At 64.6% G+C, this 51,261-nt stretch carries 68 protein-coding genes; 51 read left to right on the top strand and 17 right to left on the bottom strand.

The genetic code is table 11. The features are described from left to right. The first annotated feature begins 317 nt into the window (after window positions 1–317). The 5 genes from ACQR03_RS17785 to ACQR03_RS17765 are packed head-to-tail and all read left to right on the top strand — an operon-like array spanning window position 318 to window position 5,455. Entirely contained in the window at window positions 318–512 is a 195-nt protein-coding gene (locus tag ACQR03_RS17785) for a 4Fe-4S dicluster domain-containing protein (RefSeq protein WP_008961670.1), read from the top strand. Window positions 513–550: 38 nt separating this feature from the next. Next, window positions 551–2,071: a Fe-S cluster assembly protein SufB gene (gene sufB, locus ACQR03_RS17780; protein WP_316159264.1), complete on the top strand. Its 1,521-nt coding sequence runs from the start codon at window positions 551–553 to the stop codon at window positions 2,069–2,071. A gap of 37 nt (window positions 2,072–2,108) precedes the next feature. Then, the gene (gene sufC / locus ACQR03_RS17775) at window positions 2,109–2,870 is read left to right on the top strand and encodes a Fe-S cluster assembly ATPase SufC (RefSeq protein WP_315752830.1); all 762 of its coding nucleotides are present in this window, start codon (window positions 2,109–2,111) and stop codon (window positions 2,868–2,870) included. A gap of 14 nt (window positions 2,871–2,884) precedes the next feature. Next, on the top strand, window positions 2,885–4,210 hold the full coding sequence (gene sufD, locus ACQR03_RS17770) for a Fe-S cluster assembly protein SufD (protein WP_315825177.1): 1,326 nt from the start codon (window positions 2,885–2,887) through the stop codon (window positions 4,208–4,210). Window positions 4,211–4,213: 3 nt separating this feature from the next. Beyond that, on the top strand, window positions 4,214–5,455 hold the full coding sequence (locus ACQR03_RS17765; RefSeq protein WP_315825176.1) for a cysteine desulfurase: 1,242 nt from the start codon (window positions 4,214–4,216) through the stop codon (window positions 5,453–5,455). Window positions 5,456–5,725: 270 nt separating this feature from the next. Here ACQR03_RS17765 and ACQR03_RS17760 read toward each other — a convergent pair whose 3' ends face one another. Then, on the bottom strand, window positions 5,726–6,187 hold the full coding sequence (locus ACQR03_RS17760) for a SufE family protein (protein ID WP_315768872.1): 462 nt from the start codon (window positions 6,185–6,187) through the stop codon (window positions 5,726–5,728). A gap of 45 nt (window positions 6,188–6,232) precedes the next feature. Continuing rightward, window positions 6,233–6,625 carry a response regulator gene (locus tag ACQR03_RS17755; protein ID WP_315752834.1) on the bottom strand — a complete coding sequence of 131 codons (393 nt, stop codon included), beginning with the start codon at window positions 6,623–6,625 and terminating at the stop codon, window positions 6,233–6,235. 448 nt (window positions 6,626–7,073) lie between these two features. Between ACQR03_RS17755 and nifH (ACQR03_RS17750) the strand changes: the two genes are divergently transcribed. The 10 genes from nifH (ACQR03_RS17750) (at window position 7,074) to hspQ (ending at window position 16,172) form a co-directional block, all read left to right on the top strand. Then, entirely contained in the window at window positions 7,074–7,961 is an 888-nt protein-coding gene (gene nifH / locus ACQR03_RS17750; RefSeq protein ID WP_315713086.1) for a nitrogenase iron protein, read from the top strand. Window positions 7,962–8,034: 73 nt separating this feature from the next. Continuing rightward, on the top strand, window positions 8,035–9,537 hold the full coding sequence (nifD, locus tag ACQR03_RS17745; RefSeq protein ID WP_315713160.1) for a nitrogenase molybdenum-iron protein alpha chain: 1,503 nt from the start codon (window positions 8,035–8,037) through the stop codon (window positions 9,535–9,537). Window positions 9,538–9,620: 83 nt separating this feature from the next. After that, window positions 9,621–11,180 (top strand): nitrogenase molybdenum-iron protein subunit beta, encoded by a 1,560-nt coding sequence (gene nifK, locus ACQR03_RS17740; RefSeq protein ID WP_315825175.1) that lies wholly within the window; start codon window positions 9,621–9,623, stop codon window positions 11,178–11,180. 132 nt (window positions 11,181–11,312) lie between these two features. Beyond that, window positions 11,313–12,986 (top strand): nitrogenase iron-molybdenum cofactor biosynthesis protein NifE, encoded by a 1,674-nt coding sequence (nifE, locus tag ACQR03_RS17735; RefSeq protein ID WP_315768868.1) that lies wholly within the window; start codon window positions 11,313–11,315, stop codon window positions 12,984–12,986. A gap of 10 nt (window positions 12,987–12,996) precedes the next feature. Further along, window positions 12,997–14,394, top strand: a complete 1,398-nt coding sequence (gene nifN / locus ACQR03_RS17730; RefSeq protein WP_315752837.1) for a nitrogenase iron-molybdenum cofactor biosynthesis protein NifN — start codon at window positions 12,997–12,999, stop codon at window positions 14,392–14,394. Window positions 14,395–14,419: 25 nt separating this feature from the next. Next, a complete protein-coding gene (gene nifX, locus ACQR03_RS17725) occupies window positions 14,420–14,815 on the top strand; it encodes a nitrogen fixation protein NifX (protein WP_315713153.1) in 396 nt (131 codons plus the stop codon). A gap of 10 nt (window positions 14,816–14,825) precedes the next feature. Next, window positions 14,826–15,296: a NifX-associated nitrogen fixation protein gene (locus tag ACQR03_RS17720; protein ID WP_315752838.1), complete on the top strand. Its 471-nt coding sequence runs from the start codon at window positions 14,826–14,828 to the stop codon at window positions 15,294–15,296. Between the two features lie 18 nt (window positions 15,297–15,314). Further along, window positions 15,315–15,515, top strand: coding sequence for a CCE_0567 family metalloprotein (locus tag ACQR03_RS17715; RefSeq protein WP_315713150.1), 201 nt, complete (start codon window positions 15,315–15,317; stop codon window positions 15,513–15,515). Between the two features lie 23 nt (window positions 15,516–15,538). After that, window positions 15,539–15,826 (top strand): ferredoxin III, nif-specific, encoded by a 288-nt coding sequence (gene fdxB / locus ACQR03_RS17710; RefSeq protein ID WP_315713149.1) that lies wholly within the window; start codon window positions 15,539–15,541, stop codon window positions 15,824–15,826. 19 nt (window positions 15,827–15,845) lie between these two features. Next, window positions 15,846–16,172: a heat shock protein HspQ gene (gene hspQ / locus ACQR03_RS17705; protein WP_315752839.1), complete on the top strand. Its 327-nt coding sequence runs from the start codon at window positions 15,846–15,848 to the stop codon at window positions 16,170–16,172. Window positions 16,173–16,375: 203 nt separating this feature from the next. Here the strand turns inward: hspQ and ACQR03_RS17700 are convergent, their stop codons facing one another. From ACQR03_RS17700 to ACQR03_RS17690, 3 genes are read right to left on the bottom strand one after another with little or no spacing between them, the layout of a single operon-like run. After that, window positions 16,376–16,693, bottom strand: coding sequence for a hypothetical protein (locus tag ACQR03_RS17700; RefSeq protein ID WP_315713146.1), 318 nt, complete (start codon window positions 16,691–16,693; stop codon window positions 16,376–16,378). Between the two features lie 22 nt (window positions 16,694–16,715). Continuing rightward, window positions 16,716–17,567, bottom strand: coding sequence for a sulfurtransferase (locus ACQR03_RS17695; RefSeq protein WP_315752840.1), 852 nt, complete (start codon window positions 17,565–17,567; stop codon window positions 16,716–16,718). Window positions 17,568–17,620: 53 nt separating this feature from the next. After that, on the bottom strand, window positions 17,621–18,079 hold the full coding sequence (locus tag ACQR03_RS17690) for a hypothetical protein (RefSeq protein WP_315752841.1): 459 nt from the start codon (window positions 18,077–18,079) through the stop codon (window positions 17,621–17,623). A gap of 199 nt (window positions 18,080–18,278) precedes the next feature. On the opposite strand from ACQR03_RS17690, the gene ACQR03_RS17685 reads away from it, so the two are divergent. Beyond that, window positions 18,279–18,698 (top strand): Rieske (2Fe-2S) protein, encoded by a 420-nt coding sequence (locus ACQR03_RS17685; protein ID WP_315752842.1) that lies wholly within the window; start codon window positions 18,279–18,281, stop codon window positions 18,696–18,698. Window positions 18,699–18,769: 71 nt separating this feature from the next. Here the strand turns inward: ACQR03_RS17685 and ACQR03_RS17680 are convergent, their stop codons facing one another. Further along, window positions 18,770–19,378 carry a hypothetical protein gene (locus ACQR03_RS17680; protein WP_315752843.1) on the bottom strand — a complete coding sequence of 203 codons (609 nt, stop codon included), beginning with the start codon at window positions 19,376–19,378 and terminating at the stop codon, window positions 18,770–18,772. Window positions 19,379–19,701: 323 nt separating this feature from the next. On the opposite strand from ACQR03_RS17680, the gene ACQR03_RS17675 reads away from it, so the two are divergent. The 20 genes from ACQR03_RS17675 (at window position 19,702) to ACQR03_RS17580 (ending at window position 30,397) form a co-directional block, all read left to right on the top strand. After that, a complete protein-coding gene (locus tag ACQR03_RS17675; protein WP_257170758.1) occupies window positions 19,702–20,022 on the top strand; it encodes a HesB/IscA family protein in 321 nt (106 codons plus the stop codon). Window positions 20,023–20,060: 38 nt separating this feature from the next. Beyond that, complete coding sequence (locus ACQR03_RS17670) at window positions 20,061–20,351, top strand: NifU family protein (protein ID WP_315713137.1); 291 nt, start codon at window positions 20,061–20,063, stop codon at window positions 20,349–20,351. 9 nt (window positions 20,352–20,360) lie between these two features. Further along, the gene (nifS, locus tag ACQR03_RS17665) at window positions 20,361–21,575 is read left to right on the top strand and encodes a cysteine desulfurase NifS (RefSeq protein ID WP_315752844.1); all 1,215 of its coding nucleotides are present in this window, start codon (window positions 20,361–20,363) and stop codon (window positions 21,573–21,575) included. Then, complete coding sequence (gene nifT / locus ACQR03_RS17660) at window positions 21,572–21,793, top strand: putative nitrogen fixation protein NifT (RefSeq protein WP_315713133.1); 222 nt, start codon at window positions 21,572–21,574, stop codon at window positions 21,791–21,793. The genes nifS and nifT overlap by 4 nt, the downstream gene beginning before the upstream one ends. Next, window positions 21,793–22,659 carry an SIR2 family NAD-dependent protein deacylase gene (locus ACQR03_RS17655; RefSeq protein WP_315752845.1) on the top strand — a complete coding sequence of 289 codons (867 nt, stop codon included), beginning with the start codon at window positions 21,793–21,795 and terminating at the stop codon, window positions 22,657–22,659. The genes nifT and ACQR03_RS17655 overlap by 1 nt, the downstream gene beginning before the upstream one ends. Before the next feature lie 264 nt (window positions 22,660–22,923). Continuing rightward, window positions 22,924–24,486, top strand: coding sequence for a nitrogenase cofactor biosynthesis protein NifB (nifB, locus tag ACQR03_RS17650; RefSeq protein ID WP_315752846.1), 1,563 nt, complete (start codon window positions 22,924–22,926; stop codon window positions 24,484–24,486). Between the two features lie 55 nt (window positions 24,487–24,541). Further along, on the top strand, window positions 24,542–24,766 hold the full coding sequence (locus tag ACQR03_RS17645) for a YfhL family 4Fe-4S dicluster ferredoxin (RefSeq protein WP_006609676.1): 225 nt from the start codon (window positions 24,542–24,544) through the stop codon (window positions 24,764–24,766). Window positions 24,767–24,777: 11 nt separating this feature from the next. Then, window positions 24,778–25,107, top strand: coding sequence for a HesB/IscA family protein (locus ACQR03_RS17640; RefSeq protein WP_315713125.1), 330 nt, complete (start codon window positions 24,778–24,780; stop codon window positions 25,105–25,107). Window positions 25,108–25,118: 11 nt separating this feature from the next. Further along, window positions 25,119–25,652 (top strand): hypothetical protein, encoded by a 534-nt coding sequence (locus tag ACQR03_RS17635; protein ID WP_315752847.1) that lies wholly within the window; start codon window positions 25,119–25,121, stop codon window positions 25,650–25,652. After that, the gene (locus ACQR03_RS17630; RefSeq protein ID WP_315752848.1) at window positions 25,645–26,418 is read left to right on the top strand and encodes a 4Fe4S-binding leucine-rich repeat protein; all 774 of its coding nucleotides are present in this window, start codon (window positions 25,645–25,647) and stop codon (window positions 26,416–26,418) included. Before ACQR03_RS17635 ends, ACQR03_RS17630 begins: the two co-directional genes overlap by 8 nt. Next, entirely contained in the window at window positions 26,415–26,738 is a 324-nt protein-coding gene (locus ACQR03_RS17625) for a nitrogen fixation protein NifZ (protein ID WP_315752849.1), read from the top strand. The genes ACQR03_RS17630 and ACQR03_RS17625 overlap by 4 nt, the downstream gene beginning before the upstream one ends. Continuing rightward, window positions 26,735–26,983 (top strand): nitrogen fixation protein NifZ, encoded by a 249-nt coding sequence (locus ACQR03_RS17620; protein WP_315752850.1) that lies wholly within the window; start codon window positions 26,735–26,737, stop codon window positions 26,981–26,983. Before ACQR03_RS17625 ends, ACQR03_RS17620 begins: the two co-directional genes overlap by 4 nt. Before the next feature lie 6 nt (window positions 26,984–26,989). After that, window positions 26,990–27,346, top strand: coding sequence for a DUF3024 domain-containing protein (locus ACQR03_RS17615; RefSeq protein WP_315713117.1), 357 nt, complete (start codon window positions 26,990–26,992; stop codon window positions 27,344–27,346). 19 nt (window positions 27,347–27,365) lie between these two features. Next, window positions 27,366–27,626 carry a hypothetical protein gene (locus tag ACQR03_RS17610; protein ID WP_315752851.1) on the top strand — a complete coding sequence of 87 codons (261 nt, stop codon included), beginning with the start codon at window positions 27,366–27,368 and terminating at the stop codon, window positions 27,624–27,626. Window positions 27,627–27,628: 2 nt separating this feature from the next. Continuing rightward, window positions 27,629–28,843, top strand: coding sequence for a DegT/DnrJ/EryC1/StrS family aminotransferase (locus tag ACQR03_RS17605; RefSeq protein WP_315752852.1), 1,215 nt, complete (start codon window positions 27,629–27,631; stop codon window positions 28,841–28,843). Between the two features lie 35 nt (window positions 28,844–28,878). Next, on the top strand, window positions 28,879–29,187 hold the full coding sequence (locus tag ACQR03_RS17600; RefSeq protein ID WP_315752853.1) for a 2Fe-2S iron-sulfur cluster-binding protein: 309 nt from the start codon (window positions 28,879–28,881) through the stop codon (window positions 29,185–29,187). A 12-nt stretch (window positions 29,188–29,199) separates the two neighbouring features. Beyond that, entirely contained in the window at window positions 29,200–29,412 is a 213-nt protein-coding gene (locus ACQR03_RS17595; protein WP_315752854.1) for a hypothetical protein, read from the top strand. Between the two features lie 13 nt (window positions 29,413–29,425). Then, the gene (locus tag ACQR03_RS17590) at window positions 29,426–29,758 is read left to right on the top strand and encodes a DUF6156 family protein (protein ID WP_315752855.1); all 333 of its coding nucleotides are present in this window, start codon (window positions 29,426–29,428) and stop codon (window positions 29,756–29,758) included. Then, entirely contained in the window at window positions 29,755–29,922 is a 168-nt protein-coding gene (locus ACQR03_RS17585; RefSeq protein WP_315752856.1) for a hypothetical protein, read from the top strand. The genes ACQR03_RS17590 and ACQR03_RS17585 overlap by 4 nt, the downstream gene beginning before the upstream one ends. Before the next feature lie 16 nt (window positions 29,923–29,938). After that, window positions 29,939–30,397: a group II truncated hemoglobin gene (locus ACQR03_RS17580; protein WP_315752857.1), complete on the top strand. Its 459-nt coding sequence runs from the start codon at window positions 29,939–29,941 to the stop codon at window positions 30,395–30,397. 259 nt (window positions 30,398–30,656) lie between these two features. On the opposite strand, the gene ACQR03_RS17575 is transcribed toward ACQR03_RS17580, so the two are convergent. The 4 genes from ACQR03_RS17575 to ACQR03_RS17560 all read right to left on the bottom strand — a co-directional run bounded on the left by ACQR03_RS17575 (window position 30,657) and on the right by ACQR03_RS17560 (window position 32,663). Further along, entirely contained in the window at window positions 30,657–30,899 is a 243-nt protein-coding gene (locus tag ACQR03_RS17575; RefSeq protein ID WP_315752858.1) for a hypothetical protein, read from the bottom strand. Between the two features lie 26 nt (window positions 30,900–30,925). Continuing rightward, the gene (locus ACQR03_RS17570; protein WP_315752859.1) at window positions 30,926–31,684 is read right to left on the bottom strand and encodes a dienelactone hydrolase family protein; all 759 of its coding nucleotides are present in this window, start codon (window positions 31,682–31,684) and stop codon (window positions 30,926–30,928) included. Window positions 31,685–31,720: 36 nt separating this feature from the next. Continuing rightward, window positions 31,721–32,083 (bottom strand): iron-sulfur cluster assembly protein, encoded by a 363-nt coding sequence (locus ACQR03_RS17565; RefSeq protein WP_315752901.1) that lies wholly within the window; start codon window positions 32,081–32,083, stop codon window positions 31,721–31,723. A gap of 88 nt (window positions 32,084–32,171) precedes the next feature. Then, window positions 32,172–32,663 (bottom strand): tetratricopeptide repeat protein, encoded by a 492-nt coding sequence (locus ACQR03_RS17560; protein ID WP_316169744.1) that lies wholly within the window; start codon window positions 32,661–32,663, stop codon window positions 32,172–32,174. Between the two features lie 272 nt (window positions 32,664–32,935). Between ACQR03_RS17560 and ACQR03_RS17555 the strand changes: the two genes are divergently transcribed. Genes ACQR03_RS17555 through ACQR03_RS17545 form a run of 3 tightly spaced genes read left to right on the top strand, consistent with a single transcriptional unit; the run spans window position 32,936 to window position 33,906 of the window. After that, window positions 32,936–33,169 (top strand): BolA/IbaG family iron-sulfur metabolism protein, encoded by a 234-nt coding sequence (locus ACQR03_RS17555; RefSeq protein ID WP_006609694.1) that lies wholly within the window; start codon window positions 32,936–32,938, stop codon window positions 33,167–33,169. A 48-nt stretch (window positions 33,170–33,217) separates the two neighbouring features. Next, window positions 33,218–33,547, top strand: coding sequence for a Grx4 family monothiol glutaredoxin (gene grxD / locus ACQR03_RS17550; RefSeq protein ID WP_315752861.1), 330 nt, complete (start codon window positions 33,218–33,220; stop codon window positions 33,545–33,547). Then, the gene (locus ACQR03_RS17545; RefSeq protein WP_315752862.1) at window positions 33,544–33,906 is read left to right on the top strand and encodes a (2Fe-2S) ferredoxin domain-containing protein; all 363 of its coding nucleotides are present in this window, start codon (window positions 33,544–33,546) and stop codon (window positions 33,904–33,906) included. Before grxD ends, ACQR03_RS17545 begins: the two co-directional genes overlap by 4 nt. A 19-nt stretch (window positions 33,907–33,925) precedes the next feature. On the opposite strand, the gene ACQR03_RS17540 is transcribed toward ACQR03_RS17545, so the two are convergent. Then, window positions 33,926–34,345: an ArsC/Spx/MgsR family protein gene (locus tag ACQR03_RS17540; RefSeq protein WP_315752863.1), complete on the bottom strand. Its 420-nt coding sequence runs from the start codon at window positions 34,343–34,345 to the stop codon at window positions 33,926–33,928. Window position 34,346: 1 nt separating this feature from the next. Beyond that, the gene (locus tag ACQR03_RS17535) at window positions 34,347–34,778 is read right to left on the bottom strand and encodes a response regulator transcription factor (RefSeq protein WP_315713088.1); all 432 of its coding nucleotides are present in this window, start codon (window positions 34,776–34,778) and stop codon (window positions 34,347–34,349) included. 419 nt (window positions 34,779–35,197) lie between these two features. On the opposite strand from ACQR03_RS17535, the gene nifH (ACQR03_RS17530) reads away from it, so the two are divergent. From nifH (ACQR03_RS17530) to ACQR03_RS17480, 11 genes are all read left to right on the top strand, one after another. Next, entirely contained in the window at window positions 35,198–36,085 is an 888-nt protein-coding gene (nifH, locus tag ACQR03_RS17530) for a nitrogenase iron protein (RefSeq protein ID WP_315713086.1), read from the top strand. Between the two features lie 83 nt (window positions 36,086–36,168). Further along, complete coding sequence (locus ACQR03_RS17525; RefSeq protein ID WP_315752864.1) at window positions 36,169–36,903, top strand: nitrogen fixation protein NifQ; 735 nt, start codon at window positions 36,169–36,171, stop codon at window positions 36,901–36,903. Window positions 36,904–36,920: 17 nt separating this feature from the next. After that, window positions 36,921–37,415 (top strand): iron response transcriptional regulator IrrA, encoded by a 495-nt coding sequence (gene irrA, locus ACQR03_RS17520; protein ID WP_315713082.1) that lies wholly within the window; start codon window positions 36,921–36,923, stop codon window positions 37,413–37,415. A gap of 316 nt (window positions 37,416–37,731) precedes the next feature. After that, window positions 37,732–38,871, top strand: coding sequence for a homocitrate synthase (nifV, locus tag ACQR03_RS17515; protein WP_315752865.1), 1,140 nt, complete (start codon window positions 37,732–37,734; stop codon window positions 38,869–38,871). A gap of 2 nt (window positions 38,872–38,873) precedes the next feature. Continuing rightward, entirely contained in the window at window positions 38,874–39,665 is a 792-nt protein-coding gene (gene cysE / locus ACQR03_RS17510; protein WP_315825159.1) for a serine O-acetyltransferase, read from the top strand. Continuing rightward, window positions 39,662–40,000, top strand: a complete 339-nt coding sequence (gene nifW / locus ACQR03_RS17505) for a nitrogenase stabilizing/protective protein NifW (RefSeq protein ID WP_316183885.1) — start codon at window positions 39,662–39,664, stop codon at window positions 39,998–40,000. The genes cysE and nifW overlap by 4 nt, the downstream gene beginning before the upstream one ends. A 261-nt stretch (window positions 40,001–40,261) precedes the next feature. Continuing rightward, entirely contained in the window at window positions 40,262–41,107 is an 846-nt protein-coding gene (locus ACQR03_RS17500; protein ID WP_434841397.1) for an electron transfer flavoprotein subunit beta/FixA family protein, read from the top strand. A gap of 36 nt (window positions 41,108–41,143) precedes the next feature. Next, window positions 41,144–42,250, top strand: a complete 1,107-nt coding sequence (locus ACQR03_RS17495; RefSeq protein ID WP_316192883.1) for an electron transfer flavoprotein subunit alpha/FixB family protein — start codon at window positions 41,144–41,146, stop codon at window positions 42,248–42,250. Window positions 42,251–42,272: 22 nt separating this feature from the next. Next, window positions 42,273–43,580, top strand: a complete 1,308-nt coding sequence (locus ACQR03_RS17490) for an FAD-dependent monooxygenase (protein WP_316192884.1) — start codon at window positions 42,273–42,275, stop codon at window positions 43,578–43,580. A gap of 41 nt (window positions 43,581–43,621) precedes the next feature. Further along, a complete protein-coding gene (locus ACQR03_RS17485; RefSeq protein WP_172112536.1) occupies window positions 43,622–43,918 on the top strand; it encodes a ferredoxin family protein in 297 nt (98 codons plus the stop codon). A gap of 152 nt (window positions 43,919–44,070) precedes the next feature. Continuing rightward, the gene (locus ACQR03_RS17480; protein ID WP_315713067.1) at window positions 44,071–44,277 is read left to right on the top strand and encodes a TOBE domain-containing protein; all 207 of its coding nucleotides are present in this window, start codon (window positions 44,071–44,073) and stop codon (window positions 44,275–44,277) included. A 27-nt stretch (window positions 44,278–44,304) separates the two neighbouring features. On the opposite strand, the gene ACQR03_RS17475 is transcribed toward ACQR03_RS17480, so the two are convergent. Next, on the bottom strand, window positions 44,305–44,868 hold the full coding sequence (locus ACQR03_RS17475; protein ID WP_315768941.1) for a DUF2478 domain-containing protein: 564 nt from the start codon (window positions 44,866–44,868) through the stop codon (window positions 44,305–44,307). A gap of 73 nt (window positions 44,869–44,941) precedes the next feature. Here ACQR03_RS17475 and modD point away from each other — a divergent pair, with 73 nt between their 5' ends. Beyond that, a complete protein-coding gene (modD, locus tag ACQR03_RS17470) occupies window positions 44,942–45,817 on the top strand; it encodes a ModD protein (RefSeq protein WP_316192885.1) in 876 nt (291 codons plus the stop codon). A gap of 13 nt (window positions 45,818–45,830) precedes the next feature. Here the strand turns inward: modD and ACQR03_RS17465 are convergent, their stop codons facing one another. The 4 genes from ACQR03_RS17465 to ACQR03_RS17450 all read right to left on the bottom strand — a co-directional run bounded on the left by ACQR03_RS17465 (window position 45,831) and on the right by ACQR03_RS17450 (window position 50,803). After that, the gene (locus ACQR03_RS17465) at window positions 45,831–48,176 is read right to left on the bottom strand and encodes an ABC transporter substrate-binding protein (protein ID WP_316192886.1); all 2,346 of its coding nucleotides are present in this window, start codon (window positions 48,174–48,176) and stop codon (window positions 45,831–45,833) included. Window positions 48,177–48,279: 103 nt separating this feature from the next. After that, window positions 48,280–49,197 (bottom strand): sel1 repeat family protein, encoded by a 918-nt coding sequence (locus tag ACQR03_RS17460; protein WP_315752869.1) that lies wholly within the window; start codon window positions 49,195–49,197, stop codon window positions 48,280–48,282. Between the two features lie 503 nt (window positions 49,198–49,700). Further along, window positions 49,701–50,246, bottom strand: a complete 546-nt coding sequence (locus ACQR03_RS17455) for a carboxymuconolactone decarboxylase family protein (protein WP_315752870.1) — start codon at window positions 50,244–50,246, stop codon at window positions 49,701–49,703. A gap of 2 nt (window positions 50,247–50,248) precedes the next feature. Further along, a complete protein-coding gene (locus ACQR03_RS17450; RefSeq protein WP_315713058.1) occupies window positions 50,249–50,803 on the bottom strand; it encodes a peroxiredoxin in 555 nt (184 codons plus the stop codon). Window positions 50,804–51,261 lie beyond the last annotated feature (458 nt).

Here is a 51,261-nt window from a genome sequence, read left to right as displayed (position 1 = left end):
CCGCGCGATCTGCCGCACGGTGGATTCCGGGCTCGTGCTGCGCACGCCCCGGAATGACGGAGGAGCGACCTGGGTCACGACCGGCGTTCGCGCGCGAGGTGACATCGGACAATTGCGCAGTGAGACCTCGACTCCGACGACACGCTGCTCCCGCCCTGTCGCACTTGCGACATGCTGTCGGGAGAGCGACAGCTCGCCGCGACCTGCGACGTTTAGAATCCTCCTTAGAAATCAACCAAATGCTCTCTGGCACGGCGCTTGAAAGATATCGCGCGAATGACATCGCTCGATGTCGCACGGATCGCGGGGAGCTGCACATGGCCTACAAGATCATCGCCTCACAATGCACGGTCTGCGGGGCCTGCGAGTTCGAGTGCCCGAATGCGGCCATTCGGCTCAAGAACGACATGTACATCATCGATCCGAAGAAGTGCACGGAGTGCGAGGGCCACTTCGATGCGCCGCAATGCGCCGCCGTCTGTCCGGTGCCGGACACCTGCGTCCCCGCTTGACGCGGGCCGCGGCGGAAACATTGCAAGCGGAGTGAGAGATGGCAGCGGTTCAGGAGACCATTGATCGGGTCAAGGGCATCGACGTCGATCAATATCGCTACGGGTTCGAGACCGTCATCGAATCCGAGAAGGCTCCGAAGGGGCTGTCGGAAGACACCATCCGCTTCATCTCGGCCAAGAAGAACGAGCCGGCCTGGATGCTGGAATGGCGGCTGGAGGCGTATCGCCGCTGGCTGACCATGACGGAGCCGAGCTGGGCGCGTGTCGGATACCCGAAGATCGACTATCAGGATCTCTATTACTACGCGGCGCCGAAGCCGAAGAAGAAGGTGGCCTCGCTCGACGAGATCGACCCGGAGATCCTCAAGACCTACGAGAAGCTCGGCATTCCCCTGCGCGAGGTCGAGATCCTCGAAGGCGTCGAGCGCCCGGCTGGAGGCGCGGAAGCCGACGCCGATGGCGAGGCGGCCACGCCGCGCAGCAAGATCGCGGTCGATGCCGTGTTCGATTCGGTCTCGGTGGCGACGACCTTCAAGGAGGAGCTGAAGAAGGCCGGCGTGATCTTCATGCCAATCTCCGAGGCGCTGCGCGAGCATCCGGACCTGGTGCAGAAATATCTCGGAACGGTCGTGCCGACGACCGACAATTATTTCGCGACGCTGAACTCGGCGGTGTTCTCGGACGGCTCGTTCGTCTACATCCCGCCGGGCGTCCGCTGCCCGATGGAGCTGTCCACGTATTTCCGCATCAACGAGCGCAACACCGGCCAGTTCGAGCGGACGCTGATCATCGCCGACAAGGGCGCCTACGTCTCCTATCTCGAAGGCTGCACGGCACCCCAGCGCGACGAGAACCAGCTGCACGCCGCCGTCGTCGAGCTGGTCGCGCTGGATGATGCCGAGATCAAGTACTCGACGGTGCAGAACTGGTACCCTGGCAATTCGGAGGGCGTCGGCGGCATCTACAATTTCGTCACCAAGCGCGGCGACTGCCGCGGCACCAATTCGAAGATCTCCTGGACCCAGGTCGAGACCGGCTCCGCGATTACTTGGAAGTATCCGAGCTGCATCCTGCGCGGCGACAATTCCAGCGGCGAGTTCTACTCGATTGCGATCTCCAACGGCTTCCAGCAGGTCGACTCCGGGACCAAGATGATCCATCTCGGCAAGAACACGTCGAGCCGGATCATCTCCAAGGGGATCGCGGCGGGCCGCTCGCAGAACACCTATCGCGGTCTCGTCACGGCGCATCGCAAGGCCACCGGCGCGCGCAACTTCACCGCCTGCGATTCGCTGCTGATCGGCGACAAATGCGGCGCGCACACCGTACCCTACATCGAGGCCAAGAACTCGTCGGCGGTGTTCGAGCACGAGGCGACGACGTCCAAGATCTCTGAGGACGTGCTGTTCTACTGCATCCAGCGCGGTCTGTCGCAGGAAGAGGCGGTTGGGCTCGTCGTCAACGGCTTCGTCAAGGACGTGCTGCAGCAGCTGCCGATGGAGTTCGCGGTCGAGGCGCAGAAGCTGATCTCGATCTCGCTGGAAGGTTCGGTTGGATGACGGCGTCGCGCGGCGACAACATCACAAGGAGTGTTCGATGACGGCCTTGCTCGAAATCAAGGGGCTCCATGCCGAGATCGCCGGCGGACGGAAGATCATCCAGGGCCTGGACCTGACCGTGAACAAGGGCGAGATCCACGCCATCATGGGGCCGAACGGTGCCGGCAAGTCGACGCTGTCCTACGTGCTCGCCGGCAAGCCCGGCTACGAGGTCACCGCCGGTGAGGTCTATCTCAACGGCGAGGACCTCTTGGCAATGGAGGCCGATGAGCGCGCCGCCAAGGGCGTGTTCCTGGCGTTCCAATATCCGCTGGAGATCCCGGGTGTCGCGACCTTGACGTTCCTGCGGGCCGCCTTCAACGCCCAGCGGAAGGCGCGCGGCGAAGAGGAGCTGTCGTCGCCGGATCTTATCAAGCGCGTGCGCGAGATCGCCAAGACGCTCAACATCGACGCCGACATGCTGAAGCGGCCGCTCAATGTCGGCTTCTCCGGCGGCGAGAAGAAGCGCAACGAGACCCTGCAGATGGCGCTGCTGCAGCCCTCGCTCTGCGTGCTCGACGAGACCGATTCCGGTCTCGACATCGACGCGCTGAAGGTCGTCGCCAGCGGCGTCAATGCGCTGCGCTCGGCCGAGCGGGGCATGATCGTCATCACCCACTATCAGCGGCTGCTCGACTATATCGTGCCCGACATCGTTCACGTCTTCGCGGCGGGCCGCATCGTCCGCACCGGGACCGCGGACCTCGCGCGCGAGCTCGAGGCGACCGGTTACGCCCAGTATCAGAGCGAAGCGGCGTAGGGCGGAGCACGAGCATGGGCGTCGCGATCCGCAAGACCAAGGCCGAGCTCGGGCTGGCCGATCTGTACCAGGGCGCCCGCCGTTATCTGCCGGGCGGCGAGGAGATCACGGCGGTGCGCGCCGCCGCTTTTGACCGCTTCAACGCGGTCGGCCTGCCGCATCGGCGCGTCGAGGCCTGGCGCTACACCGATCTGCGCACGCAGATGAAGGAGGCCAAGCGGCTGGCCTCGCTGCCCGATGACGCCGCCAAGACCAAGGCGCGCGAGGCGAGCGACCTGTTCGCGGGCACCGGCTTCCGCAAGCTGATGATCGTTGACGGTGCCTTCGTGCCCGAGTTGTCCGACCTCGCCGATCTCGAGCCCGGCCTCACCATCCAGCCGATGGCCGACGCGCTCGCGGCCGACAAGCCGCTGCTGTCGCAGCGGCTCGGTCCGGTCGTGCCGGACGACGATCCGGCGCTGGCGCTCAACACCGCGCTGGCTGCCAATGGCGTCGTGATCCTGGTGGCGCCGGGCACAGCGCTGAGCCGGCCAATCCACGTCGCGTTCGTCACGACGAACTGGGTCGCAACCTCGATGTACACGCGGTCGCTGGTCAATATCGGAACTGGGGCCAGCGCCACCATCGTCGAGTCGCATCAGGGGCCCGACGGCAGCGAATATCAGGTCAACACCGCGATGCAGCTCGTCGTCGGCGACGAGGCGCGGATCGACCATGTCAAGGTGACCCGGGAGGGCGACAGCGCGCTGCACGTCTCCTCGCTGCTCGCGAATATCGGCGCGCGAGCGACCTTCAATCAGCTCGGCTTCGTCGCCGGCGGCAGCCTGGTGCGCAACCAGCTGTTCGTGCACATCGCGGGCGAGGGCACCGTAGCCGACATCCGCGGCGGATCGCTGCTGTCCGGCGCCCAGCATGCCGACACGACCTTGGCGATCGAGCATGCCGCCGAGAACTGCCAGAGCCGCGAGACCATCAAGGCTGTCGTCGGCGACACCGCGCGCGCGGTGTTCCAGGGCAAGATCACGGTCAGCCCCGGCGCGCAGAAGACCGACGCCAAGATGATGTCACGGGCGCTGCTGTTGTCCGACGAGGCCGAAGCCGACAGCAAGCCGGAGCTCGAAATCTTCGCCGACGATGTGCAATGCGGCCACGGCACCACGACCGGCGCGATCGATGACGAGCTGCTGTTCTATCTGATGGCGCGCGGCATTCCGCCGAAGGAAGCCAAGGCGCTGCTGATCCAGGCCTTCGTCGGCGAGATCATCGAGGGCGCTGCCAATGAGAGCGTGCGGGCGGCGCTGACGGAGGCGATGCTGGGCTGGCTCGGACAACGGGAGTAGGTGATGCATGCAGCGGTGCAGGGAAGCGGCTACGACGTTGGCCGCATCCGCGCGGATTTCCCGATCCTCGGCATGCAGGTCCACGGCAAGCCGCTGGTCTATCTCGACAACGCCGCGTCAGCGCAGAAGCCGCAGGCGGTGCTCGACCGGATGAACCAGGTCTACACGTCCGAATACGCCAACGTGCATCGCGGCCTGCATTATCTCGCGAACGCCGCCACCGAGGCCTACGAGGGCGCCCGCGCCAAGGTCGCGACGTTCCTCAATGCCGAAAGTCCGGAGCAGATCATCTTCACGCGCGGCGCCACCGAGGCGGTCAATCTGGTGGCGCAGACCTTCGGGCGCGAGCGGATCGGGCCGGGCGACGAGATCGTGCTGTCGATCATGGAGCACCACGCCAACATCATCCCCTGGCATTTCCTCCGGGAGCGGCAGGGCGCCGTGATCAAATGGGCTCCCGTCGACGGCGACGGCAACTTCCTGCTCGACGAGTTCGAGAAGCTGCTGACGCCGCGCACCAGGATGGTGGCGATGACGCAGATGTCGAACGTGCTCGGCACGGTGGTCCCGGTCAAGGAGGTCATCCGCATCGCGCATGACCGCGGCATTCCGGTGCTGATCGACGGCTCCCAGGCCGCCGTGCACATGGAGGTCGACGTCAGGGATCTCGACGCGGACTTCTACTGCATCACCGGGCACAAGATCTATGGCCCGACCGGCATCGGCGCGCTCTACGGCAAGCGTGAGCTGCTGGCGGCGATGCCGCCGTTCAACGGCGGCGGCGAGATGATCCGCGAGGTCTCGCGGGACTGGGTCACCTATGGCGATCCGCCGCACCGCTTCGAGGCGGGCACGCCGCCGATCGTGGAGGCCGCCGGGCTGGGCGCCGCGATCGACTACGTTGCCTCGATCGGCAAGCAGCGCATCGCGGCGCATGAGCATGATCTCGTCGCCTACGCCACCGAGCAGCTGCGCGAAATCAACTCGCTGCGCATCATCGGCAACGCCGCCGACAAGGGCGCGATCGTCTCGTTCGAGATGCAGGGCGCCCACGCCCACGACTTCGCCACGGTCATCGACCGCTCCGGCGTCGCGGTCCGCGCCGGCACCCATTGCGCCATGCCGCTGCTGGAGCGTTTTGGCGTCACCGCAACCTGCCGCGCGTCGTTCGCGATGTACAACACGCGCGAAGAGGTGGATGTGCTGGTACGTGCGCTGAAGAAGGCACAGGAGTTTTTCTCTTAAGAGCACTCGCTCCGTCCTGGCAGAGTTCCTACTGACTCGCATCTGGCGAGTTGGAATCGAGCATTCGCCAAGCTGGCGGTGCGCTCCCTCGCCCCGCTTGCGGGGAGAGGGTTGGGGTGAGGGGGACTCTCCACACGCACCAGACTCGCGGAGAGTCCCCCTCACCCGGATTGCATCTTCGATGCAATCCGGCCTCTCCCCGCACGCGGGGAGAGGCGAAGACTGAATGTGCCGCGCTATAGCGGCTTCATCAAAGCAACAAATCAAAACCTACGCCGCCGCAGCCATCGCCGCCTGCGCATCGGCCTTGATGCGGCTGACCATCGAGCGGAAGCCGTTGGAGCGCTGGGGCGTGAGATGCTCGCGCAGGCCCAGCTTCTCGAACAGGGCGATCGGATCGGCGGCGAGAACGTCCGGCGCGGTGCGGCCGGAGACCATCGCCAGGAGGATCGCGACCAGGCCACGCACGATGTGCGCGTCGCTGTCGCCGACGAAATGCAGCACCGGCGTTGCGGCGTCGTGCCGCACGGCGGTGGCGAGCCAGACCTGGCTGGTGCAGCCTTGCACCTTGTTGCCATCATTGCGGTCGATGTCAGGCAGCGGCGGCAGGCCGCGGCCGAGCTCGATCACGTAGCGGTAGCGGTCGTCCCAGTCGTCGAGCAGCGCGAAATTCTCGACGATGTCCTCGATGTCCGGTATCCCCGGCGTCGCAGTCTGGGTCATCCTCAACATCATCCTCTCCTCGTCATCGGCCGATCTCCGTAGATGCGGGGCCAGCTATGCCGTCATGTCAGGCTCGCTGCCGCGCCGCGCCAGCACGGAATCGACCGCGTGCGTGACCCCGTCGAAGGTGATTGGCTTGGCGATGATGGCTTCCGCGCCCTGCCGCAGGCCGGCCAGCGCGAGCGGCGACCGGGGCGATCCCGCGACCACGATGATGCCGGCCTGATGCATCTTCCGGGCGAGCATGCCGACCGTCTCGGCGCCGTCGTCCTCCAGGATGCTCATCCCGATGAGGACGGCGTCGGGCGAGGTCCGTGCCGCCTTGGTCAAAGCGTCGGCGGTCTCCGCGAAGGTGAAGGTCTCGTGACGCTCACTGAGAATGTAGCCGAGCGCCGAGCGGATCACCTGATCGGCTTCAATGACAAAGACGCGCGCCTTGCTCGCCATCAAAAGTACTCCTGCTGGCCCGTTCGAAAGCGGGTTTGATCTGCATCAAGCAAACTCCGTACCGCCGCTCCTGACCGGCCCCCGCGAGCGCTCCGCGGTGTTCTCTACGGAAGCGCCGCTCGGAGCCGCGGCGGCATGTGTCGTTTCGGACAGCACGGCGCGGGAGCGTCGGGTGGAAACCCCCGATGTCGGATTTGCAACAAGTCCATCCTAGCGCCGAGCTTGGCCGCATCTCTTTCAAAACATGGCCTTTTTAACGATTCCAAAGCTCTGGCACAGCCGTTGCAAAACTGGGCTCAGGCAATGGTTGAGGGCTGAGTGCACGCCGACGCTTCGGACGAGCGATGCTCTCCTTCCCAATAACCCGTCTGCCGGTTCTGGAGAGAGGACGCGGTCTCGCGATGCAAGGCGCATGCGGGACATTGGCAATCGGTTGATGGAGAGCAGAATGTCATCACTTCGACAAATCGCATTCTACGGCAAGGGCGGCATCGGCAAATCGACGACGTCGCAGAACACGCTCGCGGCGCTCGCCGAGATGGGTCATCGGATCCTGATCGTCGGCTGCGACCCCAAGGCGGATTCGACCCGCCTGATCCTGCACGCCAAGGCGCAGGACACGATCCTGAGCCTGGCTGCTGCCGCCGGCAGCGTCGAGGACCTCGAGATCGAGGAAGTCATGAAGGTCGGCTATCGCGACATCCGCTGCGTCGAGTCCGGCGGTCCGGAGCCGGGCGTCGGCTGCGCCGGCCGCGGCGTCATCACCTCGATCAACTTCCTGGAAGAGAACGGCGCCTATGAGGACATCGACTACGTGTCCTACGACGTGCTCGGCGACGTCGTGTGCGGCGGCTTCGCGATGCCGATCCGCGAGAACAAGGCGCAGGAAATCTACATCGTGATGTCCGGCGAGATGATGGCGATGTATGCCGCCAACAACATCTCCAAGGGCATCCTGAAATATGCGAATTCCGGCGGCGTGCGCCTGGGCGGCCTGGTCTGCAACGAGCGTCAGACCGACAAGGAGCTGGAGCTGGCGGAGGCTCTCGCCAAGAAGCTCGGCACCCAGCTGATTTACTTCGTGCCGCGCGACAACATCGTGCAGCACGCCGAGCTGCGCCGCATGACCGTGCTGGAATATGCGCCGGATTCGGTCCAGGCCGGGCACTACCGCTCGCTGGCGCAGAAGATCCACAACAACGGCGGCAAGGGCATCATCCCGACCCCGATCACGATGGACGAGCTCGAGGACATGCTGATGGAGCACGGCATCATGAAGGCCGTCGACGAAACCCAGATCGGAAAGACTGCCGCCGAACTCGCCGCAACGGCGTAACCGCCACCGGTGCTCCGGCCCTTCATCTCCAAGGGCCGGATCACCTCCGCAACCGATCATCGAGGAAAGCCAGATGAGCGTCACCGAGAAACAAAGCGTCGCCGAGATCAAGGCGCGCAACAAGGAACTGATCGCCGAGGTCCTGAAGGTCTATCCGGAAAAGACCGCCAAGCGCCGCGCCAAGCATCTCAACGTGCATGAGAACGGCAAGTCGGATTGCGGCGTCAAGTCGAACATCAAGTCGATCCCCGGCGTCATGACCATCCGCGGTTGCGCCTACGCCGGCTCGAAGGGCGTGGTGTGGGGCCCAATCAAGGACATGATCCACATCAGCCATGGCCCGGTCGGCTGCGGCCAGTACTCCTGGGCGGCGCGCCGCAACTACTACATCGGGACGACCGGCATCGACACCTTCGTGACGATGCAGTTCACCTCCGACTTCCAGGAGAAGGACATCGTCTTCGGCGGTGACAAGAAGCTCGCCAAGATCATGGACGAGATCCAGGAGCTGTTCCCGCTGAACAACGGCATCACCGTGCAGTCGGAATGCCCGATCGGCCTGATCGGCGACGACATCGAGGCCGTCTCCAAGGTCAAGTCGAAGGAGTATGACGGCAAGACCATCGTCCCCGTGCGTTGCGAAGGCTTCCGCGGCGTCTCCCAGTCCTTGGGTCACCATATCGCCAACGACGCGATCCGGGACTGGGTGTTCGACAAGCTCCCGGCCGATGCCGCGCCGCGCTTCGAGCCGTCGGCCTACGACGTCGCGATCATCGGCGACTACAACATCGGTGGCGACGCCTGGTCGTCCCGCATCCTGCTCGAGGAGATGGGCCTGCGCGTGATCGCCCAGTGGTCGGGCGACGGCTCGCTGGCAGAGCTCGAGGCGACGCCGAAGGCGAAGCTCAACGTGCTGCATTGCTACCGCTCGATGAACTACATCTCGCGCCACATGGAAGAAAAGTACGGTATTCCGTGGTGCGAATACAACTTCTTCGGACCGAGCAAGATCGCCGAATCGCTGCGTAAGATCGCCAGCTATTTCGACGACAAGATCAAGGAAGGTGCCGAGCGAGTCATCGCCAAGTACCAGCCCCTGATGGACGCCGTGATCGCCAAGTACCGGCCGCGCCTCGAAGGCAAGACCGTGATGCTGTTCGTCGGCGGTCTGCGTCCGCGCCACGTGATCGGCGCCTACGAGGATCTCGGCATGGAGGTCGTCGGAACCGGCTACGAGTTCGGCCACAACGACGACTATCAGCGCACCGCTCAGCACTACGTCAAGGACGGCACGCTGATCTACGACGACGTCACCGGCTACGAGTTCGAGAAGTTCGTCGAGAAGGTCCAGCCGGACCTGGTCGGCTCGGGCATCAAGGAAAAGTACGTGTTCCAGAAGATGGGCGTACCGTTCCGCCAGATGCATTCCTGGGACTACTCGGGTCCCTACCATGGCTATGACGGGTTCGCGATCTTCGCCCGCGACATGGACATGGCCATCAACTCGCCGGTCTGGAAGATGGCCAAGGCGCCCTGGAAGCAGGCGCCCAAGCCGTTGCTTCAGGCAGCCGAGTAAGCACCACCGCCCACGGCCTGGCTCTCCTTCGGCGGAGAGCCAGTGCTCCCTGATCGACACAGGAACATAGAGAGGGTTATCCCATGACGCAGAGTGCCGAACATGTGCTCGATCACTTCGAGCTTTTCCGTGGTCCCGAATACCAGCAGATGCTGGCGAACAAGAAGAAGATGTTCGAGAATCCGCGCGATCCCGCCGAGGTCGAGCGCATCCGCGAATGGGCCAAGACACCCGAATATCGCGAGAAGAATTTCGCCCGCGAGGCGCTGACCGTCAACCCGGCGAAGGCCTGCCAGCCGCTCGGCGCCGTGTTCGTTGCCGTCGGCTTCGAAAAGACGCTGCCGTTCGTGCACGGCTCGCAGGGCTGCGTTGCCTATTATCGCAGCCATCTGTCGCGCCACTTCAAGGAGCCGAGCTCCTGCGTGTCGTCGTCGATGACCGAGGACGCAGCCGTCTTCGGCGGCCTCAACAACATGATCGACGGCCTCGCCAACGCCTACAACATGTACAAGCCGTCGATGATCGCGGTCTCCACCACCTGCATGGCGGAAGTCATCGGCGACGACCTCAACGCCTTCATCAAGACCTCCAAGGAGAAGGGCTCGGTTCCCGCCGAGTTCGATGTGCCTTTCGCCCATACGCCTGCCTTCGTCGGCAGCCATGTCACCGGCTACGACAATGCAATGAAGGGCATTCTCGAGCACTTCTGGGACGGCAAGGCCGGCACCGCGCCGAAGCTGGAGCGCGTTCCCAACGAGAAGATCAACTTCATCGGCGGTTTCGATGGCTACACCGTCGGCAACATCAAGGAAGTGAAGCACATCTTCGAGGCGATGGGGATCGAGTACACGATCCTCGGCGACAATTCGAACGTGTTCGACACGCCGACCGACGGCGAGTTCCGTATGTATGATGGCGGCACCACGCTGGAGGACGCGGCCAACGCGATTCACGCCAAGGCGACGATCTCGATGCAGCACTTCTGCACCGAGAAGACCCTGCCGTTCGTCAAGAACCACGGCCAGGAGGTCGTCTCCTTCAACCATCCGGTCGGCGTAACCGGCACCGACGCCTTCGTGATGGCGCTGTCACGCATCACCGGCAAGGAGATTCCGGAGCAGCTCGCGCTCGAGCGCGGCCGTCTGGTCGACGCGATCGCCGATTCCAGCGCCCACATCCACGGCAAGAAGTTCGCGATCTACGGCGATCCGGATCTCTGCCTCGGCCTCGCCGCGTTCCTGCTCGAGCTCGGCGCCGAGCCGACCCACGTGCTCGCCACCAACGGCAACAAGGATTGGGCCGAGAAGGTGCAGGCCGTGTTCGACTCGTCGCCGTTCGGCAAGAACTGCCACGTGTATCCCGGCAAGGACCTGTGGCACATGCGCTCGCTGCTGTTCACCGAGCCGGTCGATTTCCTGATCGGCAACACCTACGGCAAGTATCTGGAGCGCGACACCGGCACGCCGCTGATCCGCATCGGCTTTCCGATCTTCGATCGTCACCACAAGCACCGCTATCCGGTGTGGGGCTATCAAGGCGGCCTGAACGTGCTTGTCACGATCCTCGACAAGATCTTCGACGAGATCGACCGCAACACCAACGTGCCCGCCAAGTCGGACTACAGCTTCGACATCATCCGCTAGGACACGGCGCGCGGCGGTCCCTCAAGGGCCGCCGCGTTTCGATCTGGACGACGAGGCTCATGGGGAAGGCACTGAAAGCCTGAGCCTCCTCGGCCAAAAGACGCGCAGAAGGTCCGCCAACAGGAGAAGCCGATGAGCTCGCTGTCTGCCACGATCCAGAACGTCTTCAACGAGCCGGGTTGCGGCAAGAACGCCAACAAGTCCGAGGCCGAGCGCAAGAAGGGCTGCACCAAGCAGCTACAGCCGGGCGGTGCGGCGGGCGGGTGCGCGTTCGATGGCGCCAAGGTCGCCTTGCAGCCGCTGACCGACGTCGCGCACCTCGTGCACGGACCGATCGCCTGCGAGGGGAATTCCTGGGACAACCGTGGTGCGGCCTCGTCTGGCTCGCAGATCTGGCGCACCGGTTTCACCACCGACATCAACGAGACCGACGTCGTGTTCGGTGGCGAGAAGCGGCTGTACAAGGCGATCAAGGAAATCATCGAGAAGTACGATCCGCCGGCGGTCTTCGTCTACCAGACCTGCGTGCCCGCCATGACCGGCGACGACATCAATGCCGTCTGCAAGGCGGCCTCGGCCAAATTTGGCAAGCCCTGTATCCCCGTGAACTCGCCCGGCTTCGTCGGCCCGAAGAATCTCGGCAACAAGCTCGCCGGCGAGGCGCTGCTCGACCACGTCATCGGCACCGTCGAGCCGGAGGTCACAACGCCCTACGACCTCAACATCATCGGCGAATACAATCTCTCCGGCGAGCTCTGGCAGGTGAAGCCGCTGTTCGACGAACTCGGCATCCGCATCTCCGCCTGCATCTCCGGCGACGGCCGCTACAAGGACGTCGCCTCGTCGCACCGCGCCCGCGCCGCGATGATGGTGTGCTCCAAGGCGATGATCAACGTCGCCCGCAAGATGGAGGAACGCTACGGCATTCCGTTCTTCGAGGGATCGTTCTACGGCATCCAGGACTCCTCGGACTCGCTGCGCGAGATCGCGCGCCTCCTGGTCGAGCGCGGCGCGCCGGCCGATCTGCTGGACCGCACCGAGGCGGTGATCGCGCGCGAGGAGGCCAAGGCCTGGGCGGCGATCGAGCCGTTCAAGAAGCGGCTCACCGGCAAGAAGGTGCTGCTGATCACCGGCGGCGTGAAGTCGTGGTCAGTCGTAGCGGCGCTGCAGGAGGCCGGCATGGAGCTGGTCGGCACCTCCGTCAAGAAGTCCACCAAGGAGGACAAGGAGCGCATCAAGGAGCTGATGGGCCAGGACGCGCACATGATCGACGATATGGCGCCGCGCGAAATGTACAAGATGCTCAAGGACGCCAAGGCCGACATCATGCTCTCGGGCGGCAAGTCGCAATTCGTGGCGCTGAAGGCGGCGATGCCCTGGCTCGACATCAACCAGGAGCGCTCCCACGCCTTTATGGGCTATATCGGGATGGTGAAGCTGGTCGCGGAGATCGACAAGGCGATCTACAACCCGATGTGGGAGCAGCTGCGCAAGCGGGCGCCCTGGGAGCAGGCCGACAGCAACTGGCAGGCCAGGGCGATTGCCCAGGTCAATGCAGAAGCGGCGGCGCTGGCGGCCGATCCGGTCGCCGCGGAAGCCGCGCGACGCGCCAAGAAGATCTGCCACTGCAAGTCGGTCGATCTCGGCACCATCGAGGACGCGATCAAGGCCCATGGCCTCGCCGATGTCGCCGGCGTTCGCGAGCACACCAACGCCTCGGGCGGCTGCGGCGCCTGCGCCGGGCGGGTCGAGGACATCCTGGCGACGTTCAAGGCGCCGGCCGAGCTGCTGCAGGCGGCGGAGTAGGGCGGCGCTCATGGCCAAGGTCACCATTGGAAAGAAGGCCTGCGCGGTCAATCCGCTCAAGATGAGCCAGCCGATCGGCGGCTCGTTCGCCTTCCTCGGCCTGCGCGGCGCGATGCCGCTGCTGCATGGTTCGCAGGGCTGCACCTCGTTCGGCCTGACCTTGTTCGTGCGCCACTTCAAGGAAGCGGTGCCGATGCAGACGACGGCGATGAGCGAGGTCGCCACCGTGCTCGGCGGCTATGAGAATGTCGAGCAGGCGATCCTCAACATCTACAAGCGACAAAAGCCGGAGATCATCGGCATCTGCTCGACCGGCGTCACCGAGACCAAGGGCGACGACGTCGACGGCTACATCAGGCTGATCCGCGAGAAACATCCAGATCTCGCGAATTATCCGCTGGTCTACGTCTCGACGCCGGACTTCAAGGACGCGTTCCAGGACGGTTGGGACAAGACCGTCGCCAAGATGGTCGAGGTGCTCGTCGACAAGCCGACCTCGACCCGTCGCGACCCGGCGCGGGTCAACGTGCTGCCGGGCTGCCATCTGACGCCGGGGGATATCGAGGAGCTGCGCACCATCATCGAGGATTTCGGTCTGGAGCCATCGTTCCTGCCGGATATCGGCGGCTCGCTCGACGGCCACATCCCCGACGAGTTCACGCCGACAACGATCGGCGGCATCGGCCTGGAAGAGATTGCGACCATGGGCAGCGCGTCCTGGACGATCGCGATCGGGGCGCAAATGAAGCGAGCGGCGGAAGCGATGCAGGCCAGGACCGGCGTGCCGTATCGGCTGTTCGAGCGGCTCTGCGGGCTGCTGCCGAACGACGAGTTCATGACGTTCCTCAGCAAGATCTCGGGACGCCCGGTGCCGGTGAAATATCGACGGCAGCGCGGCCAGCTCGCGGACGCGATGCTGGATGCGCATTTCCACATTGGCGGCCGCAAGCTCGCTGTTGGCGCCGAGCCGGATCTGCTGTTCGACGTCGCGAGCATGCTGCACGACATGGGCGCGCATGTGTCGGTGGCGGTCACCACGACGCAGTCGCCGGTGCTCGAGCGGATGCCCTGCGATGAAGTGCTGATCGGCGATCTCGAGGATCTCGAAAACCTGGCAAAGGAGCGCGACTGCGGCTTGATGCTCACGCATTCGCACGGCCGCCAGGCCGCCGCCCGCCTCAAGATCCCGTTCTACCGGATCGGCTTTCCGATGTTCGACCGGCTCGGGGCAGGGCATCTCCTGACGGTCGGCTATCGCGGCACGCGCGATCTGATCTTTGCGCTCGCCAATCTGATCATCGCCGATCGCGAGGACAACCATCAGCCGACGCCCGACACCTGGCTCGATCCCTGGAAGGACCTCGAACAGGCATCGATCGACACCGCCGTCGTGGCGCCACTGCATTGACGTTTCAGGAGAAAGGACCGACGACATGAAAGTCGCATTCGCTACCCAGGATCTGAAGCGCGTCGACGCCCATTTCGGCTGGGCCAAGAACATCGCGATCTACGATCTCGATCCCGAGGGCTACCGCTTCATCGAGAAGGTCGAGTTCGACGGCGATCTCAAGGAGGATGGCAACGAGGACAAGCTGGCGCCGAAGATCGAGGCGATCAAGGATTGCGCGATCCTCTATGTCGCCGCGATCGGCGGCTCCGGCGCAGCGCGCGTCGTCGCCAACAACATCCATCCGATGAAGGTCACCCAGCCCGAGGAGATCACCGATCTGCTCGGCAAGCTGCAGGCGGTGCTCAAGGGCACGCCGCCGCCCTGGCTGCGCAAGGCGCTGGCCAAGGGCCAGGAACGCGCGCTCGATTTCGAGGAATGAGGAAACCACCATGTCCGATACCGCGGTAGCCGTCGAAACCATCCCCGCCGAGCAGCGGCCCTTCGTCAAGGAGCTGATCAAGGTGTGGCGCGCCCAGGACACCCATGGCGCATGGGAAGGCAAGAAGGACATCGACCTGCTCGAGCCCTACATCCTGGACAAGGAGAAGCGGCGGGCGTTGCCGATCATCGGCGATCCCGATCCGGAGACGATCTGGCGGCTGGAGCTGTTCTTCAATGCGGTCGCACTGTCGATCGAGAAGGCCACCGGCGTCATGATCTCGCCGATGCTGAAGATGAGTCACGAGGGCTTCGGCCGCATGGTGCTGATCGGCGGCCGGCTGATCGTCGTCAACAAGCAGCTGCGCGACGTCCACCGCTTCGGCTTCGACAATCTCGGCAAGCTGGCCGACGAAGGCGACAAGTTCGTCAAGGCCGGCGTCGAGATGATCGAGAAGTTCAAGGACGTCGCGAACTACTGAACGGCGAGGATGAGAGAGATGAGCGACCTGGATACCCTGAAGGCCGAGATCAAGAAGCTGTCGGCACGCGCCATGGATGCCAAGATGAACCTGCACGACCTGTCGGAGGAACTGCCCATCAACTGGGACCAGATCCTGCCGACGGCGCAGAAGGCGCATGACGCGTTCGCCGAGCTGGAGAAGAAGCGGGCCGAGCTGAAGAAGCTCGAAACCGCGTAAGCCCGATTTGAGGATCCGTCATCATGTCCAACGCAACCCGTGACGGTCGCGACTGGCGGCCGGACTATCTGGTCGCCATCGATCCGGCCAAGTGCATCGGCTGCGGCCGCTGCTACAAGGTGTGTGGCCGCGAGGTCATGACCCTGAAGGGCATCAACGACGAGGGCGAGTTCGTCGAGCTCGACGACGACGAGGATGACGAGGTCGAGAAGAAGATCATGGTCATGAACGACACCGGCGCTTGCATCGGCTGCGGCGCCTGCGCCCGGGTCTGCCCGACCAACTGCCAGACCCATTCGCCGGCGGCCTGAGATTGTCGAGCGTGCTGCCATGATGCGGATGGAGGCGAAATTCACGATCGGCCAGGTGACTCGGCACCGCGTCTACGATCTGCGCGGCGTCGTGTTCGATGTCGACCTGTCGTTCTCCGAGGAAGAGGGCTGGCGCGCCATCACCATGGACGCCAGGCTCGACAAGGAGCAGCCATTCTACTATCTGCTCGCCGAATGCGGCGAGAGCAGCTACATCGCCTATGTGCCTGAGCAGAACTTGGTGGCGGACGCTTCCGGGGAGCCGGTGAAGCATCCCGATATCGGCGAACTGTTCGATGTCGACGATGAGGGCAGCTATCGCTACCGCGGGCGGATCTTTCAGTAGATCTTGCCACTGCCGTCATTGCGAGGAGCCGCAGGCGACGAAGCAATCCAGAGTCGTCGTGCGGCCCTGGATCGCGTCGCTGCGTTCGCGATGACGGAGACTTGTGTTGGCCACGATCTATCCGCTCGTCATTCCGGGGCGCGCGCTTCGCGCGCCCCGGAATGACGGTCGAGAGATGAGGGCCAGGCCGAAAGCGGGGACTTTTACTCGATCCCCTGTTCCCTGGCCTTCCACATCGCCGCGATCCGGAAGCGCTCGTTGATCGCGGCGGGGTTGGCGAGGATCTCGGCCTGGGCGGCGGCGAACGCGCTCTCGACGATCGCTGCCTCGTCCTTGGTCAAAGTGATGCGGCCGGCCATGTGAGTCGCGTCGGGCGCGGCCTCCCAGATCTTGCGCCGGTTCGGATGCAGCTTGACCTCGACCAGCTCGAACGCCTCGAGCTCGCCTTCGAGGCAGATGGCGAGGCCAATCACCTCGACCTTGCGGCCGTCCTGCGTGGTCTTGACCAGAGTCTTTGCCATGCTCGTGCTCCCGTCGTTGAAATCACGCCGCGACCGGCGTGTCGTCGAGCTGGCTCCATTCCGCCCAAGCGCCGTCGTAGACGGCGGCGTTCGGAACGCCGAGCCGGTAGAGCGCCAACGCCAGCATGCAGGAGGTGATGCCCGAGGCGCAGGTGGTAACGATCGGCTTGTTCAGATCGACGCCCGCGGCCGTAAAGCGTGCGGTGAGCGCGTCGGGCGCCAGCAGCACGCCGGAGTCCGGATCGACCAGATCGGCCCAGGGCAGGTTGATGGCACCTGGAATGTGGCCCTGGCGCTTGAAGGTGAACACGTCTGCCTGCGTGCCGTCGAACTTGCCGGGCCCGCGCGCATCGATGAGTTGGCCGCCGGCCTGCAGCAGGCGACGCACGTCGGCCGAGGTCGCGACCAGGCCGGGCTGGAAGCTGGCCGTGAAGCTCGCCGGCACCGGGCGCACCGGCGTCATCTCCGCCGGCCTCTTCTCCTTGGTCCATTTGCCGAAGCCGCCGTCGAGCAGGGCGACGTTGTCGTGCCCGAATACGCGGAACATCCACCACACGCGGCCCGCGGCCGAGCCGCCATAGTGACGGTCGTAGACGACGACGCGATCGGCATTGCTGATGCCGAGCAGCCCGACCTTGTGGGCGAAATCGCCCGCTGACGGCAGCATGTGCGGCAGCGGGTTGGACTTGTCGGCGACCTGGTCGATATCGAAATGCACTGAGCCCGGCAGGTGCCGGCCGCGGTATTGCGTACGGCCGTCCAGGTTGGTGCTCGGATGGTGCCAGGTGCAGTCGAGGATCTTGGTGGCGGGATCGGAAAGATGTTGTGCCAGCCAGTCGGAGCTGACCAGGGTGCTCGAGGGATCCGTGCTCATGCATGCGCTCGCGATTTGAAGAGCCAACAGGATGACTGACGCGCTTGCGGGCGTCAGAGCGTCTTCGGCATCGGATAGCCCGGGCGTGGATGGGTGTCGTAGTATTCCGGACGCTCCGGCCAGCCGCCTTCGGCGACGATCTTGAAGGTCGCGACCGTGACCGGCGCGCCGGGCGAGCACGACACTTCGGTGAACTTGATTTCGCGCTCGCCTGGGCCGGCGGAGAAATCGGCGACGGTAGTACCGTCCGCCTTGCGCGCCCGCGCAAAGCCGGGCGTGCCGACGGTGGCCGCCGGCACGGACGTCGCGACGAAGTTCGGCTGCTCGAGGCCATCCACCGCGGCGCCGAAGGCGGGCGAGCCGAACGTGAAGGTCGCGAGCACGCCGCTGCGGTCGACCGGCTTGTCCGCGGTGATCGGACGCGCCACCGAGTAGACCGTCAGCGTGCCGCCCTCCATTGCCGCCTTGATGTCGTCGAGCGAGCTCTCGACGAATTCCAGTGCCACGTTCATGTCGATCTCCTTACAAAGAGGCGCCTTTGCAGGAGAAATTTTCAAGTTCTGTGCCAGTCTATCGCAGCAGCAAAGAAGGCGAGGCGGACAGGCGGAGTTGCGCGAATCTTGCAACGCGGCTCGCAAGCGAGCCGACCGTCGCTCCTGCTGCGCCGAAGCGGCCGTGTCGGAGATGCGCCAGACATCGATGAGGCCCGACATGACGACCGACGTCGCCTACGCCATCTGCAGCTTCAACGACATTCCGAGCCGCCGCGCCATGGGCTTCCAGCTCATGATCGTCGCGGAGGACGGCAGCCACCGCCCGTGGCCGATCTTCGTGATCCGCTGGGGCAAGCAGGTGTTCGGCTATCTGAACATGTGCCCGCACGACAAGGTCAATCTCGACTGGGAGCGCAATCAGTTCCTGGACGGCAACGGCCTTCGCATCCTCTGCGGCAAGCACGGCTCGCTGTTCGAGATCGGTACCGGGCTCTGCGTCGATGGCCCGTGCAGGGGCGAGAGCCTGACGCCGGTCGCGCTGAGCGTGCTGGATGGCGACATCTGCGTGACCGGCGTGACCCTGGTCGAGGATGACGAGGAAGAGGGTGAGACCGGCCTGCAGTGTGAGGAAGGCTGAGGCGGCGATCGCGGTGAAGTCCCGACGGAAACTGCCGGGACTTCATCTTGAATTTGAAGAAACGAACGGTCTCAGACTGGCCGGTTCTCGTTGCGGTTCTTGACCGGCTCCATCCTGGCCAGTGCATCCGCGTAGGGCACGAGATCGTAGTTCTCGCTGAAGTCCTTGGCGGCGTCGAGCACGTAGTCGAGCTTGCCGGCGGTATCGAGCTTCTTGATGTCGTTCTTGTCGATCGACAGCAGCTCCAGCATCTCCTTCCAGACCGTGGATTCGTCGCAAGGCAGCACGTAGAAGGTGATGTCGTCGATCTTGATGCGGTACTTCGCCAGCAGATCGATGTTGTTGCAGAACATGAGGTACTTGCCGTCCGGCGTCAGCAGGCCCTTGAGCACCTCGGCCGCGGTCTCGAGATAGGCCAGCGAGTGGATGTAGCCGGCGAGCACCGGGATCGTTGATGCACCGTCTTGCGCGATCGTCAGCACCTGCTCGATCGAGAAGTCCGGCGGACGCTTCTCGTCCGCAACCTGGGTCTGGAACTTCAGCGCGATATCGCCGCGGAAGCCGAACCGTCCCGGCTTGGTGGTCGGCGCCTTGAGAACGGCGTTCAGCAGCCGCCCTTCCTTGTCGAGCTGCGCGAGCGCGGTGGTCTCGATCGCAACCGTCTTCTCCAATGTCGTCATCAGCAATCCCCTCGCATGTCCTTGTCAGCCGTTCGCCGCACGGCGCGGTCGAAAGGGACGTGATGCAAATTGTCTGCCGGTGTGTGTGGCGGCTTGATTTGCTTGGTTCTTTTGCCTCTCGCGCCAGTGATTGTCGGGTTTGCGCCCCGACATCGCGCCGACTCCCGCGCGACACGGCGTGAACAGCGCCTGTCGGAAAGCCGACACGCGTCGGAAACGCCACAGCGACAGCATGAAAAGCTGAGGTCTTTCAGGCGATTGCTGCATGGCATGAGACTTGCCAATTCCGTTCACAACAGCCGAATGGGAAAGGCGAGACGATGATGATCAACCTGACCGACAGCGCCATCAATGCGGTCCGCAACGCGATCACGACCTCCGACAAGCCGGTCGACGGCCTCAGGATCATGGTCGAAGCCGGCGGCTGCGCCGGGCTCAAATACAACATGGGCCTCGTCAGCGGCAGCGAGCCGGAGGACACCGTGATCGAGCGCGAGGGCGTGCGCGTGCTCGTCGATCACAAGAGCCTCGAATATCTCGAAGGCACGACGATCGATTTCGTCATCGCGCTCGAGGGCTCCGGCTTCACCTTCGAGAACCCGAATGCCAAGTCGAGCTGCGGCTGCGGCAAGTCGTTCGCTTGAGTCTTCGCTCGATCATCCAACACGCGAGAAGTGAAACCATGCTGGTCGAATCCCAGGGCATCGTCGAAGCGCCGTCGCAGATGAGCGAGCGCGAGCGGATCATCCGGGCCGTGATCGAGGAGGTCCGTCCGAACCTCAAGCGCGACGGCGGCGATTGCGAGCTCGTCGAGATTGACGGCAACAAGATCATGGTCAAGCTCGCCGGCGCCTGCATCTTCTGCAAGCTCGCCAGCGCGACGCTGGAGGGCATCCAGGCGCGCATGATCGAGAAGCTCGGCGAATTCGTCCGCCTCGTTCCGGTGGCCGGCGCAGCCAAGGCGCGGCATTAAGGAGCGGCCTTGCGTCCGGTCTATCTCGACAACAACGCGACGACACGAGCCGATCCGGAGGTCGTCGCGGCGATGTTGCCGTTCTTTACGGACCAGTTCGGCAATGCTTCATCCTCGCATGCCTTCGGCAGCGAGGTCGCCGGGGCCGTGAGGCAGGCGCGCAAGAGCCTGCAGGCGCTGCTGGGCGCCGCCTTCGACCACGAGATCGTCTTTACCTCCGGTGGGACGGAATCCGACAACACCGCGCTGCTGTCGGCGCTTGAGACGCAGGACGGTCGCGACGAGATCGTCACGACGGCGGTGGAGCATCCCGCAATCCTGTCGCTCGTCGAGTATCTCAGCGGCAAGCGCGGCCTCACGGTGCATCTGATCGGCGTCGATGCGGCCGGCCGGCTCGATCTCGAGGCTTACAAGCGCGCGCTCGGCCCGCGCACGGCGATCGCCTCGGTGATGTGGGCCAACAACGAAACCGGCACGCTGTTTCCGGTGTCCGATCTGGCCAGGCTCGCGCATGAGGCCGGCGCGCTGTTCCACACCGACGCCGTGCAGGCGGTCGGCAAGATCGCGATCGATCTGAAATCCGCTGGCGTCGACATGCTGTCGTTGTCCGGCCACAAGCTGCACGGCCCCAAGGGCATCGGTGCGCTTTATGTTCGGAAGGGCACACCGTTCGCGCCGCTGCTGCGCGGCGGCCCGCAGGAGCGCCGCCGGCGCGGCGGCACCGAGAACGTGCCGGGCATCATCGGGCTCGGCAAGGCGGCCGAGCTGGCGGCAAAGCATCTCGCGGACGAGCAGGGCCGCGTCCGCGCGCTGCGCGACCGGCTGGAGCAGGGCATCCTCCAGAGCGTCGGCCATTGCGTCGTGCTCGGCGACCTCGCTGCGCGGCTGCCGAACACCTCCAACATCGCCTTCCAGCATCTCGAGGGCGAGCCGATCGTCATGCGGCTGAACCAAGCCGGTATCGCCGCCTCGCTCGGCTCGGCCTGCGCCTCCGGCTCGATGGAGCCGTCGCACGTGCTCCGCGCGATGAACGTGCCGCCGGACCTGCTGCGCGGGGCTGTCCGGTTCTCGCTGTCGCGCGACACCACGGACGACGACATCGATCGCATGCTGCAGATCCTGCCCGACATCGTCGGCCGGCTGCGCGAGACCTCGCCGGCCTGTCTGCAGCATCGTCAATCGCCCTCGACGGACGCCCTTCGCCCTACGGAGCTCACGCAATGAAAGTCATGATCCGCCGCTCGCCGGAAACGGGCTTGTCGATCTACGTCCCCAAAAAGGATCTCGAGGAGCCCATCGTCGAGTCGGAGCACGAGTCCTTGTGGGGCGGCTGGATCCGCATCGCCAACGGATGGGTCCTCGAACTGCCGCAGATGGCCGCCGACACGCGGCTGCCGATCACGATCAACGCGCGCAAGCGCGGTGGCGAAGGGGACGAGTGATGAATGCGCCGCTTCCTCATATCGACATCGTCAAGCAGGCCGATGCCGAGGCCCTGCTCAAGGACGTCGTCGCCGGACTGAAGGCCGGCAAGGTCGTCCCGTTCCTCGGTCCCGCCGTGTCGGAGCAGTCCGGCGCCACGGTGCCGATGAATCCCGAAGCGCTGGCTGCGTTCTTCGGCACCAAGGTGGCGCTGCCGCGCCGAGCCAAGGGCAATGCGTGGGCTTCAGCCCAGCACATCGAGAGCACGCGCCACCGCTCGACGGTGACGGCGTTGATGGCCGAAGCCTTTGCCGCGCCCGTTGCACCGACACCGCTGCAGCAGCATCTGGCGTCGCTGCCGCTGCCGATGATCGTCGACAGTTGGTATGACGGCGCAATGCGAACCGCGCTCGCCGGGCGCGGCGATTGGGGCGAGGTGCAGGGCATCACGCGGGCCGGAATCGGCGAGGACCGCTGGTATCGCTTCTACGACGCCGCGGGCGCCGAGAGCGATCGCGAGAAGGCCGCAAGCTGGACTACGCTGCTCTACAAGCCGCATGGCGGGATCACGCCGGCCAGGAACTTCCTGATCACCGACGCCGACTATGTCGAGGTGCTGACCGACATCGATATCCAGACACCGATACCCGACACGGTCAAGGACCGGCGCACCGACCGCACCTTCCTGTTCATCGGCTGCCGCTTCAACGACCAGTTGCTGCGCACCTATGGCCGCCAGGTCATCAAGCGCTCCGGCGCCGATCACTACGTCCTGGTCGAGCCCGACTCATTGTCGAAGAACGAGCTGAAGTTCTTCATCGCCGAGCGGTTGACGCCGATCGCGATTCCGCTGGCCCGCGCGAGCGAGATCATCATCGGCGGCTGAGCGAGACCACGACACCGGAAATCGAACAGCGTGGCCGCAAGCTGCGCTGTTTTGCCGTTCGTCCTGTGTCCCAATTCGAGTCTGTAACGTTTCTAACAACGTCCGAAACGAGAGCCTTTCGCATGTTGGCAAGGCGACAGGCGCGATGATTTGGCTAAGGCGTTGATAGTCTGACGAAATGATCTTGTCCGCGGCGTGGCACGCGAGTTGCTGAACCCTAGCCCAAGGCGGTTTGCGGCTCGCCAGCAACGTTAAGGAGCGGACATGGACGCGTCAGTGCAGCACGAACAGGCGACGATACCGGACGGCGACAAGCTGAGCTCGGTGATGCAGACCATCGCGGAACACAAGGGTTGCGGCACCTCGGGCGGCAGCGGCAAGGCGAGCTGTGGCTCGGGCGCCGGCGAGAACGACCTGCCGCCGGAGATCTGGGAGAAGGTGAAGAACCATCCCTGCTACAGCGAGGAGGCGCATCATCACTACGCGCGCATGCACGTCGCCGTCGCGCCCGCCTGCAACATCCAGTGCAACTACTGCAACCGAAAATATGACTGCGCCAACGAGTCGCGTCCGGGCGTCGTCAGCGAAAAGCTGTCGCCCGAGCAAGCCGCCAAGAAGGTGCTCGCCGTTGCCTCGACCATTCCGCAGATGACCGTGCTGGGCATTGCCGGCCCTGGCGATCCGCTCGCCAATCCCGAGAAGACGTTCAAGACCTTCGAGCTGATCGCGCGCACCGCCCCCGACATCAAGCTCTGCCTGTCGACCAACGGTCTCGCGCTGCCCGACCACGTCGACACCATCGCCGGCTTCAACGTCGACCACGTCACGATTACCATCAACATGGTCGATCCCGAGATCGGCGCCAAGATCTATCCCTGGGTTTTCTGGAAGCACAAGCGCTACACCGGCGTCGAGGCGGCCAAGCTGCTCACCGACCGCCAGTTGCAGGGCCTGGAGATGCTGACCGAGCGCGGCATCCTCTGCAAGGTCAACTCGGTGATGATCCCAGGGGTCAACGACAAGCACCTCGTCGAGGTCAACAAGGCGGTGAAGTCGCGCGGCGCGTTCCTGCACAACATCATGCCGCTGATCTCGTCGCCGGAGCACGGCACCGTGTTCGGTTTGACCGGCCAGCGCGGTCCGACCGCGCAGGAGCTGAAGGCGCTGCAGGACGAGTGCGAAGGCGAGATGAACATGATGCGGCATTGCCGCCAGTGCCGCGCGGACGCCGTGGGCCTGCTCGGTGAGGATCGCTCGGCCGAATTCACCACCGACAAGATCATGGCGATGGAGGTGAACTACGATATCGACAGTCGCAAGGCCTATCAGGAGGCGGTCGAGCAGGAGCGTGTCGCCAAGGTCGTGGCGAAGCAGGAGGAGCTCGCCTCGCTCGCCGGCCAGTCGAGCGACATCAAGCTCTTGATCGCGGTCGCGACCAAGGGCTCGGGCCTGATCAACGAACATTTCGGCCACGCCAAGGAGTTCCAGGTCTACGAGCTCTCCACCGCCGGTGCCAAGTTCGTCGGTCACCGCCGTGTCGACCTGTACTGCCAGGGCGGCTATGGCGACGAGGACAGCCTGGAGACCGTCATCCGCGCCATCAACGACTGCCATGCGGTGTTCGTGGCCAAGATCGGCGGCTGCCCGAAGAGCGACCTGCTGGCCGCGGGCATCGAGCCGGTCGATCAGTTCGCGCACGAGTTCATCGAAAAGTCCGCGATCGCCTGGTTCAAGGACTACCTCGACAAGGTGAACAGCGGCGAAATCCAGCACGTCGTGCGCGGTGACGCCGAAATTCGCCAGGGCGCCCTGATTTCGGCGGCGTGACACCAGACCCCGGCGACGCTGTTGCGTCGCCGGGCCCCTTCGACAGGAGCCTTTGATGACCTTGAAGATCATTGCCTCGCAGTGCACGAGCTGCTCGGCCTGTGAACCCGAATGTCCGAACGTGGCGATCTCGGAGAAGAACGGCACCTTCGTGATCGATCCGAAGAAGTGCACAGAATGCATCGGCCATTTCGACGAGCCGCAATGCGCGGCGGTCTGCCCGGTCGACAACACCTGCGTGATCGACAATTCGTTCCCGCGCTACCAGCCGCCGGCTTGAGGGAGACCGAGATGAACTTCACCCTCACGCCTGCCGCGCAAAAATTCATGCGAATGATGCTGCGAACCGACGGTACCGCGGGCTCCGGCTTCCGTCTCGCGGTGTCGCCCGGCGGCTGCTCCGGCCTTGCGGCCGATATCAGCGTGCTCGCCACGCCGCAGCCCGGTGATGCCGTGGTCGAGCGCGACGGTGTCAGGCTGTTTCTGCCGGCGGAAAGCCGCTTGCTGCTCGACGGTGTGACCATCGACTTCGCGGATACTGCGACGCAGACCGGCCTCGTGTTTCACGATCCGAAGCAGGTTTCGTGCTCGACCCACGCCTTGAAGGCGCTGGAGCACTAGGACAGCCCGCCATGCCCACCGATGCCCGGCCCAGCTCTCAGACCGCCATCGAGGACGCGTTGCTCGCCGACGCGCTGCTCGGCGGCGGCCTGCCGGAGGAAGCCGAGTATCATCTGTGGCAGGCGGGCCAGAGCTATCATCTCGACGAGGTCGCGGAGACGCACCTGAAAGAGGCGGAAGCGCTGGCGCCTGGGCATGCAGCGGTCCTGATCGGCTTCTACCGGTTCTATTTCTACAAGGGACGGCTCGCCGACGCGCTGCGCATCGCCAAGCGATGCCTCGCCAAGGCGGCCGCCGAAAACTGCTTGCCGCCGCACTGGCGCGACGTTCGCGCCGGTCATGCCGAGTTCGGCAGCTATGACAACATGCTGCCGCGCTTCTTCATGTTCACCTTGAAGGGATACGCCTATTTGCAGATGCGCCTCGGCAATCTCGTCGAGGGACGGCTCGCGGTGCAAAAGCTGCTCGAGCTCGATCCCAGCGATAAGATCGGCGCACGCGTCCTGCTCGAGGTGGTCGACCGGGTGGAGCTCGACGATGAATGACGACATCGACGAGGCCATCGACTGGCAGGGCAACGACATCAGCTGTAAGGGCTGCGAGCACGCGCAGCTCAACGCATCCGGCGGCTGTCGCCTTCGGCACGCCTGCGTGCACGACCGCTACGCCCGCCGCATCGACCGCTTCTTCAACTGGAATCCGGCGCTCGCCAACGGCTACGTCAAGCATCCGCATTTCGAGGTGCGGGCTATCGCGGCGAAGCATGCCAGCCCGTTCTTTCTGCCTCCGCTGCTCGACGATCCCGAGGAGACGGTGCGCTGGAACGCCGCGCGGCGGTTGCCGAAGCGGCTGGTGCTCCGGCTGCGCCATGATCCGCATCGCGAGGTCCGCATTCGAATCGCGACCGTGCTCGATCCGGAAGACCTGATGCCGATGATGATGGACGACGACTATTACGTCCGCCTGGTCGTGGCGCGCCGTATCGTGCCGTCCGTGCTTGGCCGCATGATGGGGGACCCGGAGGCCGAGGTACGCCGCGTCGTCGCGCGGCGCATCCCCAGCGACTGGCTGCTCGGCATGATCAGTGACCCAGATCCACGGGTGCGGCTCGAGATCGCCGAGCGCCTCGCGCCGGATCTCCTCACCGCGATGCGCAAGGACGCCGACTGGCGGGTGCGTCACGAGGTTGCGAGCCGGATCGCGCTCAGTGAACTCGCGGAGCTTGCGCGCGACGAGGACCCGCTGGTGCAGGAGATGGCGCGCGACCGGCTCGCGAACCGCTTCGGAGCTGCCATGGAGAAACCGGCATGAGCAACATCGTTCGTGACAGCGAGGTCGTGGAGTTGTCGGCGCCGCCGTACTTCACGTTCGGCGAGAAGGTCAAGGCCAAGCGCACGATCCGCAACGACGGCACCTACGCAGGCAAGGAAATCGGCGAGATCCTCGCGAAGAAGGGCGAGATCGGCTACGTCGTCTCGATCGGAACCTTCCTGCAGCAGTTCTACATCTACGGCGTCGAGTTTCTCGAAAGCGGGAACCGCGTCGGCATGAAACGCAAGGAGCTCGAATCCACCGTGCCCCGCGGGGAGACCGAGGACGAGCTGCCACTGCCGGGAGCATACAGATCATGATCGAGCCACGCCTGCCGAAATATCAATGGGGCCAGCGTGTCAAGGCGCTGATCGACCTCGTCAATGACGGCTCGTTCCCGAACGCGCCGGCCGAAGCCAAGCTGGTCGGAGTCGGCGATATGGGTGAGATCGTCCAGGTCGGCACCCACACCGAGGCGAACATGCCGATCTATCTCGTCGAGTTCGGCGAGCAGCTCGTCGTGGGCTGTCTCGAAGAGGAGATCGTCCCGGTTGAGGTGCGATGATCCACGATGGCTGCAACCGCGCTCAAGCCCAGCTTTGTCCTGCCCGCGCATCCCAACGAGTTGGATCGCAAGCGGATCGCGCGCGCGCTGAAGTCACGCAAGCGCTACCGCTATGTCGAGCCGACGGTGTCGCCGGTCGACGAGGGTTATCACGTCCGCAGTCCTTGCTGCTCGCGCAACATCGACAAGGACGGCGGGGTGATCGACGTCGCGCTGCTGCGCCATGATCCCGCGAATGCGATGTGGAAGCTGTTCTGGAGAGATCACGCGCAGGGGACGTGGGAGCTGCACAGTCTGCATCGGCGGTTGACCGCGGCGGTCGACGAGCTGAACGCGGACCCTGAGCGGATCTTCTGGCAGTAGAGCGAAGAGGACGGGTGACGTGGCATTGGCCGAACAGGAATTGAATGAGATCGCGCAGGTCCTCGAGCGACCCGACGCCGGCAGCGCGGCCTTCGGCGAGCTGCGCCGCCGCTTTCCAAGGCTGGTACTGACACGTTGTGACGCGTCCGATGTCACGGAAGCGCCGTTCCGCAGCTATCCGGCATTCGACCTGCATCTGCTCGACGCCAGCGACCACTGCGCGGGTGTGACCGATGACCTTGCCAAAGCCACCGGCCTGATCCTGGCCAAGCGGAGCTGAGCATGACCAAGCCCTATCTGGTGCATGACGCCGATCGGCAGGAGCAGGATGAAGCGGAGCTTACGCCGGTCGAGGCGAGCTTCATTCCGCTCTCTGATCCCGACATTACCACGGCGGAGATTGCCGCCGTGGACGCGGCGCTGCGCTCGCCGCGGCTGTCCTGCGGTCCGCTGGTCGAGGAGTTCGAGGCGGCATTCGCAAGCTATCTCGGGCGCAGATACGCCATTGCCGTCCCGAGCGGAACGCTTGGCCTGGTCCTGGTCCTGAAAGCGATGGGCATCGGATCGGGCGACGAGGTGATCACGTCGTCGTATTCGTTCCGCGAGATCGCGCATGCCATCAGCATTGTCGGCGCCAAGCCGGTGTTTGCGGATATAGATTACTACTCGGGCACGCTGGCGCCGAGCAAGATCGAGGCGCGCATCACGGAGCGGACAAAGGCGATCCTGGCCGGCAACACCAACGGCCATCCGGCCAAATGGTCGGAGCTGCAGGCGATCGCGAAGACCCGCAATCTGCCTGTCATCGAGGATTCGACCGAGGCCATCGGCTCGAAATATAAGGGGGCGCTGGTCGGTACATTCGGTGCGGCCGCGGTGTTCGATTTCTCGCAGCCTTTCGCGCTCACCTGTGGTGAGGGTGGCATGGTCGTCACCGACGACGTCGACATCGCTGTGGCCGTGCGTCGGCACCGTTCGCACCGGCTCGACGAGCGCGCATCGGTCGTGGTCAGCAGCAGCGCGTCGCACCAGGCGGTGATGAGCGACGTGACCGCCGCGCTCGGGTTGGCGCAATTGCGGCGGATCGACGAGATCCTCGAGCGGCGCAAGCTGATCGAGCAGATCTATTACAGCGAGGTGCAGTCGTTCGAGGGCATCAAGGACCCCTATGTCGGGCCCGATGTCACCGAGGTGAACTGGTTTCTCTACCAGGTGCATCTGGGCACGCGGTTCTCGAAGTCGAGCCGGGATTCGATCGTCGAGGATCTCAGGGTCGAACAGGTCGAGGCCGTGGCCTATTCGAATCCCCTGCATCTGCAGCGGCATTATTTCGACATGGGCTATCGCCGAGGCGATTATCTCGTGACCGAGAAGGTCGCCGATCGTGTGGTGGCCCTGCCGTTCCACGTTCATCTCACCACGGATCAGATCGCCTTCATCGTCGCGACCATGAAGGACGCCTCGGTCAATGTCGGGGCGGGCGCCGCGATCTACTGAGAAGTTCTAAGTTCAAACCGAAAAGGAGAATCCAAGTGGCGACATTGACGGTAATGCCCTCCGGCAAGACGATCGAGGTGGGCGAGGGCACCACCATTCTGGCAGCGCTGCTCGGCGCCGAGGTCGAGATCCCGCACAAATGCGAGGGCCAGGCAAAGTGCGGTTCCTGCCACATCTTCCTGCAGGAGGGACGCAAGGGCGTGTCGAAGGTCACCAAGCTGGAGAACGAGAAGCTCGACACCATCGTCGGCGTCGGCTCGAAGTCGCGGCTCGCCTGTCAGGCGACCATTCTTGGCACCGAGAACGTCAAGATCGAACTCCTGGGCTTCGGCTCGGGCCTGTAACAGGAGGATCACATGGACAAATTGACGCTTCATGTCCGCTTTGCCAATGATGGCACGGTCGCCGAGATCAGCGAGCGGCCGGTCGAGCTGACGCCGCAGCAGTGGTTCGACAAGCTCAGCGAGGCCATCGGCATGAAGGCCTATCAGACCTTCGCCGGCGGCCGCGGCGTGTTCAAGGTGGCTCGTGAGCAGATCGAGGCCCTGAAGACCGCGGCTGTTTCGTGACGCGGTTGGCAGCATGAGCACCGATGCGGGACAGGCGTGCCGATTCTTCGTCTCCTACACGGGCGTCAAGCTGCCGCTGCGGCTGGTGACTGCGATTGCGCCGGAGCAGCTGTCGAACCGCAACACGTTCATCCGCGGCTATTTCGATGCCGCGGGCGTGCTGACCGGATTCGAAAAGATCGTCTATGGCGAGATCGAGCTCACGCACAGCTACAGCTACCATGCCAGCGGGGCGTTGAGCCGGGCCGAGATCGTCATGCTCGACGAGGATCCGGTGACGCTGAATTTTGACGAGACCGGCGCGCCCATCGCCGGTCAGGATGCGTCGGTGAAGGAGGCCTCGTGACTGTCGCCAAGCTGATCGAGGCTCTTGCCAGCATGCCGAAGGACGCTATCGTGCTGATGGACAGCGGCGGCGGATTGTCGCGTGTCGATGCGCTTCAGCTTGTGGACGAGCAGGGCCCGGGCGCTCCGGCCGAGGTGATCCTGCAGCCGAGCTTGGATGAGTAGAGGGCGGACTGGTCGGATGGCGGACGCTGGGACTTCAGAGACCGGAACTCCGGACGCAGGGCCGGTCGCGACCCCCTATGAGCGGATCGGCGGAGCGGTTGTCGTGGACCGTCTCGTCGAATCCTTCTACCACCGAATGGATACGCTGCCGGAGGCCAAGGGCATCCGCGACATGCACGGCCGCAATCTCGGGCCGATCAAGCACATCCTGAAGCGCTATCTCTCCGAATGGCTGGGCGGCCCCAAGCTTTATTCGCCCGAGAAGGGCCATCCGCGGCTGCGCCAGCGTCACATGGGCTTTGCCATCGGCAATGCCGAGCGCGACGCCTGGCTGCTGTGCATGCGCGGCGCGCTCGAGGAGACTGTCAGCGACGTCAAGGCCCGTCAGGATGTCGACGCCGCCATGACCAAGCTCGCCGACTGGATGCGCAACCACGCCGGCAACCCGCACGATGCTCGGGCCGCGCGGCCGTGAGCCTGCGGTGACGTCATCGCGAGGAGACGAAGGCGACGAAGCAATCCAGAGTCGCCCGCGTTACCCTGGCTTGCTTCGCTGCGCTCGCAATGACGGAGAGGGCGTGACACGTAGGCTGGACCAAGCGAAACGCGCCCACCGGCGGTCTCGCCTGCAAGATGGACCAGAAAAAGATGGACCAGAAAGGTGGGCACGGCGATCTTCCGACGGTGCAATTCACTGCCGTCCGTGGCGCCTTTGCCGACCTTACGCAATCCAGCTAATACAACGGCACGCCGAAGAAGGTCTCGTCGTCGCCGCCCCAGGCGCGGTGCAGCGCCAGGGCGTTCTGCCATTGCATCATCTCGACCTCGCTGGCATTGCGATGCGTGATTCTGCCGTCCGGCACCTCGGCAAGCAGAAAAGGCTTGCCGTTGCGGATGAAGCGGTTGAGATCCTTGGTGTCGTTGGGGCGCACGACGCAACGTGGCCGCTCGTCGATCAGGATGGTGGTCGGCAGCATCGCGGTGCTCTCACTCCATCGGATTGTCAATCGGCCAGCGGTCCCATGTCGTCGTCGGCTTTCTTCTTCTTTTTCTTGTCGGTCTTGGCGAGCGCATAGGCGCCGGCGTTCTTCAGCGTGATCGGCGGCTGCCCGACGACATATTGCGAGATCCACGCCAGGGTCCGGTCATGTGCCAGCGTAGCTGCAGATTCATCATAGGTCTCGCCGTCACCGTCGAACGCATGCGCGGCATTCGGATAGGAGAACGCGCTGACCTCGGGATGATAGGCGCGGAACATGGTCACCTCCGCGAACGGCACGACGATGTCGGCCTCGCCGAAATGGAGCAGCGTCGGAATCTTGCGCTTGGCGCCGGCCGCGTTGACGACACCGGTCGCGTAGTAGCTCACTGCGCAGGCCACGCCGGAGACGCGGTTGGCCGCGTCATAGGCGAGACCGCCCCCGGCGCCGAAGCCGACCACCGCCACCTTGCCGCAGTCCTTGACGCTGTCGACCGTTGACTGGATCTCGGCGAGCAGCGGTGCTGCCGGATCCGGCACGCTCTCGGCCGGCTCGCCCTCCGTTGCCGCTTCGATCGCGGTGGGAGGCGACAGCTCCGGCGCGATCACGACATAGCCGCTCGCGGCGAAAGTATCGGCGACCTTGCGTAGTTTGCCGGCAGCGTCGGCGCCGTCCGGCAGGACGACGATCGCCCCCTTTGGCGCGTCGGCGGGATCGGCACGAAACGCCTGAAAGGTATGGCCGTCGCTGGCGGTCAGCTTGATCGTGCTCGCCGTAGGCATGTGATGCTCCTGCTTCCGTTGCGCGGTTGGCGCGCGTTACAACAAACCCAGCTCCAGGGCGGTCTCTTCGGACATGCGCGACTTGTCCCATGGCGGCTCGAAGACAAGGGTGACCTTGACCGACACCACACCGTCGACGGCCTGTACGGCGTCCTCCACCATTCGGACGATCTCGCTTGCGACCGGACAGCCGGGCGCCGTCAGGGTCATGTCGATCTCGACCGCGCCGCCGCCCTCGTGCGCGATTCGATAGACCAGCCCGAGATCGTAGACGTTCACCGGAATCTCCGGGTCATAGACCGTTCGCAACGCTGCAATCACGCTCTCGGCTGCACTCTGGGAGCCGGTCGCTACGGCGTTCTGCGCCGGGGAAGGAGGGGGCGGGGCGTGCATGGTCATCATGCGTTGGTTCCTCTCATGATCCTGGTTCGCACCGGGGGATGGTCGTTGGAATTCGAGTCATGTTTCGCTCATGCATGGCGTCGCCTCATTCCGAACCGAGCCCCTCGGCCAGCGCGGCGACGACCGGCCATCCGACGGCGCCGGTGGGATCGAGTCGCCGCAGCGCCGCGAGCATTTCGGCTGCTCCGTCGGAATCAGTCTTGCGCAGATGGATGAAGGCTAGGGCCTTCAGCGTGTAGAGCGCGAAGCGGCCGGCGCCATCCGGCAGCGGATCATGCGGCGTCCAGTGCCGCCAATCCCGTGGCCAGCCGGCCTGGCGCGCCGCTTCCGCAAGGCCCAGCTCGGCGACCGCCTCTGCCTCGTCGAGATGGCCTTGATAGGTGTGAATCTTGTACAGACAGAAGTAGGTCGGAAGCTGCTGCGGAGCGGCCGCCAGCGCCTGGCGAAACAGCCGATCCGCCTGCGCGTGGTCGCGGCGATACGCCGCCACGCCCTGTTGCAAAAGCGCATCGATCTCTTGCGGCAGATCGCCGAAGTTGATCGTGTCGGGTTCGCTGACGAGTTCGAGCATCTGCATTGACCTCGATCAAATCACTGCAAGACGCGGACCGTTTTCGCGCGGGTGCAGCAGCGCCGGAGCCGGTACGAGGCGGGCGGAAGAGCGGGCCGATGTTGGATTTTGCACGTCGCCTCTTCGCTCCGCCGCGGCCGATGTCGCAAAGACGACGCAACGCTTGGCGAATTGGCGTGGACGCGTCGTCAGATGCCGGCGAGACGGCGATTGCGGCGAGCAAATCACTGGTTCGGAGCTTGCATGAGGCCTTCATCAATCCAGCGGGAGTGGCAGCGATGGCGATGGCAGCAACGGACATCGAGCGTCTGATCAAGGAGGCGTTCCCGGATGCCGTCGTCGTGATCGAGGATCTGGCGGGCGATGGCGACCATTATTCGGCGCGCGTCACCTCACAGGCTTTCGCCGGGAAGAGCCGGGTGCAACAGCATCAGATGGTCTATTCGGCTCTCAAGGGCCAGATGGGCGGCGTGCTGCATGCGCTGGCGCTCGAGACGTCATTGCCGAAATGATCGTTGCGGCCGGGCTGATCGGTCGCATTCAGGGAAAGGATCCAGTCTATGTCGACATCCGAACGCATTCAGAAGCTGATCGACAGCAATGACATCGTGCTGTTCATGAAGGGCGTGCCGGCGGCGCCGCAATGCGGCTTCTCCGCCGCGGTGGCACAGATCCTGGCCAAGCTCGACGTGGCCTACGAGAGCGTCAACGTGCTCGCCGATCCCTTCATCCGCGAGGGCATCAAGGAGTTCTCCAACTGGCCGACCATTCCGCAGCTCTATGTGAAGGGCGAATTCGTCGGCGGCTGCGACATCGTGCGCGAGATGTTCCAGGCCGGTGAGCTCGCGACCCTGCTCGCCGACAAGGGCATCAAGGCGTCTGCGTCATGAGCGATGCCGATGTCGCCGAGGCGGATGACGCATTCGAGATTCCGCAGCTCTACAAACATCACGCCTTCGTCTGCCTGACGCAGCGCCCGCCCGGGCATCCGCGCGGCAGCTGCGGCGCGCTCGGCGTGCAGCCGCTGTGGGACCGGCTGACCAAGACCATCGAGGCGCAGCGGTTGACGGATATCGGCGTCACCGCCGCCGGCTGCTTCGGCTTCTGCAGCGCCGGACCGATGATGGTGGTCTATCCGGACGGCGTCTGGTATCGACCGACCAAGCCGGAGGATATCGACGAGATCGTCGAATCCCACTTCAAGCAGGGCAAGCGTGTCGATCGCCTGGTCATGGTGTTGAAGCGCTGAGCTTGCAGAATGGAGCCGCTCAACGCGGCTCCGGACAAGGTGTCGACCCATCCGGACGCGTGCAGCCCTGGACATCCTCCAGACCGTCGCCCTGCCGAAGCAGCAAGATGACGGGTTCACGATCGAAGCCGGCGCAGCACCGGCCGCCGGCTTCGATCAATGGCCGGCGGATCAGCAGCGGATCCTCGAGCATCAGGTCGATGGCCGCGACGGCTTCGATCGTCTCTGGCTCGATCTCTCCCGATCTCACGCGCGGCGAGGCCGGATTGAACCAGGCCCAGACGGGGGTCCCGGCGAAATATGTGCGCAGCCTCTCGCCCGTCCAGGGTTCGGTCAAGAGGTTCCTGGCGATGACATCGTGGCCTGCTCGCGTCAGCATCAGCTTCTGCCGGGCGTTGGTGCCGCAGCCCGGCTTCTCGTAGAAGACGACGGTCGTCACGTCAGGCGCCGCCGAGCTGGACCAGCTGCGCGCCGCCGGCGCGGCCGAGAATGGTGTCGACCTTCTTGCGCACCGCCTCGATCGTGAGCGGCTTGACCACGGCGCCATGCGCGCCGGCCTTGAGACCTTCGATCGCGATCGCCTCGTCGGCCTTGGCGGTCACGATCAGAATGCGCACGCCCTTGAACTTCGCCAGGATCTCGCGGACGAGCTCGGGGCCGCGTTGCTTCAGGAAGGAAACCCCGAGCAGCACCACGTTCGGTGCCAGCCAGTCGACGCCCTTCTCGTACGCCTCCTCCGGCGTCGCCAATTCGTGGGTCTCGATTTCATCGTGCAACATGAACTGCAGGGCCGCGCGCGTGATCTCGTCGTCGTCGATCACGAACACGCGCCGCTGGTCCACTGCCTTGGCCGTCTCCACTCCGATCTGCATTGCATCCTCCTCAACGTTGTCAGCGTCTGTGCCGCAGGGCTGCAGAGGGGATCTAGCAAATCTCGTTCCGGGCACCGCCCGGCTGAAAAGCTACCGCTGTTGTGTCGTTTCGGACAGCGCCGCGCGTCGTCGCATCTTGCGAAGCATTCCGATGTCGGGTTTGCAACAACTCGCAATCGCGCCCGGATTGCTCCGCATCTCCTTTAAAACATGATCGTTTTGGCCCTGTGCGCGTGCTGGCACAGCCGTTGCAAAACCGGGTTCAGGCAATGGTTGAGGGCTGAGTGCACGCCGACGCTCCGGACGAGCGATGCTCTCCTTCCCAACAACCCGTCTGCCGGTTCGGACACACAGAGGACGCGGTCACGCCTCGCGAGCAGCGCGGGCGCGACATTGGCAATCGGTTGATGGAGAGCAGAATGTCATCACTTCGACAAATCGCATTCTACGGCAAGGGCGGCATCGGCAAATCGACGACGTCGCAGAACACGCTCGCGGCGCTCGCCGAGATGGGTCATCGGATCCTGATCGTCGGCTGCGACCCCAAGGCGGATTCGACCCGCCTGATCCTGCACGCCAAGGCGCAGGACACGATCCTGAGCCTGGCCGCTGCCGCCGGCAGCGTCGAGGACCTTGAGATCGAAGAGGTCATGAAGGTCGGCTATCGCGACATCCGCTGCGTCGAGTCCGGCGGTCCGGAGCCGGGCGTCGGCTGCGCCGGCCGCGGCGTCATCACCTCGATCAACTTCCTGGAAGAGAACGGCGCCTACGAGGACATCGACTACGTGTCCTACGACGTGCTCGGCGACGTCGTGTGCGGCGGCTTCGCGATGCCGATCCGCGAGAACAAGGCGCAGGAGATCTACATCGTGATGTCCGGCGAGATGATGGCGATGTATGCCGCCAACAACATCTCCAAGGGCATTCTGAAATATGCAAATTCCGGCGGCGTGCGCCTGGGCGGCCTGGTCTGCAACGAGCGTCAGACCGACAAGGAGCTGGAGCTGGCGGAGGCTCTCGCCAAGAAGCTCGGTACTCAGCTGATCTACTTCGTGCCGCGCGACAACATCGTGCAGCACGCCGAGCTGCGCCGCATGACCGTGCTGGAATATGCGCCGGATTCCGTCCAGGCCGGGCACTACCGCTCGCTGGCGCAGAAGATCCACAACAACGGCGGCAAGGGCATCATCCCGACCCCGATCACGATGGACGAGCTCGAGGACATGCTGATGGAGCACGGCATCATGAAGGCCGTCGACGAAACCCAGATCGGAAAGACTGCCGCCGAACTCGCCGCAACGGCTTAAGCAGTCTTGGTACCGGCCTTCCTCCCGTCGGAAGGCCGGTACCTCATCGCATGTCCCGTCGGCGCGCGGCAGGGGATCAAGCTATGACCATCGCAATCGTGGGCGTCTCGGAGTCCGTCGCTGCCGGCCTGCAACCGTCGCCGCGCAGCGGCTCCTGCGAAGAGAACGCGCGGCATCACGGCCGCCAGATTTACCGCCTGCTGACCGGCGTCGATCCCGACGAGGCGCTGATCGACAGTGACATCGGTTTCGATCGTCACGTCATCGCATCGGTTCTCGCCGTTTCAGCGATGGAGCATGGCGCGCTGGCGGAGCGCGCGGGGCTTTCGACCGTCGAACTGATCGCACTGCTGGCGCAGTTGTTTCCGGCAGCCTCGATCGACTCCTCATGGCTGCCGATCACCGGGGCCGCGGCCGCGCCGGACGAGGACGAAATCACGATGGTGCGCGATCTGCTCGCCGCGCAGCGCTCCACGGACGGCGAGGTCGGCCGCTGGCTCGCGGCCATGGTGGCGCGTCGCGCGATGGAGCCCAACCATCTCTGGGAAGACCTGGGCCTGCGCGAGCGCTCCGAATTGTCGCGCCTGCTGATGCGCCACTTCGCGCCGTTGGCGAGCCGCAACACCAGCAACATGCGCTGGAAGCGCTTCTTCTACCGCATGCTGTGCGAGGATGATGGCTTCGTGATGTGCACGACGCCGGTCTGTACTCAGTGCAACGACTTCCAGCTCTGCTTCGGCGAGGAGAGCGGCGAGAGCCGGATGGCCGAACGGCGGCGCGAGGTGGCGCTGCGGGAGGCGGCGGGCGCCGCGATGTGAGTTCGAGGACCGTGACGATGTTGATGGACAGCCAGCTTGGATCCCCGTGCAACTCCGACGGCGGACGTTGTCCTCAGGCGGAGACCTGCGAAGCTGGCGAGATCCTGATGCGTCGATGCGAGGACGCGCTGCGCCGGGCCGGGTTGCGCCCCACCCAGCAGCGTCAGCAACTGAGCCGGATTCTGTTCGGCGGCGGTGACCGCCACATCACCGCCGACGCGCTCTATGCCGCAGCCGTTGCTTCGGGCATGAAGATCTCGCAGGCCACCATCTACAACACGCTCAACCAGTTCGTGGAGCTGGGCCTGCTGCGCCAAATTGGCGTGGACGGCTCGAAATCGTTCTTCGACACCAATACGACCGTGCACCCGCACTTCTTCTACGAGGACGAAGGCGCGCTCGTCGATGTGCCCGGACAGGTCGCGTTCGAGCAGATGCCCGAGCCGCTGCCGGGTTATGGCATGGAGCGGATCGACATCGTCATTCATCTGCGCCGCAGGCGTCACGCCTGACGGCAGCGCAGGTCGCCGCGGCTTGGCGCTGCGCGGGCATGTCTCTCTGCGTCGACGTTCGATGTCCGACGCTGTTACGAATCCGACAATCCGGGGCAATGGAAAAACAATTGGATAATCAATTGATTGGCGTGGTGTCCGGCGGTGGCATGGCCGTTGCTGAGTGAATGGCAGGCCGCAATGGAGCGTCGTGCTTCTGGCGGCCGCACACAGGTTGCGACGGAGCGAGTGAATGCCAGACGTCTCCGGACAGCGCGGGTCTAGGAATGCCCGAGATGCCGGCTCTGCCCACGGGGGCACAGCCTCGGGGAGCCCGATGCCCCGGGTCATCCTCAACGATACCACGCTCCGCGACGGCGAACAGGCGCCGGGCGTCGCCTTCGCCCTCGGAGAGAAGGTCGCGATCGCTCGTGCGCTCGCCCGTGCCGGCGTTCCCGAGATCGAGGCCGGCACGCCGGCGATGGGGGCCGACGAGATCGCGGCGATCAGGGCGATCGTCGAGGCCGGTCTGCCCGCGACCATCATCGGCTGGTGCCGGATGCGCGAGGCGGATGTCGATGCGGCGATCGCGGCCGGCGTCTCGATGGTGAATGTCTCCATCCCGACATCCGACGTGCAGATCGCCGCCAAGCTCGGCGGCAGCCGCAGCGCCGCGCTGGAGCTGCTCAAGCGCGTGGTCGGCTATGCGCGAAGCCGCGGACTGGCCGTTGCCGTCGGCGGTGAGGATTCGTCGCGCGCCGATGTCGGCTTTCTCGCCGAGGTGATCGCGACCGCGAAGTCGCTCGGTGCCCGACGCTTCCGCGTCGCCGATACACTGAGCGTGCTCGATCCCGACGCGACGTCAGCCCTGGTCGGCGCCTTGCGTGCGACCACGGACCTGGAGATCGAGTTTCACGGCCATGACGATCTCGGTCTTGCCACCGCCAACACGCTGGCGGCGGTCAAGGCGGGCGCGACCCATGCGTCGGTCACCGTGATCGGCCTCGGCGAGCGTGCCGGCAATGCCCCGCTGGAAGAGGTCGCGGTCGCGCTGCGGCAGCTCTACCGGCGCGAGACCGGCATCGTGCTGGCCGAGCTCGATCACGTCGCCAATGTCGTGGCGGCCGCCGCGGCACGCGCCATTCCACTCAACAAGGCCATCGTCGGCGAGCACGTCTTCACCCATGAATCCGGCATTCACGTCGACGGCCTGCTGAAGGATCAGCACACCTACCAGGCGCTCGATCCGGTACTGTTCGGCCGCTCCAATCGGATCGTGATCGGGAAGCATTCCGGGCTGTCGGCGATCACCTCGTTGCTGTCGGATTTGCGGCTGCCGGCGAGCGCCGACCAGGCCCAGCGCATCCTGGCGCGGGTGCGCAGGCATGCCGTCGCTCACAAGGGGCCGGTGCCGAAGGAGGCCGTTGCGGCCATCTGGCGCGAAGTCTGCGATCACCCGCTGGCGAGCTTTGCCTGATCATGAGCGACATCGTCGATACCCCCATTGCAGAGCCGATCGTCGTCGAGGCGAGCCGGCCTTCGCTGCTTCGCCTGATCCGCGAGGACATTGCGTGTGTCCGCTCGCGCGATCCGGCGGCGCGCAGCGAAATCGAGACACTGCTGACCTATCCCGGCATTCACGCGCTGATCTGGCACCGCCTGGCGCATCGGCTGTGGATCCGCGGCTGGCGTTTTCCGGCGCGCTTGTTGTCGTGGCTCGGACGTTTCCTGTCGAATGTCGACATTCATCCGGGCGCCGAAATCGGCCGCCGCTTCTTCATCGATCATGGCGCCTGCGTCGTGATCGGCGAGACCGCGGAGGTCGGCGACGATGTCACGTTGTATCACGGCGTCACCCTGGGAGGTACGTCGTGGTCGCCAGGCAAGCGGCATCCGACGCTGGACAGCGGTGTCGTCGTCGGCGCCGGCGCCAAGATTCTCGGACCGATCACCATCGGTCCGCGGACCCGCGTCGGTGCCAACTCCGTCGTCATCCAGAGCACGCCGCCCGACGTCACGGTGGTCGGGATCCCCGCCAAGGTGGTGCGGCCTGAGTTCACCCATCGGCGGACCGTCGGACGGATCGATCTGGACCATCATTTGATGCCTGATCCGGTCGGTGAAGCCCTTTCCGTGATGCTGGACCGGATCGAATTCCTCGAGGCGCAGCTCGCTCACACCAGGCAGAGGATGCGTCAGGGACCGCCGCCTCCGGCGCCGACCTCTCTCTGCGAGGTTGATCCGATTTCGAGTCAAGGAGCAAAGCAATGACTGCGGCAACGCCGAACGTTCTGGACGAACTGAAGAAGACCTCCGCGGCCGAGGAGTTCTTCAAGCTGCTCGGTGTCGACTACGATCCCAAGGTGCTCAACGTCTGCCGGCTGCATATCCTCCGCCGGATGGGGCAGTACCTCGTCAGCGAGGACTTCTCCGGCGCTTCCAGTGAGGACGTCGCAGCCCGCTGCAAATCGTTCCTGGAGCGGGCCTATCAGGACTTCCTCGTCTCGACGCCGCTCGATCAGCGGGTGTTCAAGGTGCTCAAGGAGGCGGTGGCGCCGCCGAAGCCGGCTCCAAAGCCGTTCGTGTCGCTGACGACGCTCAAGTAGCGCATGAACTGACGATCGCTCCCACCAGCGCCGCCGGCACGACTGGCGGCGCTTCTGCTTTCAGGCGAGCCGTGCGCTTTCAAGTTCCTGTCGCATTCCCGACGCGTGTTGCTTGCGACGTGTCGGACCTCGTCGGCGAGTTTTCAGAAGCAGATCGGGTTCATGCGCCAAGGTGTTGAATCCGTGCCGATAATCATCGCGGCCGAAACTGGTACGACAATTGCTGTCCTGATCGCAGGACTACACACCCGGAGTGATCGCATGCATATCGTCGTCTGCATCAAGCAGGTTCCGGACTCCGCGCAGATCCGCGTTCATCCGGTGACCAACACCATCATGCGCCAGGGTGTGCCAACCATCATCAACCCCTACGATCTGTTCGCGCTCGAGGCGGCGCTGCAACTGCGCGACAAGTTCGGCGGCGAAGTGACGGTGCTGACCATGGGACCGCCGTCCGCCGAGGACTCGCTGCGCCGGGCGCTGACCTACGGCGCCGACCGCGCCGTGCTGCTGACCGATCGCTTCTTCGCTGGCGCCGATACGCTGGCGACCACCTATGCGCTGGCGACAGCCATTCGCAAGGTCAGCGAGACCTTTGGCGCGCCCGACATCGTGTTCACCGGCAAGCAGACGATCGACGGCGACACCGCGCAGGTCGGCCCGGGCATCGCCAAGCGGCTGGGCCTGCTGCAACTGACCTATGTGGCGAAGATCCGCGAGGTCGATCCTGTCGCGCGCACGATCGAAGCCGAGCGCCGCTCCGAGGGGGGCGTTCAAGTGCTGAAGACCAAGCTGCCATGCCTGGTGACGATGCTCGAGGCGACCAACGAGATCCGCCGCGGCGCCATGGCCGATGCGCTCCGTGCGGTGCGCGCTCAGATCGTCACCTGGAGCGCCAAGGACGCCGGCGTCGAGGACATCTCGAAGTGCGGCCTGAAGGGCTCGCCGACCATCGTGAAGCGGGTCTTCGCGCCGTCCCCCCGGGCGGAGAAGGCAACCATGGTCGACTTCTCGAACCGCGCACCGGCCGACGCGCTGATCGAGGAATTGTTCAAGCGGCAGCCGAAGCTCGAAGCCGAGCTGACGACGTCAGCGCACGGCTTCTGATCCAGACGGCTTTTGACGGACCAAGGGACGACGATCATGAGCGAACCCACCAAAGCACCGCCCGCCGCAGCCGGTCGCGCCGCGACCAAGAAGGAGCTGCCCGAGCATTTCAAGGCCTACAAGCACGTCTGGGTGTTCATCGAGCAGGAGCGCGGCCAGGTCCACCCGGTATCCTGGGAGCTGATGGGCGCCGGACGCAAGCTCGCCGACAAGCTGAAGGTCGATCTCGCGGCCGTCGTGATCGGTCCTCCCGGAGAAGCCGTGCAGCACGCTGCCGCGGAGTCGTTCTGCTATGGCGCCGACCTCGCCTACATCGTCGCGGACGGCGTTCTCGCCGACTATCGCAACGAAGCCTACACCAAGGCGCTGACCGACGTCGTCAACACCTTCAAGCCGGAGATCCTGCTGCTCGGCGCCACCACGCTCGGCCGCGACCTCGCCGGCTCCGTCGCGACAACGCTGCTCACGGGTCTGACCGCCGACTGCACCGAGCTCGACGTCGATGCCGACGGCTCGCTGGCCGCGACGCGTCCGACCTTCGGCGGCTCGTTGCTCTGCACGATCTACACGCTGAACTATCGGCCGCAGATGGCCACCGTCCGCCCGCGCGTGATGCCGATGCCGGACCGCGTCGAGAAACCCGCCAGTCGCATCATCGAGCACAAGCTCGGTCTCGTCGAGGAGGACATCGTCACCAAGGTGCTGTCCTTCATTCCGGATCGCGATTCCGCCAAGTCCAATCTCGCCTATGCCGACATCGTCGTGGCGGGCGGGCTCGGGCTTGGCTCGCCGGAGAACTTCCAGCTCGTCAAGGGGCTCGCCGCGGTGCTCGGCGCCGACTTCGGCTGCTCGCGGCCGCTGGTGCAGAAGGGCTGGGTGACCTCGGATCGCCAGATCGGCCAGACCGGCAAGACCATTCGGCCCAAGCTCTACATCGCCGCGGGCATCTCCGGCGCGATCCAGCATCGGGTCGGTGTCGAGGGCGCCGACCTGATCGTTGCCATCAACACCGACAAGAACGCGCCGATCTTCGACTTCGCGCATGTCGGCATCGTCACCGATGCGATCCGGCTGCTGCCCGCGCTGACGGAGGCATTCCGCGCGCGTCTGTCGCCGCATTCGCGCGATCGCATCGCAAGCTAGGCACCAGAGAGGGAGCAGGGCAATGATCGAGGAACGTTTCGACGCGATCGTCGTGGGTGCCGGCATGGCCGGTAATGCGGCTGCGCTGACCATGGCCAAGCGCGGCATGAAGGTGCTGCAGCTCGAGCGCGGCGAGTATTCCGGCTCCAAGAACGTGCAGGGCGCGATCCTCTACGCCGACATGCTGGAGAAGCTGATTCCGGACTTCCGCGAGGAAGCGCCGCTGGAACGCCATCTGGTCGAGCAGCGCTTCTGGATGCTCGACGACAAGTCGCATGTCGGCCTGCACTACAAGTCGGACGACTTCAACGAGGAAAAGCCGAACCGTTACACGATCATCCGCGCCCAGTTCGACAAATGGTTCTCGTCCAAGGTCAAGGAGGCTGGCGCCACCGTGCTGTGCGAGACCACCGTGACCGAGCTCGCGCAGGATGCCTATGGCAAGGTGATCGGCGTCAGAACCGATCGGCGCGATGGTGAGATCCATGCCGACGTCGTCGTGCTGGCCGAGGGCGTCAACGGCCTGCTCGGAACCCGCGCCGGCCTGCGCGAGCGGCCGAAGCCGGAGAACGTCGCTCTCGCGGTCAAGGAGATGCACTTCCTGCCGCGCGAAACGATCGAGGCGCGCTTCAACCTGAAGGGCGACGAAGGGGCCGTCATCGAGGCCGTCGGCACGATTTCCCGCGGCATGACCGGCATGGGCTTCATCTATTCCAACAAGGAGTGCATTTCGCTCGGCATCGGCTGCCTCGTCTCCGACTTCCAGAAGACCGGCGAGACGCCCTACGGCCTGCTCGAGCGGTTCAAGCAGCATCCGTCGGTGGCGCCGCTGATCGAGGGGTCGGAAGTCAAGGAGTACTCGGCGCACCTGATTCCCGAGGGCGGCTACAACGCGATTCCCGAACTCTGCGGCGACGGCTGGGTGGTGGTCGGCGACGCCGCACAGCTCAACAATGCGATTCATCGCGAGGGCTCCAATCTCGCGATGACCTCCGGCCGCATCGCCGCCGAGGCGATCTTCCAGGTCAAGTCGCGCCGCGATCCGATGACGAAAGCGAACCTCGCGCTCTACAAGAAGATGCTGGAGGACTCCTTCGTCATCAAGGATCTGAAGAAATACAAGGACATGCCGGCGCTGCTGCACAACCAGTCGCAGAACTTCTTCCTGACCTATCCGCAGCTTGTCTCCAAGGCGATGCAGAACTTCGTGCGCGTCGACGGCACGCCGAAGAAGGAGAAGGAAAGCAGCACCGTGCGCTCCTTCGTGAATGCAAGGTCATGGACCGGCCTGTTCGGCGACGCCTTCAGGTTTGCTCGGGCGTGGCGATGATTGGTGAATGAACGAAACAGCTCAGGCGAGGGAGATCAGACATGAGCACGGACGTCGCAGTCAGGGTCGAAGACAAGCTGTTCTACAATCGCTATCAGGTCGATCCCGGCCGGGCCCATATCAAGGTCCGTCCGCATACCACGCCGACGCCGCAGTTGAAGGCGCTTCTCAAGGCCTGCCCGGCACGCTGCTACGAGCTCAACGACAAGGGCCAGGTCGAGATCACGGTGGACGGCTGCATCGAATGCGGCACCTGCCGGGTCATCGGCGAGGCCAGCGGCGACATCGAGTGGAGCTATCCGCGCGGCGGCTATGGCGTGCTGTTCAAGTTCGGCTGACGCCGTCAGATCACGCCGGTCGACGGGGTGCCGCAAACGCAGCGCCGGATCATCAATCCTGTATTGTGTTTGATATAGGTCATTGAGTTCTGGCACGCGTTCTGTTTACATTGAGCAGCAGCAACGAGGCTGCAACGGATGAGGAACAGCACGTGAAGCTGAGCGCACGAAATGTCTTACCGGGACGAATCATCTCGGTTGAAAAGGGAACGACCACCGCCCACGTCAAGGTGGAGCTCGCCCCGGGACTGACAGTCTTCTCGGCGATCACCAACGAGGCGGTGGACGAACTCGCACTTGCCGTCGGCGACAGCGTCTCCGCCGTCATCAAGTCGTCGGATGTGATGATCGGCAAATAGGAGCGTGGCGCCGAATTGCTGCGCCGATCAGCCGCGCGACGCCTGTCGCGCGCGCAGGTCGAGCCACCAGGTTTCCATCGCGGAAAGCGACGGCTGGAGCAGCGTGCCGAAATCGCCCGCAAAGGTCCGCCAGTCGTCGATGCATTTCTGCGGCACGGCCGTCAGCACCGGAATCCCCGACGTGATTGCGTCGGCCAGCTCGCCGCGCAACCCGCTTCCGGAAGCCTCCTGCTTGGAGAACTTGTTGATCACGATGAGGTCGGCATGGGCCGCGATGGCGCGGTGAACGGCCATGCCGGCTTCGGCAAGGCCCGCGGTGTCGAGCTTGCAGGCCGTCGATCCGGTGCCGAGGTCCTGACAGATCGAGATCGTGTCGCCATTGGCGAGATCGATCACGTCCATTCCGCTTTTCTTGCCGACTTCGTCTCTCGTATTGCGCTGAACGATGCCGCCGACGCGGACGCCCCGTTGCAGCAGCTCCTGGGCAAAGGCGTCCAGCAAGGCATCGGCGTCGTCGCCCGGTCCGTAGAGAATGGCGGCGAGACGGGGCTGATTGGGCTCAGCGGAAGCAGGAAGATCGTGCGGGATCATGCGGGGCCTGGCGATCGGGGGCGGGCGGCGACCAGGGTTTATATAGAGGATGCAGCCTGTGGAGAAAGAGCAGATGTCGCGCGCGCCGACCACCGCTACGCACCATGATCTGGAAGCGCTGCTCCGCGACGATGTCCCCTATGGCGACCTGACGACGGAGACGCTCGGGATCGGCGCCGAGCCGGGCCTGATGCACTTCGCTGCGCGCGGCCGCATGGTATTGGCCCTGGCCGAGGACGCGGCGGCCTTGATCGAGCTCACGGGCTGCCATGTCGAATTGTTCGCCGGCAGCGGAACGGTGCTGGAGGAGGGGGCTCCGATCCTCCGTGCAGAGGGCACGGCGGCCGGCCTGTTGCGGAGCTGGAAGGTGGCGCAGACGCTCATCGAGATCTGGTCAGGCGTCGCCACCGGGGCGGCTGCGATCGTCGGCGCGGCGCGCGCGATCAGGCCTGGCATTGTGGTCGCCTGCACGCGCAAGAACGTCCCCGGAACCAAGCCGTTCGCCGTTGCCGCGGTGAAGGCGGGTGGCGCGGTGATGCATCGGCTCGGCCTGTCGGAGTCGGTGCTGGTGTTTCCGGAACACCGGGCGTTTCTCGGCGATGCGCCGCTTGCCGATGTCGCCGAGCGGTTGCGGCGGAGCGCGCCGGAGAAGCGGCTCGTGATCGAGGTCACCACGGTCGAGCAGGCCGTCGCCGCCGCCGTGGCCGGCTTCGACGTCATCCAGGCCGAGAAATTTCCGCCTGCCGAGATCGCTGCGCTGACCGAGCGTATCGCCATCAGCGCGGCGCTGCCGCGGCGACCAATCATTGCGGCCGCGGGTGGCGTGAATGCGCAGAACGCCGCAGCCTATGCTGCGGCGGGGGCGGACGTGCTGGTCACCTCGGCGCCCTACCTCGCGCGTCCCTGCGACGTGCAGGTGCGGATCAGCCCTGCCTCGGCCGCGGCTTGACCGCACGACCCGGCTACTGTGGGTGCCGCGGAGCGGCGCGCTTCTGGCGGTTGGCTCGCCATTCCATGAATTCACGGAACAGCCGGGGATCGGCCGATACGCCGCTGGCCTGCAGATCGTTGGCCTGTGCGTTCGCTCCCAGCATCTGGGCGGGCGGTGTATTGCGATCGAGCCAGTCCTGCGCCGTCTTGAATCTTGTCCAGCCCGCGATCGGCGCCAGCGGCGCCACCTCCTGCCATTTCGGGTGGTATGGTGGCCGTTGCAGCGCCTGCATGTTGCTGAAGAAGGCCTCGACCAGCAGAGACAGCCGGCGGTGACGGTCGCTCCCGGCCGGCCAGTTGAACGACGCCAGCACGGCCTCGGCCGCGATCGTGTTCACCGGCGCCGAGGCGCCGACGAGGTTCGGATAGTCCTCGGCGGACAATTGCGCCGGCAGATAGTCGTCGTGCAGAGCCTTGTCGTAGTCGACGGGCACCAGATGCAGATTGGGATCGCTGACCTGGCTCAGCCATTGCACCGGCTTGCCCTCGACCGTGATGATGGCGTCGATGTCGCCCTTGCGCAGCATGTCCAGCGCCAGCCGCGGCTCGATATAGAGCAGATGCGGCCTGATCCCGAGGCGCTCGAACACGTTGATCGAGGTGACGAAGGTGCCGCCGTCGGGCAGGTCGACGGCGATGGTCTTGCCGTCGAGCTCGCTCAGGCTGGCGATCGATCTCGGCGCCAGCACGTGCATCTCCTCGTTGAACAGCTTGGTGACATAGACCAGTTGTTCGCGGATGTTGTTGGCGAAGTCCTTGCGCTCGAGAAAGGCCAGGGTGTCCTTCCGGATGATGCCGGCGTCGACGCCGCGCAGCAGCAGGATGTCGGCGACCGATTGCACCGAGCCGCGGCCGATCACGGGAAGGATGCGCAGCTCCGTCCCCTTGTCGAGCGCGGATGCGAGGTCCGCGCCCATATTGGCGTAGGTGCTGCCGAACGAGCCGGTCATCAGGGTGACGGTATTGGCATTCAGCTGGTTGGCCAGATCGCGCTTCGCCGTGCCGTAACGGAAGATGGTCTTGAAGGAATCGCTGACGCTGCCGGGATCGATACCGCTCCGGACCGGACCGAAGCGCTGCCACTTGCCGCCGGTGAACTGCATCATCTGCATCTGCTCCAGCGGCGCGTGATCATGGGGGCTGGTGTTGACGGTGATGCCGGGCGTCAGCATCGGCAATTTGAGGCTTTTCAGGGATGCCGCCTGCTTCATGATATTGTCGCGCGACAGGTCGTCGCCGCAACTCCGCAGCACTGCGACCATCGCGTTTGCCGCGAGGTAGCCGAAGGTCGCAAGACCATTGCTCCTCGGTACGTCCGGCAGATAGCGGTCCATGAAGGCGGACCATTCGCGGTAGGATGGATCGCCTGCAGCCGCGGCCTCCTCGCCCTCGTAGTAATAGCCCGCGGACAGGATGCCTTCGGCATTCTGCAGGCCGGCCGGCTGCATCACGGCGGACACCGATTCCGAGACCGTCGAGATGATGTGGTCCGGACGCCAGCCGAGCTCGGCCGCGCGGCGGATCGCCATCACGGCGAATTTGGGCGTGGTCACGTCGAAGAAGATGTCGGCGCCGGAGGCCTTCAGCGTGGCGATCTGCTGATTGACGTTGGCGTCGGTGACCTTGTAGCCGGCTTCCGCCACGATCGGGAGCTTGCCGCCCAGGCCGTCCTTCAATCCCTTGACGTAATCCCTTCCGAAATCGTCGTCCTGATAGAGAATTGCGATCTTGCCGCGGCTGTGGGTCTCCAGCAGGTACTGGGCATAGACGTGCGCCTCGGCCTGGTAGCTCGGCTGAAAGCCCATGGTCCACGGAAAGTCGTGCGGCTGGTCCCATTGCGAGGAGCCGGATGCCACGAACAATTGCGGGACTTTGTTGGCGTTGAGATAAGGGCGCACCGCCAGGTTGGGAGCCGTGCCCAGGCTCGCAAACATCAGCAGGACGTTGTCCTCCTCGACGAGCTTGCGCGTCATCTCCACCGTCCTCTGCGGCGCATAGCCGTCATCGTAGGAAATGAAGTTGACGCGCCGGCCGTTGATGCCGCCCTCGGCATTGATCTTGTTGAAGTAGGCCGCGATCGTCTTGCCGATGACGCCATAGGCGAGAGCCGGGCCGCTGTAGGGCATGGTGTTGCCGATGCGGATCTCGTTGTCCGCGGCGACCGCTTGATGTCCGGTCAGCGCCAGCGGAGCGGACAGAGCCAGGGCGAGGCATGCGGCTGCTCGAGGGGGGCTGATCTTTGCATCCCGTGGTCTGCGACGTCGGCTCCATCTGGCGGCCAAGCCGGCGCGAACTGCAGCATGGATGCCGTGCATCATCAGTCCTCCCATCGATATTTGGTTCTCGGGCGCAGCAGATCGCGGCCGCCCGTCTCGCAGGGAGCGGTCCGGGTCGCGTCTCGAGCGCTTCGAGATTTATGCGTTAGCGCGCAGCCGAGATGCGTCGGCTGGCTTCCGGCGATCCTTGCTCCGCAGCCCTGAGATACCAGGTACGCGCCTTGGCTGCGTCGGGAACAGCACCGAGCAACCGCGATTTCGTCAGTTCGGCCGGGTCATAGGTGCGCGCGAGCAGAAGGGAGGCGTCCGCAATTCCGGCGTCGGAAAGCCGCGTCAGGATCAGGCGCGCGCTGGCGACGTCGCCCGCGGCGAGCAGGTCGCGTCCGCGCTTCATCAGCGCATCGACCTCGTCTCGCGGCAGCGGAACGGTCGGGCGAGGCGAGGCCATCGGGAGCGCAGCGGAGGGGGGCGAGACCGCCGGTGCTGCCGCGGCTGGCGCTGGCGACGTCGGCGTCGAGGGCCATGGCCGCATCGCCAGTTCTGTACCGCTGGGAGCCGCGAGCGCGGCGACCGTCTGCGGCGGGTCGTCCTGGGCGACCTTGGCTTCCGCAGGATCGATCTGGGCCAGGCTTTCCAGCACGGCGGTCGGCATGATCGGGCTCTTGCCACCCGGTGTCGCTGCGCTGTTGTCGAAGGAGACCATGTTGACCACCATCATGGCGATGGAGGCCGCGATGCCGACGGCGGCACCGATCTTGATGATGCTACTCAGCCGCAACGATTTGTCCGGATCCTCCGGCGGCAGGGGCATCACCACGGGATCGAGCTTCGCGCTCCAGGCACGGTGGGCCTCCTCATCGTCGAGGTCAAGGGCCGCTGGCCGGGCCGGCAGGGAGCTTGGCCGGGACACCAGATGATGCGGCAGGGGGATGCCGTCGGCGGGCGGATCGAATGCCGTCGGGCCGGCCTCCGTCTGGCGGCGGCGCGGCGCATATCTGCGGAGCTCTTCGTTCGCCCAGGGCGGCGCTGGTTTCGCCGGATCGTTCTGATCTGGAGCACTCATCACTAGCCTCCTGTCTCCGACGAACGGGTCGTGGGAGATAGCTTCAGGACGTCGGGCGCGCGCGGTCCAACCGAAGCGCACATGATGCGACATCGGGGACATTGCATCAACGCTTCCGTCGAGACCGACAGGTCCGGTTTCCTTCCGACATGCACGCCATTGTTTTCGCGCGCCCTGGTCACAATCGATGTTGCTTGGTCCCTAAGCTGATCAATGTTCTTGTCGGGAAGGGTGAGTAGGTAAGGCTATTTGATGGAAATTTCCCGGCGCGCCGCATCGGTGACTACTCGCAATGCGCGAGACCGGGGGCGAGTTCTGCGCTTTGCGGAAAGATCGGTTGGAGTATCAGGATGCCGCAGCCATCTCGACTTTGCCGCGAGGTCAGGGGCTTAGCGGACCGAGGAGTTGCAGGCGCGCCGGGAAATTCTGCAACTCAGGCGAGAAATGGCGAAAGACAAATGCGGCCGGACAATGCCGGCCGCATTCACATATCCGATCGATTCTTATTCCGCCGCCAGCGCGACGGACACACCAGCGGCTTCGATCGCAACGGCAACCGACTGGATGATGGCGGCAAAGCGCACGGCGGTCTGGATCGTGGCCGCGGGCACGCCCGCATCCTGCAGGACCTTCTCGTGCGAATCGATGCACGTGCCGCAGCCGTTGATGGCGGACACCGCGAGCGACCACAGCTCGAAATCGGCCTTGGCGACGCCGGGGTTGGCGATGACGTTCATCCGCAGCCGGGCCGGCATCGTCGCGTACTCCTTGTTCGAGGCAAGGTGTACGAAGCGGTAGTAGACGTTGTTCATGGCCATGATCGCGGCGGCCGATTTCGCCGCCGCCAGAGCGGCGGGCGACAGCCGCGCGGCCGCAACCGATTCCAACGCCGCCACGACGCTCGGATTGCGAGTCGCAATCGCGCAGGCGACGAACAGGCCATATTTGGCCTGCGGCGACAGCGTCTCGTCGGAGGCCATGGACGACAGGTTGAGCCTGACGTCCTTGGCGAAGTCCGGGATCTGGTCCTTCAGCTGCTCGATCGACATGATCAGGCGACCTTCAGGGTCTCGCCGCCGACTTCGCGGTTGCACGGGCAGAGCTCGTCGGTCTGCAGCGCGTCGAGGACGCGCAGCGTATCCTTCGGAGCGCGGCCGACATTCAGGTTGGTCGCATAGACGTGCTGGATGGTGTTGTCGGGATCGACGATGAAGGTGTAGCGGTAGGCGACGCCGTCGGGCGAGCGGACGCCGAGGCCGTCGACCAATGCGCCCTTGGTGTCGGCGAATTGCCAGATCGGCAGCTTGTGCAGATCCTTGTGGTCGCGGCGCCAGGCGAGCTTGCAGAACTCGTTGTCGGTCGAGCCGCCGAGCACGACGGCATCGCGGTCCGCGAAATCCTTCGCCAGGCGCGCGAACTCGGCGATCTCGGTCGGGCAGACGAAGGTGAAATCCTTCGGATAGAAGAAGATGATCTTCCACTTTCCAGGGAAGCTGGTCTCGGTCAGGGTCTCGAAGGCGCTCTCGCCCTTCTCTTCCTGAAGATGAAAGCCGGGTTTCACGCCGACGATTTCAAACGATGGCAGCTTGCTTCCGATTCCGAGCATTGGGGCACTCCAAGAAAATTATTGCGCTGCAATAGCGAGGCGCATTGTGCATTGCAAGCGATATGCCATTCGTTTTTAGTATCAGTGGATTGTCGAAAACCCGACACGTGGCGGCAACATGCTGCGAGTGCGAGGCCGTGGCGATGGGGAGCTTTTGGATGGAGCTGGCTTGGAGCGTCGGCTTCGTGACATTGCGATCGGACATCGAGCGACGACAGCCGGAGCGCGCGCGTCGTCGCCACGGCAAAATGAGGTTGATATCCGCTTGGTCGAAGCGCCATGCGACGTCGTGTTGACGGTCTCGACGACGCCCGACGTGCAATTTCTTTGTGCGGCCGAAGTGGCAAAATTGACATTATCGCCTTCGTCGCGATGCACGTTTTGACCTTGCCCCCAACTTTTATCCAGTCCTGAGTTCGGTCCAGCTGTTGAGATTGCCCGGTTGGGCGGTGCGAGCG

The sequence above is a fragment of the Bradyrhizobium sp. HKCCYLS3070 genome, assembly GCF_051167575.1.
Classification (GTDB): domain Bacteria; phylum Pseudomonadota; class Alphaproteobacteria; order Rhizobiales; family Xanthobacteraceae; genus Bradyrhizobium.
The sequence above is the reverse complement of the archived record's forward strand: the minus strand, read 5'-3'. Positions and strand labels throughout refer to the sequence as shown.

What these genes read in the sequence shown, in the direction of transcription:
- ACQR03_RS17785 (WP_008961670.1), top strand. Translation starts at nt 318, where the DNA reads ATGGCCTACAAGATCATCGCCTCACAATGCACGGTCTGCGGGGCCTGC.
- sufB (WP_316159264.1), top strand. Translation starts at nt 551, where the DNA reads ATGGCAGCGGTTCAGGAGACCATTGATCGGGTCAAGGGCATCGACGTC.
- sufC (WP_315752830.1), top strand. Translation starts at nt 2,109, where the DNA reads ATGACGGCCTTGCTCGAAATCAAGGGGCTCCATGCCGAGATCGCCGGC.
- sufD (WP_315825177.1), top strand. Translation starts at nt 2,885, where the DNA reads ATGGGCGTCGCGATCCGCAAGACCAAGGCCGAGCTCGGGCTGGCCGAT.
- ACQR03_RS17765 (WP_315825176.1), top strand. Translation starts at nt 4,214, where the DNA reads ATGCATGCAGCGGTGCAGGGAAGCGGCTACGACGTTGGCCGCATCCGC.
- ACQR03_RS17760 (WP_315768872.1), bottom strand. Translation starts at nt 6,187, where the DNA reads ATGTTGAGGATGACCCAGACTGCGACGCCGGGGATACCGGACATCGAG.
- ACQR03_RS17755 (WP_315752834.1), bottom strand. Translation starts at nt 6,625, where the DNA reads ATGGCGAGCAAGGCGCGCGTCTTTGTCATTGAAGCCGATCAGGTGATC.
- nifH (WP_315713086.1), top strand. Translation starts at nt 7,074, where the DNA reads ATGTCATCACTTCGACAAATCGCATTCTACGGCAAGGGCGGCATCGGC.
- nifD (WP_315713160.1), top strand. Translation starts at nt 8,035, where the DNA reads ATGAGCGTCACCGAGAAACAAAGCGTCGCCGAGATCAAGGCGCGCAAC.
- nifK (WP_315825175.1), top strand. Translation starts at nt 9,621, where the DNA reads ATGACGCAGAGTGCCGAACATGTGCTCGATCACTTCGAGCTTTTCCGT.
- nifE (WP_315768868.1), top strand. Translation starts at nt 11,313, where the DNA reads ATGAGCTCGCTGTCTGCCACGATCCAGAACGTCTTCAACGAGCCGGGT.
- nifN (WP_315752837.1), top strand. Translation starts at nt 12,997, where the DNA reads ATGGCCAAGGTCACCATTGGAAAGAAGGCCTGCGCGGTCAATCCGCTC.
- nifX (WP_315713153.1), top strand. Translation starts at nt 14,420, where the DNA reads ATGAAAGTCGCATTCGCTACCCAGGATCTGAAGCGCGTCGACGCCCAT.
- ACQR03_RS17720 (WP_315752838.1), top strand. Translation starts at nt 14,826, where the DNA reads ATGTCCGATACCGCGGTAGCCGTCGAAACCATCCCCGCCGAGCAGCGG.
- ACQR03_RS17715 (WP_315713150.1), top strand. Translation starts at nt 15,315, where the DNA reads ATGAGCGACCTGGATACCCTGAAGGCCGAGATCAAGAAGCTGTCGGCA.
- fdxB (WP_315713149.1), top strand. Translation starts at nt 15,539, where the DNA reads ATGTCCAACGCAACCCGTGACGGTCGCGACTGGCGGCCGGACTATCTG.
- hspQ (WP_315752839.1), top strand. Translation starts at nt 15,846, where the DNA reads ATGATGCGGATGGAGGCGAAATTCACGATCGGCCAGGTGACTCGGCAC.
- ACQR03_RS17700 (WP_315713146.1), bottom strand. Translation starts at nt 16,693, where the DNA reads ATGGCAAAGACTCTGGTCAAGACCACGCAGGACGGCCGCAAGGTCGAG.
- ACQR03_RS17695 (WP_315752840.1), bottom strand. Translation starts at nt 17,567, where the DNA reads ATGAGCACGGATCCCTCGAGCACCCTGGTCAGCTCCGACTGGCTGGCA.
- ACQR03_RS17690 (WP_315752841.1), bottom strand. Translation starts at nt 18,079, where the DNA reads ATGAACGTGGCACTGGAATTCGTCGAGAGCTCGCTCGACGACATCAAG.
- ACQR03_RS17685 (WP_315752842.1), top strand. Translation starts at nt 18,279, where the DNA reads ATGACGACCGACGTCGCCTACGCCATCTGCAGCTTCAACGACATTCCG.
- ACQR03_RS17680 (WP_315752843.1), bottom strand. Translation starts at nt 19,378, where the DNA reads ATGACGACATTGGAGAAGACGGTTGCGATCGAGACCACCGCGCTCGCG.
- ACQR03_RS17675 (WP_257170758.1), top strand. Translation starts at nt 19,702, where the DNA reads ATGATCAACCTGACCGACAGCGCCATCAATGCGGTCCGCAACGCGATC.
- ACQR03_RS17670 (WP_315713137.1), top strand. Translation starts at nt 20,061, where the DNA reads ATGCTGGTCGAATCCCAGGGCATCGTCGAAGCGCCGTCGCAGATGAGC.
- nifT (WP_315713133.1), top strand. Translation starts at nt 21,572, where the DNA reads ATGAAAGTCATGATCCGCCGCTCGCCGGAAACGGGCTTGTCGATCTAC.
- ACQR03_RS17655 (WP_315752845.1), top strand. Translation starts at nt 21,793, where the DNA reads ATGAATGCGCCGCTTCCTCATATCGACATCGTCAAGCAGGCCGATGCC.
- nifB (WP_315752846.1), top strand. Translation starts at nt 22,924, where the DNA reads ATGGACGCGTCAGTGCAGCACGAACAGGCGACGATACCGGACGGCGAC.
- ACQR03_RS17645 (WP_006609676.1), top strand. Translation starts at nt 24,542, where the DNA reads ATGACCTTGAAGATCATTGCCTCGCAGTGCACGAGCTGCTCGGCCTGT.
- ACQR03_RS17640 (WP_315713125.1), top strand. Translation starts at nt 24,778, where the DNA reads ATGAACTTCACCCTCACGCCTGCCGCGCAAAAATTCATGCGAATGATG.
- ACQR03_RS17635 (WP_315752847.1), top strand. Translation starts at nt 25,119, where the DNA reads ATGCCCACCGATGCCCGGCCCAGCTCTCAGACCGCCATCGAGGACGCG.
- ACQR03_RS17630 (WP_315752848.1), top strand. Translation starts at nt 25,645, where the DNA reads ATGAATGACGACATCGACGAGGCCATCGACTGGCAGGGCAACGACATC.
- ACQR03_RS17625 (WP_315752849.1), top strand. Translation starts at nt 26,415, where the DNA reads ATGAGCAACATCGTTCGTGACAGCGAGGTCGTGGAGTTGTCGGCGCCG.
- ACQR03_RS17620 (WP_315752850.1), top strand. Translation starts at nt 26,735, where the DNA reads ATGATCGAGCCACGCCTGCCGAAATATCAATGGGGCCAGCGTGTCAAG.
- ACQR03_RS17615 (WP_315713117.1), top strand. Translation starts at nt 26,990, where the DNA reads ATGGCTGCAACCGCGCTCAAGCCCAGCTTTGTCCTGCCCGCGCATCCC.
- ACQR03_RS17605 (WP_315752852.1), top strand. Translation starts at nt 27,629, where the DNA reads ATGACCAAGCCCTATCTGGTGCATGACGCCGATCGGCAGGAGCAGGAT.
- ACQR03_RS17595 (WP_315752854.1), top strand. Translation starts at nt 29,200, where the DNA reads ATGGACAAATTGACGCTTCATGTCCGCTTTGCCAATGATGGCACGGTC.
- ACQR03_RS17590 (WP_315752855.1), top strand. Translation starts at nt 29,426, where the DNA reads ATGAGCACCGATGCGGGACAGGCGTGCCGATTCTTCGTCTCCTACACG.
- ACQR03_RS17580 (WP_315752857.1), top strand. Translation starts at nt 29,939, where the DNA reads ATGGCGGACGCTGGGACTTCAGAGACCGGAACTCCGGACGCAGGGCCG.
- ACQR03_RS17575 (WP_315752858.1), bottom strand. Translation starts at nt 30,899, where the DNA reads ATGCTGCCGACCACCATCCTGATCGACGAGCGGCCACGTTGCGTCGTG.
- ACQR03_RS17570 (WP_315752859.1), bottom strand. Translation starts at nt 31,684, where the DNA reads ATGCCTACGGCGAGCACGATCAAGCTGACCGCCAGCGACGGCCATACC.
- ACQR03_RS17565 (WP_315752901.1), bottom strand. Translation starts at nt 32,083, where the DNA reads ATGACCATGCACGCCCCGCCCCCTCCTTCCCCGGCGCAGAACGCCGTA.
- ACQR03_RS17560 (WP_316169744.1), bottom strand. Translation starts at nt 32,663, where the DNA reads ATGCAGATGCTCGAACTCGTCAGCGAACCCGACACGATCAACTTCGGC.
- ACQR03_RS17555 (WP_006609694.1), top strand. Translation starts at nt 32,936, where the DNA reads ATGGCGATGGCAGCAACGGACATCGAGCGTCTGATCAAGGAGGCGTTC.
- grxD (WP_315752861.1), top strand. Translation starts at nt 33,218, where the DNA reads ATGTCGACATCCGAACGCATTCAGAAGCTGATCGACAGCAATGACATC.
- ACQR03_RS17545 (WP_315752862.1), top strand. Translation starts at nt 33,544, where the DNA reads ATGAGCGATGCCGATGTCGCCGAGGCGGATGACGCATTCGAGATTCCG.
- ACQR03_RS17535 (WP_315713088.1), bottom strand. Translation starts at nt 34,778, where the DNA reads ATGCAGATCGGAGTGGAGACGGCCAAGGCAGTGGACCAGCGGCGCGTG.
- nifH (WP_315713086.1), top strand. Translation starts at nt 35,198, where the DNA reads ATGTCATCACTTCGACAAATCGCATTCTACGGCAAGGGCGGCATCGGC.
- ACQR03_RS17525 (WP_315752864.1), top strand. Translation starts at nt 36,169, where the DNA reads ATGACCATCGCAATCGTGGGCGTCTCGGAGTCCGTCGCTGCCGGCCTG.
- irrA (WP_315713082.1), top strand. Translation starts at nt 36,921, where the DNA reads ATGTTGATGGACAGCCAGCTTGGATCCCCGTGCAACTCCGACGGCGGA.
- nifV (WP_315752865.1), top strand. Translation starts at nt 37,732, where the DNA reads ATGCCCCGGGTCATCCTCAACGATACCACGCTCCGCGACGGCGAACAG.
- cysE (WP_315825159.1), top strand. Translation starts at nt 38,874, where the DNA reads ATGAGCGACATCGTCGATACCCCCATTGCAGAGCCGATCGTCGTCGAG.
- nifW (WP_316183885.1), top strand. Translation starts at nt 39,662, where the DNA reads ATGACTGCGGCAACGCCGAACGTTCTGGACGAACTGAAGAAGACCTCC.
- ACQR03_RS17500 (WP_434841397.1), top strand. Translation starts at nt 40,262, where the DNA reads ATGCATATCGTCGTCTGCATCAAGCAGGTTCCGGACTCCGCGCAGATC.
- ACQR03_RS17495 (WP_316192883.1), top strand. Translation starts at nt 41,144, where the DNA reads ATGAGCGAACCCACCAAAGCACCGCCCGCCGCAGCCGGTCGCGCCGCG.
- ACQR03_RS17490 (WP_316192884.1), top strand. Translation starts at nt 42,273, where the DNA reads ATGATCGAGGAACGTTTCGACGCGATCGTCGTGGGTGCCGGCATGGCC.
- ACQR03_RS17485 (WP_172112536.1), top strand. Translation starts at nt 43,622, where the DNA reads ATGAGCACGGACGTCGCAGTCAGGGTCGAAGACAAGCTGTTCTACAAT.
- ACQR03_RS17475 (WP_315768941.1), bottom strand. Translation starts at nt 44,868, where the DNA reads ATGATCCCGCACGATCTTCCTGCTTCCGCTGAGCCCAATCAGCCCCGT.
- modD (WP_316192885.1), top strand. Translation starts at nt 44,942, where the DNA reads ATGTCGCGCGCGCCGACCACCGCTACGCACCATGATCTGGAAGCGCTG.
- ACQR03_RS17465 (WP_316192886.1), bottom strand. Translation starts at nt 48,176, where the DNA reads ATGATGCACGGCATCCATGCTGCAGTTCGCGCCGGCTTGGCCGCCAGA.
- ACQR03_RS17460 (WP_315752869.1), bottom strand. Translation starts at nt 49,197, where the DNA reads ATGAGTGCTCCAGATCAGAACGATCCGGCGAAACCAGCGCCGCCCTGG.
- ACQR03_RS17455 (WP_315752870.1), bottom strand. Translation starts at nt 50,246, where the DNA reads ATGTCGATCGAGCAGCTGAAGGACCAGATCCCGGACTTCGCCAAGGAC.
- ACQR03_RS17450 (WP_315713058.1), bottom strand. Translation starts at nt 50,803, where the DNA reads ATGCTCGGAATCGGAAGCAAGCTGCCATCGTTTGAAATCGTCGGCGTG.